At 73.9% G+C, this 45,129-nt stretch carries 40 protein-coding genes (1 of these 40 running past the window's edge); 14 read left to right on the top strand and 26 right to left on the bottom strand.

Annotated elements, in window-relative coordinates:
* Positions 1-141: 141 nt before the first annotated feature.
* Positions 142-1,161 (bottom strand): hypothetical protein, encoded by a 1,020-nt coding sequence (locus tag ACIRVF_RS34435; RefSeq protein WP_402826894.1) that lies wholly within the window; start codon positions 1,159-1,161, stop codon positions 142-144.
* Positions 1,162-1,283: 122 nt separating this feature from the next.
* Between ACIRVF_RS34435 and ACIRVF_RS34430 the strand changes: the two genes are divergently transcribed.
* Positions 1,284-1,874: a TetR/AcrR family transcriptional regulator gene (locus ACIRVF_RS34430; RefSeq protein WP_402826892.1), complete on the top strand. Its 591-nt coding sequence runs from the start codon at positions 1,284-1,286 to the stop codon at positions 1,872-1,874.
* On the opposite strand, the gene ACIRVF_RS34425 is transcribed toward ACIRVF_RS34430, so the two are convergent.
* Positions 1,864-2,517 (bottom strand): TetR/AcrR family transcriptional regulator, encoded by a 654-nt coding sequence (locus ACIRVF_RS34425; protein WP_402826889.1) that lies wholly within the window; start codon positions 2,515-2,517, stop codon positions 1,864-1,866. The genes ACIRVF_RS34430 and ACIRVF_RS34425 overlap by 11 nt on opposite strands.
* A gap of 143 nt (positions 2,518-2,660) precedes the next feature.
* Between ACIRVF_RS34425 and ACIRVF_RS34420 the strand changes: the two genes are divergently transcribed.
* Positions 2,661-3,410 carry an SDR family oxidoreductase gene (locus ACIRVF_RS34420; protein ID WP_402826886.1) on the top strand — a complete coding sequence of 250 codons (750 nt, stop codon included), beginning with the start codon at positions 2,661-2,663 and terminating at the stop codon, positions 3,408-3,410.
* 121 nt (positions 3,411-3,531) lie between these two features.
* Here the strand turns inward: ACIRVF_RS34420 and ACIRVF_RS34415 are convergent, their stop codons facing one another.
* From ACIRVF_RS34415 to ACIRVF_RS34405, 3 genes are all read right to left on the bottom strand, one after another.
* The gene (locus ACIRVF_RS34415; protein ID WP_402826883.1) at positions 3,532-4,938 is read right to left on the bottom strand and encodes an SDR family oxidoreductase; all 1,407 of its coding nucleotides are present in this window, start codon (positions 4,936-4,938) and stop codon (positions 3,532-3,534) included.
* 366 nt (positions 4,939-5,304) lie between these two features.
* Entirely contained in the window at positions 5,305-6,801 is a 1,497-nt protein-coding gene (locus tag ACIRVF_RS34410) for a carbohydrate binding domain-containing protein (protein ID WP_402826880.1), read from the bottom strand.
* 215 nt (positions 6,802-7,016) lie between these two features.
* Entirely contained in the window at positions 7,017-7,625 is a 609-nt protein-coding gene (locus tag ACIRVF_RS34405; protein WP_402826877.1) for a choice-of-anchor C family protein, read from the bottom strand.
* 451 nt (positions 7,626-8,076) lie between these two features.
* Here ACIRVF_RS34405 and ACIRVF_RS34400 point away from each other — a divergent pair, with 451 nt between their 5' ends.
* The gene (locus ACIRVF_RS34400; RefSeq protein ID WP_402826875.1) at positions 8,077-9,036 is read left to right on the top strand and encodes an aldo/keto reductase; all 960 of its coding nucleotides are present in this window, start codon (positions 8,077-8,079) and stop codon (positions 9,034-9,036) included.
* 3 nt (positions 9,037-9,039) lie between these two features.
* On the opposite strand, the gene ACIRVF_RS34395 is transcribed toward ACIRVF_RS34400, so the two are convergent.
* The 4 genes from ACIRVF_RS34395 to ACIRVF_RS34380 form a co-directional block, all read right to left on the bottom strand.
* Entirely contained in the window at positions 9,040-9,735 is a 696-nt protein-coding gene (locus ACIRVF_RS34395; RefSeq protein ID WP_402826872.1) for a GNAT family N-acetyltransferase, read from the bottom strand.
* A 94-nt stretch (positions 9,736-9,829) separates the two neighbouring features.
* On the bottom strand, positions 9,830-10,504 hold the full coding sequence (locus tag ACIRVF_RS34390) for a nitroreductase family protein (protein WP_402826869.1): 675 nt from the start codon (positions 10,502-10,504) through the stop codon (positions 9,830-9,832).
* 83 nt (positions 10,505-10,587) lie between these two features.
* Positions 10,588-12,225, bottom strand: coding sequence for an ABC-F family ATP-binding cassette domain-containing protein (locus ACIRVF_RS34385; RefSeq protein WP_402826866.1), 1,638 nt, complete (start codon positions 12,223-12,225; stop codon positions 10,588-10,590).
* A 93-nt stretch (positions 12,226-12,318) separates the two neighbouring features.
* Positions 12,319-13,524, bottom strand: coding sequence for a trypsin-like serine peptidase (locus ACIRVF_RS34380; protein ID WP_402826864.1), 1,206 nt, complete (start codon positions 13,522-13,524; stop codon positions 12,319-12,321).
* Between the two features lie 567 nt (positions 13,525-14,091).
* Here ACIRVF_RS34380 and ACIRVF_RS34375 point away from each other — a divergent pair.
* Entirely contained in the window at positions 14,092-15,699 is a 1,608-nt protein-coding gene (locus tag ACIRVF_RS34375) for an ABC-F family ATP-binding cassette domain-containing protein (RefSeq protein WP_402826861.1), read from the top strand.
* Between the two features lie 3 nt (positions 15,700-15,702).
* Here ACIRVF_RS34375 and ACIRVF_RS34370 read toward each other — a convergent pair whose 3' ends face one another.
* Positions 15,703-17,217, bottom strand: coding sequence for a S41 family peptidase (locus ACIRVF_RS34370; protein ID WP_402826858.1), 1,515 nt, complete (start codon positions 17,215-17,217; stop codon positions 15,703-15,705).
* 327 nt (positions 17,218-17,544) lie between these two features.
* Here ACIRVF_RS34370 and ACIRVF_RS34365 point away from each other — a divergent pair, with 327 nt between their 5' ends.
* Positions 17,545-17,757 carry a hypothetical protein gene (locus ACIRVF_RS34365; RefSeq protein ID WP_402826855.1) on the top strand — a complete coding sequence of 71 codons (213 nt, stop codon included), beginning with the start codon at positions 17,545-17,547 and terminating at the stop codon, positions 17,755-17,757.
* A gap of 101 nt (positions 17,758-17,858) precedes the next feature.
* On the opposite strand, the gene ACIRVF_RS34360 is transcribed toward ACIRVF_RS34365, so the two are convergent.
* The 5 genes from ACIRVF_RS34360 to ACIRVF_RS34340 all read right to left on the bottom strand — a co-directional run bounded on the left by ACIRVF_RS34360 (position 17,859) and on the right by ACIRVF_RS34340 (position 22,314).
* Complete coding sequence (locus tag ACIRVF_RS34360) at positions 17,859-18,506, bottom strand: Pr6Pr family membrane protein (protein ID WP_402826852.1); 648 nt, start codon at positions 18,504-18,506, stop codon at positions 17,859-17,861.
* A gap of 227 nt (positions 18,507-18,733) precedes the next feature.
* Complete coding sequence (locus ACIRVF_RS34355; protein ID WP_402826849.1) at positions 18,734-19,450, bottom strand: response regulator; 717 nt, start codon at positions 19,448-19,450, stop codon at positions 18,734-18,736.
* Complete coding sequence (locus ACIRVF_RS34350; protein ID WP_402827000.1) at positions 19,447-20,685, bottom strand: sensor histidine kinase; 1,239 nt, start codon at positions 20,683-20,685, stop codon at positions 19,447-19,449. The genes ACIRVF_RS34355 and ACIRVF_RS34350 overlap by 4 nt, the downstream gene beginning before the upstream one ends.
* A complete protein-coding gene (locus ACIRVF_RS34345) occupies positions 20,643-21,683 on the bottom strand; it encodes a hypothetical protein (RefSeq protein ID WP_402826848.1) in 1,041 nt (346 codons plus the stop codon). The genes ACIRVF_RS34350 and ACIRVF_RS34345 overlap by 43 nt, the downstream gene beginning before the upstream one ends.
* Before the next feature lie 88 nt (positions 21,684-21,771).
* Complete coding sequence (locus ACIRVF_RS34340) at positions 21,772-22,314, bottom strand: GNAT family N-acetyltransferase (protein WP_402826845.1); 543 nt, start codon at positions 22,312-22,314, stop codon at positions 21,772-21,774.
* A gap of 383 nt (positions 22,315-22,697) precedes the next feature.
* On the opposite strand from ACIRVF_RS34340, the gene ACIRVF_RS34335 reads away from it, so the two are divergent.
* From ACIRVF_RS34335 to ACIRVF_RS34320, 4 genes are all read left to right on the top strand, one after another.
* A complete protein-coding gene (locus ACIRVF_RS34335) occupies positions 22,698-23,840 on the top strand; it encodes a CaiB/BaiF CoA transferase family protein (protein WP_402826997.1) in 1,143 nt (380 codons plus the stop codon).
* A 2-nt stretch (positions 23,841-23,842) separates the two neighbouring features.
* Positions 23,843-24,985, top strand: a complete 1,143-nt coding sequence (locus ACIRVF_RS34330) for an acyl-CoA dehydrogenase family protein (RefSeq protein WP_402826842.1) — start codon at positions 23,843-23,845, stop codon at positions 24,983-24,985.
* Positions 24,986-25,119: 134 nt separating this feature from the next.
* Entirely contained in the window at positions 25,120-26,334 is a 1,215-nt protein-coding gene (locus tag ACIRVF_RS34325; protein WP_402826839.1) for an acetyl-CoA C-acetyltransferase, read from the top strand.
* Positions 26,335-26,371: 37 nt separating this feature from the next.
* Entirely contained in the window at positions 26,372-28,609 is a 2,238-nt protein-coding gene (locus ACIRVF_RS34320; protein WP_402826836.1) for a 3-hydroxyacyl-CoA dehydrogenase NAD-binding domain-containing protein, read from the top strand.
* Positions 28,610-28,686: 77 nt separating this feature from the next.
* Here the strand turns inward: ACIRVF_RS34320 and ACIRVF_RS34315 are convergent, their stop codons facing one another.
* The 4 genes from ACIRVF_RS34315 to ACIRVF_RS34300 form a co-directional block, all read right to left on the bottom strand.
* Complete coding sequence (locus tag ACIRVF_RS34315) at positions 28,687-29,454, bottom strand: MerR family transcriptional regulator (protein ID WP_402826834.1); 768 nt, start codon at positions 29,452-29,454, stop codon at positions 28,687-28,689.
* A gap of 276 nt (positions 29,455-29,730) precedes the next feature.
* A complete protein-coding gene (locus tag ACIRVF_RS34310) occupies positions 29,731-30,774 on the bottom strand; it encodes an isopenicillin N synthase family dioxygenase (RefSeq protein ID WP_402826832.1) in 1,044 nt (347 codons plus the stop codon).
* Positions 30,775-31,155: 381 nt separating this feature from the next.
* Positions 31,156-31,803 (bottom strand): response regulator, encoded by a 648-nt coding sequence (locus ACIRVF_RS34305; RefSeq protein ID WP_402826829.1) that lies wholly within the window; start codon positions 31,801-31,803, stop codon positions 31,156-31,158.
* Positions 31,755-33,209, bottom strand: a complete 1,455-nt coding sequence (locus ACIRVF_RS34300; RefSeq protein WP_402826826.1) for a histidine kinase — start codon at positions 33,207-33,209, stop codon at positions 31,755-31,757. The genes ACIRVF_RS34305 and ACIRVF_RS34300 overlap by 49 nt, the downstream gene beginning before the upstream one ends.
* A 269-nt stretch (positions 33,210-33,478) precedes the next feature.
* Between ACIRVF_RS34300 and ACIRVF_RS34295 the strand changes: the two genes are divergently transcribed.
* Together ACIRVF_RS34295 and ACIRVF_RS34290 are read left to right on the top strand one after the other, a co-directional pair.
* On the top strand, positions 33,479-34,204 hold the full coding sequence (locus tag ACIRVF_RS34295) for an ABC transporter ATP-binding protein (RefSeq protein ID WP_402826823.1): 726 nt from the start codon (positions 33,479-33,481) through the stop codon (positions 34,202-34,204).
* Positions 34,201-36,591 (top strand): FtsX-like permease family protein, encoded by a 2,391-nt coding sequence (locus ACIRVF_RS34290; protein WP_402826820.1) that lies wholly within the window; start codon positions 34,201-34,203, stop codon positions 36,589-36,591. The genes ACIRVF_RS34295 and ACIRVF_RS34290 overlap by 4 nt, the downstream gene beginning before the upstream one ends.
* A gap of 289 nt (positions 36,592-36,880) precedes the next feature.
* Here ACIRVF_RS34290 and ACIRVF_RS34285 read toward each other — a convergent pair whose 3' ends face one another.
* The 7 genes from ACIRVF_RS34285 to ACIRVF_RS34255 form a co-directional block, all read right to left on the bottom strand.
* Positions 36,881-37,642: a MerR family transcriptional regulator gene (locus tag ACIRVF_RS34285; protein WP_402826817.1), complete on the bottom strand. Its 762-nt coding sequence runs from the start codon at positions 37,640-37,642 to the stop codon at positions 36,881-36,883.
* Between the two features lie 157 nt (positions 37,643-37,799).
* Positions 37,800-38,216: a LysR substrate-binding domain-containing protein gene (locus ACIRVF_RS34280; RefSeq protein WP_402826814.1), complete on the bottom strand. Its 417-nt coding sequence runs from the start codon at positions 38,214-38,216 to the stop codon at positions 37,800-37,802.
* A gap of 50 nt (positions 38,217-38,266) precedes the next feature.
* Complete coding sequence (locus ACIRVF_RS34275; protein WP_402826811.1) at positions 38,267-38,650, bottom strand: hypothetical protein; 384 nt, start codon at positions 38,648-38,650, stop codon at positions 38,267-38,269.
* Between the two features lie 136 nt (positions 38,651-38,786).
* A complete protein-coding gene (locus ACIRVF_RS34270) occupies positions 38,787-39,929 on the bottom strand; it encodes an SUKH-4 family immunity protein (RefSeq protein ID WP_402826994.1) in 1,143 nt (380 codons plus the stop codon).
* 157 nt (positions 39,930-40,086) lie between these two features.
* The gene (locus ACIRVF_RS34265) at positions 40,087-41,073 is read right to left on the bottom strand and encodes a hypothetical protein (RefSeq protein WP_402826808.1); all 987 of its coding nucleotides are present in this window, start codon (positions 41,071-41,073) and stop codon (positions 40,087-40,089) included.
* 44 nt (positions 41,074-41,117) lie between these two features.
* Positions 41,118-41,714, bottom strand: coding sequence for a DinB family protein (locus tag ACIRVF_RS34260; RefSeq protein ID WP_402826805.1), 597 nt, complete (start codon positions 41,712-41,714; stop codon positions 41,118-41,120).
* Between the two features lie 53 nt (positions 41,715-41,767).
* Positions 41,768-41,983: a hypothetical protein gene (locus ACIRVF_RS34255; RefSeq protein WP_402826802.1), complete on the bottom strand. Its 216-nt coding sequence runs from the start codon at positions 41,981-41,983 to the stop codon at positions 41,768-41,770.
* Positions 41,984-42,223: 240 nt separating this feature from the next.
* Between ACIRVF_RS34255 and ACIRVF_RS34250 the strand changes: the two genes are divergently transcribed.
* The 3 genes from ACIRVF_RS34250 to ACIRVF_RS34240 form a co-directional block, all read left to right on the top strand.
* Entirely contained in the window at positions 42,224-42,982 is a 759-nt protein-coding gene (locus tag ACIRVF_RS34250) for a hypothetical protein (RefSeq protein ID WP_402826799.1), read from the top strand.
* Position 42,983: 1 nt separating this feature from the next.
* Complete coding sequence (locus tag ACIRVF_RS34245) at positions 42,984-44,783, top strand: hypothetical protein (RefSeq protein ID WP_402826797.1); 1,800 nt, start codon at positions 42,984-42,986, stop codon at positions 44,781-44,783.
* A gap of 63 nt (positions 44,784-44,846) precedes the next feature.
* On the top strand, positions 44,847-45,129 hold the start of the coding sequence (locus ACIRVF_RS34240; protein WP_402826794.1) for an error-prone DNA polymerase. 3,026 nt of this gene lie beyond the right edge of the window; the window shows 283 of its 3,309 coding nt (coding positions 1-283); its start codon is at positions 44,847-44,849; its stop codon lies off the right edge, out of view.

Raw genomic sequence — 45,129 nt, 5'->3', positions numbered from 1 at the left:
CCCCGGCCGACCCGGCGCGGGGGGGGGGGGGGGCCCGGCCCGGGCCCCGGGCTCAAGCACAAAACCGCGCCGGGGGCGCCCCCCGCGCCCCGGCGCGCCCGGGCGGGCCGCCCCGCCCCCCCCCCCCCCCAGCGCCGCATCTCAGTGCGTGCGGTAGTACTCGCCGACCGCGGTGAAGGCCTCCTTCGGGTCCCAGGGGAGCCCGGGGAAGGTGCTGCCCGGGCGGTCCTCGTGGACCTTGACGATGCCGTAACCGGCCAGGTCGAGGTCCTCGCGCGGGTCGCCGTCCGGGCGGTGGACGAAGTCGTACAGCGCGAACGTGAACACGAAGGCCGCGTCGATCCCGCCGGCCTCGAAGGCCGTCAGCAGTTCCCTCAGGTAGGCGGCCTGGCCGGGCTCGTCACGCTGGTAGTCGCCGTCGAGGCGCAGCGGGCCGTCGGGGCCGTACTCGACCACCGACAGGCCGAGGGCGCCCCGGTCGCCCGCGCCGCGGTAGGTGGCGGAGCCGAACTCGGTGACGGCGACCGGCTTGCCCTGGGCGGTCAGCTCGCGGACGCCGTCGGCGAACCGGTCGGCGATCTCGGCGGAGCGGTAGAGGTCGAGGGAGACGATGTCGAAGGGCGTCCAGTCGACCCGCTCCAGCGGGACGGCGGCGTAGGTGAGCCTGCCGTGGAAGTGCTCGCGGACGGTGGCCACCACCTCGCCGAGGAAGGCGTTCACCCTGTCGCTGACGGCGCCGAGGTGCTCGCGCACCGCCTCCGGCCGGGCGAGCAGCGCGATCCGCTCGTCCGTGGTGTCGCCCGGCAGGAACCCCGGGTTCATCAGGCTGAGTTCGGCGCCGGCCACGAACACCACCTCGGCCCCGGCGAGGCGCAGCCGCTCCGCGCGCCCGGCGCAGTCGGCGAACAGCCGCAGCATCTCCCCGGCGGTCAGCTCCAGGGGGTACGGGGAGAACCAGACCTCCAGCCCCAGCCCGGCGGCGTACTCGGCGGCGAGTTCGATCCGGTCCGGATCCCCGCCCATGATCCGGACGGCGGTGCAGTGCAGTTCGTCGCGGATGATCCGCAGCTCGCGCTCGACGACCTCGGGGTCGAACAGCTTGCGTGAGTACGAGCCGTCCCTGACGAATCCGGTGTCGTAGCTGATTCCCTTGGCGCGCATGGTTCCCTGCTTTCCCGGAGGATCGGAAATTTACGGTACGGCCAGTACCGTAGTTGCCGTGGGCCCGGCGCGGCAAGTAAGCATGGTGGCGGTACGGGCGGCAGCGAGGGCGGAGCGGGAACATGGCCGGGCAGACGCGGCGACGCGGAACGGCGCTGGAGGAGGCGATCCTGGCGGCGGCCGTCGCGGAGCTCGCCGAATCCGGGTACGCCGGGCTGACCATGGACAGGGTCGCCGCCCGCGCGGGCACCAACAAGAACGCCCTCTACCGGCGCTGGCCGAACCGGCTGGCCCTCGGCATCGCCGCCTACAAGCAGCTCGCCAAGGCCGCCCCGCTTCCCGACACCGGTGAACTGCGCGGCGACGTCCTGGAGTTGCTGCGCCAGGCGAACCGGCACTGGAGCTCCCCGCTCGGCGGCGTGCTGCGCGAACTGCTGGCCGCGGCGGGCGGCGCGACGGAGTTCCTGGCGCAGCTGCAGGACCAGTCCGGCGACGCCGCGGCCGCCCCCTGGCTCACCGTGCTGGGCCGGGCCGTCGCCCGCGGCGAGGCGGCGCCCGAGGTGCTGCACCCGCGGGTGGCGACGGTGGCGGTGGTGCTGCTGCGCAACGAGTTCGTCGTCCGGGGCGTGCCGAGTGCGCCCGACGACGTGCTGGTGGAGATCGTGGACGAGGTGTACCTGCCGCTGGTCCGGCGCCGGGGCGCTACCGGCTGAGCCGGTTCCCCTCGGCGCGGTTCCCCTCGGCGCGGTTCCCCTCGGTCAGGGTGGCGGCGAGGCGCTCGGCGGCGGCCGCGTCCAGTGGGGCGTGGCCGAGCAGGAAGCGGTACCAGAACAGCCCGTAGACCTGGTCCACGATCAGGTCCAGGTCGGCGTCGCCGCTCAGTTCGCCGCGTTCGCGGCCCCGGGCGAGGAGTTCGTGCAGCACGGTCCGCCGGGTGGCGCTGAAGGTCCGCATCAGTTCGGCCAGGTGGGGGTCGCGGGCGGCCTCGCGGACGACCGTGCGCAGCGCGGAGGCGGTGGTGCTGCGTTGCGCGGCGTCGAAGGTGGTCTCGATGAAGGCGCGCAGGTCGGTGTGCAGGCTGCCGGTGTCCGGCTGGTCGGAGACGTCCTGGTCGGCGCGGTCGGTGAGGGCGTCCAGCAGGACGGCGCCCTTGGAGGGCCACCAGCGGTAGACGGTCTGCTTGCCGACGCCGGCCGTACGGGCGATGGCGTCGATGGTGACGGGCGTGCCGTCGGAGTCGGCGAGCAGGTGCAGTGCCGCGTCCAGGATCGCCCGGTGGGCCGCCTCGTTGCGGCGGCGGCCGGTGTGCGGCCGGGGGGAGGGGCCCTGTTCGGCCCTCGGGTCGGTCCCGCTCATCGTGCTCCCTTTCGTCCTGCCCCGCCCTGCCCGTCTTGGACACGCTTGACAAGACTAACAGTCTCGGCAAGCATCTTTACCGGAACGCACGGTCTCGACAATCTGGCGAACGGGCCAGTGAACAAGCCGGAAGGGCCAGAACCATGAGCACTGCATCTGCATCGAACGTCTTCGCCGGACAGCGCATCGTCGTGATGGGCGGCAGCTCGGGCATCGGCGAGGCCACCGCCACCGCCTTCGCGGCGGACGGCGCCGAGGTCGTGATCACCGGCCGCGACCGCGAGAAGCTGGACGCCGCCGTGGCCCGGATCGGCGGCAGCACCAGCGGCGCCCGGCTGGACGCGACCGACCCGGCCGCCCTGGCCGACTTCTTCACCGGGACCGGCACCGTCGACCACCTGGTCGTCGCGGTCAGCGGCGCGGCGGGCAGCGGCCCGTTCGCCGAGCTCGACCTCGCCGACCTCGCGCACGGCTTCGACGCCAAGTTCTGGCCGCAGGTCCGCGTCCTCCAGGCCGCCCTGCCGCACCTGCGCAAGGACGGCTCGGTCACCCTGATCACCGCCGCCTCGGCCCGCGCCGCCATCCCCGGCACCGCCGGACTGGCCGCCATCAACGGCGCCCTGGAGGCGATGGTCCCGCCGCTGGCCGTCGAACTCGCCCCGCTGCGGGTCAACGCCGTCTCGCCCGGCGTGATCGACACCCCGTGGTGGGACCGCGTCCCCTCCGAGCAGCGCACCGCCCTCTTCGACGGGCTGGCCGCCACCACCCCGGTCGGCCGGGTCGGCCGCCCCGAGGACGTCGCCCGGGCGATCCACATGTTCGCCGCCAACACCTTCGTCACCGGCGTGGTGCTCGACTGCACCGGCGGTGCCAACCTCCCGACCGGCCGCTGACCCACGGCCTGACCCGACGCCCCGGCCCGGCTCCCCTCCCGGGCCGGGGCGTCGTCGCCGCCCCCGGCACGGCTGTTACGGCACCCGATCCGCTACCACGCCCGATCCGCGCCCTGAGCCGTCACCACTCCGCCACCCGGTAGTCCTTGAGGAAGACCCCCGACACCGGGTGCCCTGCCTCGCCGCGGACGATCGGGTCGTAGACCCGGGCGGCGCCGTCCACGATGTCCAGCGGCGTGCGGAATCCGCGGGCGGCGATCCGGGCCTTCGTGGGCGCCGGGTTCTCGTCGGTGATCCAGCCGGTGTCGACGGCGCACATGTGGACGCCCTGCGGGGCGAGTTCGGCCGCGCTGGTGCGGGTGAGCATGTTGAGCGCGGCCTTGGCCATGTTGGTGTGGGGGTGGCGCGCGGTCTTGTTGCGGACGGCGAACCGGCCCTCCACCGCGGTGACGTTGACGATGTAGCGGGCGGGGTGCGGGGAGGCGAGCAGCAGCGGCAGCAGCCGGTCGCAGAGCAGGGCCGGGGCGAGGGCGTTGACCAGCTGGGTCTCCAGCACCTCGGCCGGGTCGAGCGAACCGAGCGTGGCGGACCAGGAGTTGGCGGGTGCGAGGTCGGGCAGCAGTCCGGCCTCGTCGGTGAGATCCAGCAGGGATCCCGCTCCGGAGGGGAGTCGGGCCGTGTCGGCGAACGGCCGGAACCCGGGGGCGCGGGTGAGGGCCCTGCGGTCGGCGGCCGGCAGGGGCGTGGACTCCCCCGCCGCCAGCAGGGCGTAGGACTCGGGCGGGCGGCGCAGCGTCTGCGCGGCGTTGTTGACCAGGATGTCCAGCGGGCGGCCGTCGGTACGCAACTGCTCGGTCAGGCCGAGGACCTGGCGCGGGTCGCGGAGGTCGATGCCGACCACGGTCAGCCGCTCCCACCACTGCTCGCTGCCCTCGGCGGCGCGGAAGCGGCGCACGGTGTCCTGCGGGAAGCGGCTGGTGACGGTCAGCTCGGCGCCGTCCCGCAGCAGCATCAGCGCGAGCTGGAAGCCGATCTTCACCCGGCCGCCGGTGAGCAGCGCCCGGCGGCCCCGAAGATCGGTGGAGAGGCCGCGGCGGGCGGTGTTGTCGGTCGCGCAGTCCGGGCAGAGCATGTGGTAGAAGCCGTCGACCCGGCGGTACGGCTGCTTGCAGACGTAGCACCTGCGCGGCACCTGCAGCTCGCCGACCGGCCCGGTGGGGTGCCCGGTGAGCGGTGCGTCCTCGCGGCGGTGCCGGGCGCCGGTCGCGGTCGCGGCGAGCAGGTCGGCATCGGCCTGCCGGAGCGCCTCCTTGGCCTCCTGGCGGCGGCGCTTGCGGCTCTCCGTCACGAAGGAGCTGAGCTGCCGCTCGGCGCGCAGCCGGGTGCGGTCGTGGGAGGGGAGGCTGCGCAGCCGGCCCAGGGTGTGGCTGAAGGCGCTGAGTTCCTCGGGGGTGAGGCCCACCGCGCAGGCGGCTTCGCTGGTCGTGGTGTCGGTGATCAGCTGGTGGTGGTCGTCCCGGACCGTCATGTCCGCCCCCTCGTTCCGTACAGGTGGGAGGGACTGTAGTTGACGGTCCGGGACGATGAGATGCCAATTTCCGCCGGGGCGGCGCGGGTGCTCAGCCGCAGTCGGGCGTCAGCGAACCGACCCGGCGGCGAGGGCGATCGCGGCGGCGGAGGCGAGGGCTGTGCGGAGAAGGCGGTCGCGCACGGGGCTCCCAGCCGTTCGGCACGGGAGGACGGCTGCCGTCCGTGTGGGCGGCGTCACCGCATGCTAGATGGTTCCTTGGTGAACGGCCGTTGTCACACAAGGTTTCCGGACAGCCGCGCCGGAACGCACGGAGGTGCCGGCCGCCCTCCCCGGGCGGCCGGCACCTCGTCCGTGCGGCGGGTCTCAGCCCGCGTACTGGCCGAAGATCTTCGCGAACTCGTACGGCTGCTGCGGGATGTTGGTGCACTTGGCCAGCGAGCCGCCGGTGCAGGCGTTGGCGTCCCGGGTGGCGTCCCAGAAGGCGAGCAGGCCGAGGTGGTGTTGCTTGGCGAAGGTCACCAACTGCTGGGCGGCGGCCTGGTTGTAGACCTGGTGGTCGTCGTTCTCGCCGATCATCGGGGTGACCCCGACCATGGCCCACAGCTGGGCGTCGGTCTTCGCGGGGTAGAGCGCCTTGAGCTGGCCGAAGGTGGACTGCGCGGCCTGGACGGCGGCGTTGCCGTAGTCGGCGCCGGAGCGGTAGTAGTCCATCGCCATGACGTTGACCAGGTCGAGGTCGACCCCGGCGTCCCGGGCGGACTTGACGACGGCGACGCCGTCGCTGGTCAGTCCCTCGGGCAGGACGGGAAGGGTGAGCGAGACCTTGAGGCCGGGGTGGGCCCGCTGGAGCTTGGCGAGCGCGGCCGAGCGGCGGTCGTTGGAGGCGGTGTCGGCGATCGCCGCGCCCTCGATGTCGTAGTCGACGTAGCGCAGGCCGTAGGCCTTGACCACGGCGTCGTACTCGGTGAACAGGGAGTCCACCGAGGTACAGGCGGCGGCGAGTTCGGTGCCGGCCGCGCCGCCGAAGGAGAGCTTGACGTCGCCGCCGGCCGCGCGCAGCGCGTCGATCTGGTCCTTCGCCCAACCGGTGCGCGGGTCGTAGGCGTTGAACCAGCTGGCCTTGCAGCCGACGCCGGTGACGAAGCCCATGCTGTAGCCCTTGACGCCGCCCGACCTGGCCATGTCGGGCATGGACGGGGTGGGCCAGGCGCCCATGTCGATGTAGGGGGCGACGGGGAGGGCGACGTTCGGCGGCGGGGTGGTCGGGCCGCCGGTGGGTGTGCCGGTGGGCGGGGTGGTCGGCGGAGTGGTCGGACCGCCGCCGGGACCGGTGAGGGTGACGTCGTCGGCGAGGTAGCCGCCCTGCCCGTACCAGCCGTGCAGGTAGACGGTGACGCTGGTGGTGTTCGGACCGGTGGTGAAACCGGCGGACAGCTGCTGCCAGTCGGAACCGCCGGGGGTCCACACGGCGGGGTCGGTGACGCCGTTGCCGGTGGCGCCGAGGTAGACGTACCGGCCCTGCACCCAGGCGCTCAGGCTGTAGGTGGTGTTGGGCTGGACGCTCACGGTCTCGCCGCACTGCGCGGTGTCGCTCGCGCTCACCGCCCCCTTGAGGGCGTAGGTCCCGGTGTGGGAAACGGAGTTGACGACGCTACCGGTGCCGGCGGAACAGCTCCACGGGTCGAGGACGCCGCTCTCGAAGCCGCCGTTGGCGAGCAGGTTGGCGTCGGCGGCGCCGGCGTTCCCGGCGAGGGTGGCGAGGCCGCCGGCGGCGAGCACGGTGGCGGCGGCGAGGCTCAGCAGTCCGGTCCGGACGGTGGGGCGGCGGTGGGTGGGGGCGTGCTGGAGCGCGCTGGGCATGGGGGTGCCTCTCGGGACGTGGGGCCGCCCGCGCCGTGAAGGGGGGACACGGGGCGGGCGGCAGCATGGGGGCCGGTCCGGTGCGGGGAGGAGCGCGGTGCTGAGGATCAAACTGGACTAGACCAGCTGTGCACGTCAAGCACTTCCCGGCTTCCGGGCGCCGTCCGAGGGCAGGTTTCGGGGCGGGGTGATGGACCGCCCTCCCGCGGGCCGGTTCAGCCGCAGCAGGGCTTGCACTCCTTCACCTGCACGTTGTCCAGCACCGGGCCGAACGGGCCGCCCACCGTGCTCGCGAAGCTCAGCGTGGTGCTGGAGTTCTGTGCGACGAAGCTGAACTGCCGTCCCACGTAGCCCATCGCGGCCATGGTCCGGCCGGTGACGTCGAAGGAGAAGTCCTGGAAGTCCTGCCCGTCGATGAGCGCCTTGCCGGTCCGGACGGCGGGACCGCCGCCGGGGTTGCCGGCCAGCGCGTACGTCACCGAGTAGGTGGCGCCGGGGACGGTGGTGAAGGTCTGGGCGATGGTGCCGGCGGAGGCGCCGTTGAGGTCGAGCGACTGGTCGCCCTCGGCGGCCTGCCACATGCCCGCCCCGATCAGGTCGACGCTGCCGCCGGTGACCCGCCACGGGCCGATGCTCTGCCCGGCGGCGAACTCGGCGAAGCTGCCCGCCGGGGCCTTGGGGGACTCGAAGCTGCCGTCGTCGAAGCGGCTGAGGGCGCGGTGGCCGGCCGCCTCGGCCGGGGCGGCGAGCGCGGTGGTGGTCAGGGCCGTGGTGGCGGCGACGGCCAGGGCGAGCGCGGCGGTGCGGGTGCGCGAGAACGACATGGATTTCCTCCCCGAGGTCCGTGACCTTTCGGTCACTTCCGTGATGTCGGCCCGAGTTGATCGGTCGCGAACAGAGCGTCGACCGTCCCGACGAGCCGTGCCAAGGCCGGGCGGAGGGCGCCCGGTGGTGCGGGGTGCCCGGAGGCGGGCGCTCGCGCGCCGGTTTGACGGGGCCGGGACCGCGGGGGCTTGGCGGACCGTGCGGGGACGAACGCCCGGGGTCGACGGCCGGATGCGGGAGCCCGGTGGTGAACCCGGAGTCGTGCGCCCTGTTCGCACCTCCGTGGTGGGTAGATGAGCATATGAACCGCTCGGTGGTCAAAGGTGGGCAAAGGCCGAAATCAGTCGAACCGACACGGCACTTGGCCGATCGTCAGCAATGATCGGCCCGGGGCCGGTGGTGGGTTCGGCCGGCCGCGGAACCAGCCGGAGAGCAGACAGGAGCACCGTGATGCGCAACGCCCCGTTCGGCAGCAACGGTCCGGAGGTCGGCGTCATCGGCCTCGGCTGCATGGGGATGACCTTCGCCTACGACGTCCGCAACCGCGACGACGAGAAGTCCGTCGGGGTGATCCGCCAGGCGCTCGACCTCGGCGTCACCCTGATCGACACCGCCGACATCTACGGCCCGTTCACCAACGAGGAGGTGGTCGGCGCCGCCCTGGAGGGCCCGTACCGCGAGCGCGCCTTCCTGGCCACCAAGGTCGGCATGGTCCCGGGCGCGGTCGGCTCGGACGGTCGGCGCGACGGCAGCCCCGAGCACGTGCGCCGCTCGATCGACGACAGCCTGCGCCGGCTGCGCACCGACCACCTCGACCTCTACCAGCTGCACCGGGTCGACCCGGCCGTCCCGATCGAGGAGACCTGGGGCGCACTCGCGGAGACCGTGCGGGCGGGCAAGGTCCGGCTGATCGGGCTCTCCGAGGTCGGCGTCGAGGAGATCCGGCGGGCCCAGGCGGTGCACCCGGTGGCCTCGGTGCAGTCCGAGCTGTCGCTGTGGACCCGGGACGCGCTCGCCGAGGTCCTGCCGTACACCGAGGAGCAGGGCATCGCCTTCCTGCCGTACTCGCCGCTCGGCCGCGGCTTCCTGACCGGCGGCATCACCTCCCTCGACGAGCTGCCCGAGGACGACTTCCGCCGCCGGTTGCCGCGCTTCCAGCAGGACGCCCTGCAGGCCAACCTGGAGCTGGTCGGGCGGGTCAGGGCGGTCGCCGACCGGCTCGGCGCCACGCCCGCCCAGGTGGCGCTGGCCTGGACGCTGGCGCAGGGCCGGTACGTCTTCCCGATCCCCGGCACCAAGACGCCGCGCTACCTGCTGGACAACGCCGGCGCCGCCGGGATCACGCTCTCGGCGGACGACCTGGCCGAGCTGGACGCGCTGCCCGCCGCCGAGGGCGGCCGCTACTACTGACCCTCAGCGCTCCTTCACCCACACCAGCTGCCGTCCGGTCTCGCCCGGGGCCCGGGCGGCGGCCTCGGTGATCCGGTCCAGCCGGTAGCCGAGCTTGCGCGGGACGGCCGCGCTGGCGCCGTTCGCCTGGTCGCAGCGGATCTCCACCCGGGCGATCCCCGGCAGGGCCAGTGCGGCCTCGGTCAGCGCCCCGGCCGCGGCGGTGGCGATGCCGCGGCCGACGTGCCGGGCGGCGACCCAGTAGCCGATCTCCAGCGCGCCCGGGCCGATCCGCCCGTGCAGGCCGAAGGCGCCGACCACCCGGCCGGGCGCGCCGTCCAGGTCGGCCAGGTACATGAAGTCCGTGCCGGCCTCCCAGGCGGCGGTGCCGGCCCTGGTCAGCTCGGCGGTCCGGGCCCGGGTGGGGGCCTCGGCCGCCCACTCCATCCAGGGCCGCAGGTGCTCCAGATTGGCGCGGACGGCCCGGTTCAGCGCCGGGGCGTGGGCGCTGCGACGGCGGTGCAGCCGCAGGCCGCCGGGCAGCCGCAGCAGCTCGGGCGGCCGCCCGGTGGTCACCTCGGGTGCGTCCGTCGGGGCCGCCGGGGCCGTCGGTGCCTCCGGCGCCGCCGTGCCTGCCGGAGCCTCCGGGTCCGCAGGTGCCGCCGTGCCTGCCGGAGCCGCCCGGGCGGGCTCGCAGGAGTGCGACTGTGCTCGGCTCATGGCCGCGATTATGTCCTTGGCCCGGACCTGCCACATCCGGAGGGGGCGCGACCCGAGCCCCCGGTCGGGGGTGCGGGCGGCGCGCCCCGGCGCGTCAGAGCCGGACCATCACCTCGTCGAGCTCCTTGCGCCGCAGGTCCGGCACGCGCGCCCCCTCGGCCGGGTAGCCGACCGGGATCACGTACGCCGCGCGCTCCTCCGCCGGGCGGTCGCACACCTCGTTGAGGAACCGCATCGGGCTCGGCGTGTGGGTCAGCGTCGCCAGCCCCGCCTGGTGCAGCGAGGCCAGCAGCAGCCCGACCGCGATCCCCACCGACTCCTTGGTGTAGTACGGGCGCGGCGAGTTGGGCCCCTTGTGCACCTCGAAGACCACGATCACGGCCGGCGCGTCCTCCAGGAACGGCTTGTGCCAGTCGGTGCCGATCGGCGCCAGCGCGGCCAGCCACTCCTCGGACGCCCGGTGGTCGTAGAACTCGCGTTCCTCGGCCTCGGCCGCCTCGCGCAGCAGCCGCTTGCGCTCCGGGTCGGTGATCACCACGAAGCGCCAGGGCTGGACGTGCGCGCCGCTGGGCGCGGTGCTCGCGGTGCGGACGGCCCACTCGATCACCCCGTCCGGGATCGGGCGGGTGTCGTAGTCGCGGACGGTCCGGCGCTGCGCCATCACGTCGTGGAAGGCCTTGCTGCGGTCCTCGGCCTGGTGGGCCGGCACCGTCATCGGGGTGAGCGGGACGGTCGGGTGGGACGCCCCTGCCACTGCGCTGTCAACCATGGGCGACAGCACAGCACATGACGGCGACTCCGGGAAGAGGTAGAGACCAATTCCCGGAGCCGCCGACCGTACCGCCTTGGGGGCTACAGCTCGTGCACCCGTCCGTCGCGGACCTCGATCCGTCGGTTCACCGCCACGGTGTCCAGCATCCGCCGGTCGTGGGTGACCAGCAGCAGGGTGCCGGTGTACGAGCCGAGCGCCGACTCCAGCTGCTCGATCGCGGGCAGGTCCAGGTGGTTGGTGGGCTCGTCCAGCACCAGCAGGTTGACCCCGCGCGCCTGCAGCAGCGCCAGCGCGGCCCGGGTACGCTCGCCGGGGGAGAGGGTGCCGGCCGGGCGCAGCACGTGCGCCGCCTTCAGACCGAACTTGGCCAGCAGGGTGCGCACCTCCTCCTCGGTGAACTCCGGTACGGCGGCCGCGAAGGCGTCCGCCAGCGGCTCTCCGCCGAGGAACAGTCCCCGTGCCTGGTCCACCTCGCCGACCACCACGCCGGAGCCCAGCGCGGCGCTGCCGCCGTCGAGTTCGAGCCGGCCGAGGAGGGCCGCCAGCAGGGTGGACTTGCCCGCGCCGTTGGCACCCGTGATGGCGACCCGGTCGGCCCAGTCGATCTGCAGGTCCACCGGGCCGAAGGCGAAGTCGCCGCGCCTGGCGACGGCCGCCCGCAGGGTGGCGACCACCGAGCCGGAGCGCGGCGCGGTGGCGATCTCCATCCGCAGCTCCCACTCCTTGCGCGGCTCCTCGACCACGTCCAGCCGCTCGATCATCCGCTGGGTCTGCCGGGCCTTGGAGGCCTGCTTCTCGGTGGACTCGGCGCGGGTCGCGCGGGCCTTCTTGTCGTTGTCGCCGCCCTTGCGGCGGGCGTTGCGGACGCCGTGCTCCATCCAGTTGCGCTGCATCTGCGCCCGGGCCTCCAGGGAGGCCTTGGTGTCGGCGTACTCCTCGTACTCCTCACGGGCGTGCCGGCGGGCCATCGCCCGCTCCTCCAGGTACGCCTCGTAGCCGCCGCCGTACAGGTTGACCTGCTGCTGGTGCAGGTCCAGCTCCAGCACCTTGGTGACGGTGCGGGCCAGGAACTCGCGGTCGTGGCTGATCACCACGGTGCCGGCGCGCAGGCCCTTGACGAAGGCCTCCAGCCGCTCCAGGCCGTCCAGGTCGAGGTCGTTGGTGGGCTCGTCGAGCAGGAACACGTCGTAGCGGGAGAGCAGCAGCGAGGCCAGGCCCGCGCGGGCGGCCTGGCCGCCGGACAGCGCCGTCATCGGAAGGTCGAGGGAGACCTTGAGACCCAGCGAGTCGGCCACCTCCTCGGCGCGCTCCTCCAGGTCCGCGCCGCCGAGGTCCAGCCAGCGGTCCAGGCTCGCCGCGTACGCGTCGTCGGCACCCGGGCGGCCCTCGACCAGGCCCTCGGTGGCCTCGTCCAGCGCGGCCTGGGCGGCCGCGACGCCCGTGCGCCGGGCCAGGAAGTCGCGCACCGACTCGCCCTCGCGCCGCTCCGGCTCCTGCGGGAGGTGGCCGACGTTGGCGCTCGCCGGGCTGAGCCGGAGCGACCCGCCCTCGGGGGTGTCCAGCCCGGCCAGCAGCCGCAGCAGGGTCGACTTGCCGGCGCCGTTCACGCCGACCAGGCCGATCACGTCGCCGGGGGCGACGACCAGGTCCAGGCCGGAGAAGAGGGTGCGTTCGCCGTGGCCGGCGCTGAGGTCCTTGACTACGAGTGTGGCGCTCATGATGGGCCGATTGTAGGAGGACCGGGCCCCGCGCCGGAAAAGCCCGGGGCCGCGGCTGTGGCAGCCGCGGCCCCGGGATCACCGCTCAGCGGGTCACTTGGCCTTCTTGGAGAAGTAGTCGAACATGTGCGCCGCGACGTCCTCCAGGTAGGGGCCGGCCTCGTAGGTGTTGGCGCCGTTGCCGACGGAGGTGTCGCTGACCAGGGCCGGCTTGCCGTCCTTGGTGGCGTACCAGCCGCCGCCGCTGCTGCCGCCGGTCATGTTGCAGCCGATCATCAGCATCGCCGGGCGGTCCGGGACGCCGGGCTTGGCGGTCGGCTTGCCGCCGTCGCAGTGCTCCAGCTCGACGCCGTCGAAGGGCTTGCCCTCCGGGAAGCCGTAGTTGGAGACGGAGGCGAACTGGTCACGCGGGGCGTTGAACCACAGCGGCACCGAGCCGCCGACGGTCTCCTCCAGCGACTTGCCGTTCGGGTCGGGGTTGGCGACCTTGATGATGCCGAAGTCGTACTGGCTCCAGGGGCCGCCCTTCTCCGGGTCGGCCTCCTGCGTCCACTGCGGGGAGACCATGCCGGCGGTCGCGCCCCACTCGCCGTACGGCTCGGCGTCCTCCAGCTTGGACTTCTGCTTGTTGCCGTTGCTCAGCACGCCGTTGCTGTTGAAGGCCGGGGCGAAGGTGATGTCGGTGTAGTACTTGTTGCCCTTGCCGCCGTGCAGGCAGTGGCTCGCGGTCCACACCAGGTTGCTCTTGCCCGGGTGGGCCGGGTCGGAGACGACGGTGCCGGAGCACACGTAGTCGTCGTTGCCGTCCTTGAAGAAGATCTTGCCGTTGACGTGCATGTTCTTCGGGAACGGGTGCGCCACGGGCTTCGCCGCGACGACCGGGGGCAGGTCACCCGGTCCGGTCGGCGGCTGCGCGGCGGTGGGCTGGGCCGGGGCCGCGGTCGTCGGCTGCGCGGTCGGCTGGGCCGGGTCCTGCGCCGGGGCCTGCGGCAGCGGCTTCGGCTTGGCGTTCAGCAGCTTCTGCAGGGTCCAGTAGCCCTTGACCGCCGGGGTGATCACGTTGGCCTGGGCCCACTTGTCCCAGTCCTCCAGCTTCCAGGTCTTCAGCTCCTGGACCGTCGGCAGCTTGAGCGGCGCGGCGCCCGGCTTCCCGGAGGCGGAGGCAGCGACCGTCGGAGCCGCGCTCTGGGCGCCGGCCGGGTCACTGTTGTCCGGCCCGCAACCGGTGGCGACCACCATGGTCAGCGCGGCGACGGAAGCGCCGAGGACGGCGCGGCTCGGCCGGGATATCGGTGACATGAGTTCAAATCCCCCTGTTGACTACCGCCATACGCCCCGTTCCTCGGGTACGGCCCCCGGGGCCGCAGGTATGGCAGGTGAGGAGTCTGCCATGCGGATAAGGAACTCCTTACATCCGGCCCCGGCCGGGACGGAGCTGTCACCGGATCGGCACGGGATCGGCACGGAGCCTTTGCCGGGCCCGGGTGGTCGGGGGTCAGGGCGGTCGGGGCGGTCGGGGCGGTCGGGGCGGTCGGTGGCCGGTGGTCGGTGGCCGGGGTCCGGGGGCCGGGTGGTCGGGGCCGGACGGCCACGCCGGATAAATCGGTTGCGCCCGTCCGTCGGCCTGCCTAGCGTGGTCCACGTCGTCCGCCAGACAAGGAGAAGGCCGTTGATCTACTGAGGTCCCGGGACACCGCCCCGCCACGCAGGCTCTGTTGCCGCGTGGTGTGCGAGTGTGCGACCTCAGTCACGGCCCCGTGGCGCCTCCTGTAGCGCCGCCCTGTCCTCCGGCCGTTCCGGTTCCGCACCCGCGGTGTCTCCCCGTGTTGCTCATCACCCCTTCAGCAACCACCCGGGAGGCCTTGCATGGCACAACCCACCACCGCCGTCCTCTGCACCGACCTCGCGTTCGAGTGGCCCGACGGCAAGCCCGTCCTGGACGGCTTCCACCTCGCCGTCGGCCCCGGCCGCACCGGACTGATCGGCCTCAACGGCGCCGGGAAGTCCACCCTGCTGCGGCTGATCGCCGGCGAGCTCACCCCCACCGGCGGCACCGTCCGGATCGCGGGCGAACTCGGCTACCTGCCACAGGGCCTGACGCTCGACACCGGTCTGCGGGTCGACGAGGCCCTCGGCATCCGGGCCGCCCGCGAGGCCCTGCACGCCATCGAGTCCGGCGACACCGACCAGCGGCACTTCGACGCCGTCGGCGACGACTGGGACGTCGAGGAGCGCGCCCGCGCGACCCTCGACCGGCTCGGTCTGCACGGCCTCGGCCTCGACCGCACCACCGGCGAACTCTCCGGTGGCGAGGCGGTGCTGCTGCGCCTGGCCGCCCTGCTGCTGCGCCGCCCCGACGTGCTGCTGCTCGACGAGCCCACCAACAACCTCGACCGGGCCGCCCGCGAGCGGCTCTACGAGGCGGTGGCCGGCTGGCACGGCGTCCTGGTGGTCGTCAGCCACGACCGCGAACTGCTGCGGCACGTGGACCAGATCGCCGACCTCCGGGACGGCGAAGTCACCTGGTACGGCGGCAACTTCGACGATTACGAGCGCACCCTCGCGGCCCAGCAGGAGACGGCCGAGCGGCTGCTGCGCAACGCCGAGGCCGACGTCCAGCGGCAGAAGCGGGACTTGGTCGAAGCCCGCAGCAGGCTGGAGCGCAGCGCCAGCTACGGCCGGAAGCGCTCGGTCACCCGCAACGACCCGCACATCTTCGCCGGGATGCTCAAACGCAAGGGCCAGGAGACGGCGGGCCGGCTCACCGGCATGCACACCGAGCGCCTGGAGGAGGCCAAGGCTCGGCTGACCGCGGCCGAGGAGGCGGTGCGCGACGACGCCGAGATCCGGGTCGACCTGCCGCGCACCGCCGTGCCGGCCGGGCGCGGGGTCCTCACCCTGCAGAAGGTCCGGCTGCCCGACGGCGCCACCGTCGACCTCGACCTGCGCGGCGCCGAGCGGATCGCCCTGGTCGGGCGCAACGGCTCCGGCAAGACCACGCTGCTGCGCACCATCGCGGGCGAACTCGCCCCGCTGGACGGCATGGTCACCACCCAGGTGCCGCTGCGCCACCTGCCCCAGCGGCTCGACCTGCTGGACGACGAGCTGACGGTCGCGGAGAACGTCAAGCGGTTCGCTCCGGGCGCCGGGGACAACGCCGTCCGCGCCCGGCTGGCCCGCTTCCTGTTCCGCGGCGGCCGGGCCGACCAGCCGGCCGGCACGCTGTCCGGCGGCGAGCGGTTCCGGGCGACGCTGGCCGCCCTGCTGCTGGCCGACCCGCCGCCGCAACTGCTGCTGCTCGACGAACCGACCAACAATCTGGACCTCGCCAGCGTCCGCCAGCTCACCCAGGCGCTGGCCGCCTACCGGGGCGCGCTGATCGTGGTCAGCCACGACCTGCCGTTCCTGCGCGGCCTGGGGCTGACCAGGTGGCTGGAGCTGGACGGCGGACTGAGGGCGGTGGACCCGATGTAGCGGTTACTGCTCCTGCTGGTGCTGGTGCTGGTGCTGGTGCTGGTGCTGGTGCTGGGCGCCCTGTGCGTCCTGCGCCTCCTCGGCGAGCACCCGGCGGGCCGTGCTCAGGGCGGAGTCCCTGAGCCCGGCCAGCTCGTCGGGGGTGAACACCGGCGTGCGGACGTCCGGCGGGATGCCCGGGCCGTCGAAGGTGCAGCCCTCCCCGGTGAGGTACTTCTCGTTCGGCAGGACGGCCATGAAGCCCGGTGAGAGGGTCCTGATCAGCACGTCGGAGAAGACGCCCTGGGTGTTCTCGCCGATCCTGGTCACGTGCGGGGCCCGGCCCATCAGGGCCTGGGTGAAGGTCTCCGCGGCGCTGGCCGAGATCGAGGAGGTGAGCACCGCCACCGGGCCGGTGAAGTGCCGGCCCGCCGAGGGCCGCACGGCGATCGGCTCGGGCCGGGTGAACTCCGTCGGATCGGCCGGGTCGTCGCGTGCCACCTTCCGGTAGGCGAGGTACGGGCGGTCGGTGAGCCGGGCCGCGATGTGCAGCCCGAGCGCGTCCGAGCCGCCGCCGTTCAGCCGCACGTCGACGACCAGGCCGGTCAGACCGTCCGGGTCGGCCAGCAGGGCGTCCAGCGCCTCGTCCAACTCGGTGACCTGGCTGCCGAAGTCGCCGTCGGTGTAGCCCTCGAAGCTGCTCACCCGGAGGTAGCCGATGCCGTCGGGGAGCCGGCCCACGCCGAGCCGCCCGCCGGCGAAGAGCCGCTCCGGGCCGGTCAGTCGGGCGGCGGCCGCCTGCCGGGCCCGCTCGGTCAGCTCCGGGGTGCGCCGGGTGCTGCCGGGCCGCCGTCCCCCGAACACGCCCTTGGGCTGCCCGTCGACCACCCGGGCCAGTCCGGTGTGGGCGTCGCCCAGGGGCCGGAGCATGTCGACGAGGACGTCCTGCAACTGCTCGGGCGTCGTCGCAGGGGTGATCCGCCGCCGCTGCTCGTCCCGGACGGCGTGCCAGTCGATGCCCTTGGCCGCGAAGAAGGGGTAGTTCTCCTCGAAGGTCTCCCAGAACCGGTCGAAGACCGAGAGCGGGTCGTTCGGCGCCGGTCGGGTGCACTCCGGCGGCAGGGCGTCGATCCGGAGGAGGGTCTTGCTGCCGACCCCGCCCTCTTCGCGGTCGACGGCCCGGCCCGGGCCCTTCGGAGTGAGCGACAGGGCCTCGTTGCCCATCACGTAGCGGACGGTGCCGTCCGGCCCGGGCGGCCCGGCCTGGGTTGCGGTGACCCAGCCGGGCACGCAGCTGTGCGCCGTCACGTCGTAGGTGACCAGCCGGCCGGCGGTGACGGTGACCACCAGGCCGTAGCCGTCCGTCCGCCAGACCCCCTCCAGTGGACTTCCCTCCAGTGGACTCCCCGCCGGCGGGCCGGCGGCCCGTCCCTGTGTGGCCACCCCTTGCGCCGTGGCCACCCCCGGCCCCGCCAGCCCGACGGCCGTCGCCAGCGCCACCGTCGCGGTCGCCGCCCTGCCGATGCTCCTGTGCCTCATCCCGGCCTCCGCCGAATCCCGGCCTCCCCCGCGGAACCCCTCCGCCGCCGCACTCCCGAAGCTACGGGCGCCCGTGCCGCCCGGTCGTCATCCCACGCGCCGCGGCCCTGCCCTCCTCCGGGCCCACCCGCGCGGCCGTAACGAACCGTCCCGGGAGGGATGGACGGCAAACGGTTTGACGGCGGGTGGGAAAGGGCGGCGGGCGGCGGGTGGGAACGGGTGGCGGGTCGCGGACGAAGGGCCGCGGACGGAGGGCGGGTGGGGCGCCGCGGGTGGAAGTCCGCCGAACCGCCTCCAACTTCCCTGCGCCGCAGCACCATCGGTGACATGCCTGCGCTCGACATCGAGTACACGGAGCACGAACTCGCCGCGATCCGCGAGGTCGCCGCCGCGGACGGCAAGAGCGTGAAGGCGTACGTCCACGACCTCAGCGTTCGGGAGCAGCAGCGCCGGGTGTTCGTGGACCACGCGGTGGCGTTCTGGAAGGACCACCGGGCGGAGTTCGACGCCGCGTTCCCGGAGGACGCGCCCGCCGCATGAGCCGGGCTTGCCGGGTGAACCCGGCGTGCCGGGCATGCCGCGCCGACCGGAGCCGCGCGGCCGGCCGCTCCGATCGCGTTCGTGTTCCGCGCCGCGCTCCGCTACGCCCGGGCCGGCTTCAGCCTGCCCGCGACCAGCGTGCCCAGCCGGTCCAGTCCGACCACGAGGGCGCCGAGAACGACGAACTCGACCGTCAGCTGGGCGATCTGGCCCCAGACGTAGCCGTAGCCCTTGGTGGTCGGGTCGAAGAAGAAGTACGGGTAGGGCGTCGGGAAGTCGTCGAACAGCGCGTTCCGGGCGAGCACGACCGCCGCGTAGCCGAGCGGGAAGGCCAGCCAGAGCGGGATGTCCTTCCAGGCCACCGCGTTGCGTGGCTTGAGCACCAGCCAGTCGGCCAGCACCATCACCGGCGTGACGTAGTGGAGGAAGAAGGACGACCAGTGCGCCAGCCGGTCCGGCCCGCTGATCAGGCCGGGCAGTGGGTTGGCACCGTGCTGGAGCAGGATGTGCGAGACCAGCCCGGTGATCAGGATGTACAGGGTCGCGGCCCCGCGCAGCCGGGGCGCGGGCGCGTCCACCGTGCCGCGCTGGACCATCCAGTACACCGCGCCGATGAAGTAGCCGAGCACGATGACGTTGCTCTGCACGGTGAAGTACACCAGCGAGGACTCCCCGAGGACCAGGCCGAGGCCGGCGGAGAGCACGATGCCCGCGCGCCACCACAGCGCCGGGCGGGTCCGGACGGTCATGCGGCCACCAGTTCGTTCCAGGCGATACGGGAGGTATCGGACAGTTGAGCGGAACTTCGTACTCTACTTGCCCGCCGTGGGAGCCCGGAATCCGCGTACGGACCGGCGGACCGGTGGACCGGTGGACCGGTGGACCGGTGGACCGACGGACCGGTGGACCGACGGACCGGTGGACCGACGGATCTGCGGACCGACGGATCTGCGGACCGGCCGGGTGACTTGCGGGCTCAGCCCGGGAGCACGAACCCCGACTCGTACGCCGCGATCACCGCCTGGGTGCGGTCCCGGGCGCCGAGCTTGGCCAGCACGCTGCCGACGTGGGTCTTCACCGTCTCCTGGCTGACCACCAGCTGCCGGGCGATCTCACCGTTGTTCAGCCCGGTGGCCATCAGCCGCAGCACCTGGCCCTCCCGCTCGGTCAGCCGTCCGATCGGGCCCCGGCCCGCGGTGGCCGCGCGCCGGCCGTCCGCGCCGTGCCGCAGCGCGAGTTCGCGCACGGCTGCCGGGAACAGCAGCGAGTCCCCGCGCGCCACCAGCCGCACCGCCTGGACCATCTCCTCCGCCCGCGCCCGCTTCAGCAGGAACCCGGCGGCGCCCGCGCGCAGCGCGTCGTACACGTGGTCGTCGTGCTCGAAGGTGGTGACCACCAGGATCCTCGGCGGTTCGGCCATCCCGCCGACCAGCTGCTCGGTGGCCCGGATGCCGTCGATGCCGGGCATCCGGACGTCCATCAGCACCACGTCCGGGCGCAGTTCGCGCACCAGCGGGACGACCTCGGCGCCGTCAGAGGCCTCGCCGACCACGGTGAGGTCGGGCTCGGCGTCGATCACCACCCGCAGGCCCATCCGGACCAGCCGTTCGTCGTCCGCGATCACCACGCGGACGGTGCCGCTCCCACCGTGCTCGTCCTCGCGTTCGTGCCCGGTCTCGTGTTCGTCGCTCATCCCGCGGTCCCTCCCACCGGCAGCCACACGGCCAGCCGCCACGTCGTTCCGTCCTCGCTCGGCCCCACGGCGCTGCCGCCGTTCAGCGCCGTCGCGCGCTCCCCGATCCCGCGCAGCCCGCGCCCGCCGCCGGGGCGGCTCGGGCGGGTCGGGCGGGTCGGGCCCAGCGGGTTGGTCAGTTCGATCTCCAGCCGGTCGGCATCGAGCGCGACGCGCAGTCCGGCCGGGGCGGGCCCGGCGTGCCGCAGCACGTTGGTGAGCCCCTCCTGCACGATCCGGTACGCCTCGCGGGAGACCTCGGCCGGCAGCGCGTCCAGGCCGGGTGCCAGCTCGGCGTCCACCGTCACGCCGGTGCGGGCGAGTTGGCGCAGCAGGTCGGCCAGTCCTTCGAGCGTGGGCCCGGCCGGTCCGGTGCCGGCGTCCTCCTCCTCGCGCAACAGCCCGAGCACGGTGTCCAGTTCGGCCACCGCCCCGCGGGCGGTCTCCTCGATCGCCCGCAGCGCCTCGGCGGCGAAGTCAGGGTCGGTGCGCAGCACCCGGGCGGCCGCCGAGGCCTGGATGCCGACCGCGCTGAGCGCGTGCCCGACCGAGTCGTGCAGTTCCCGGGCCAGCCGGTTGCGCTGGGCGAGCACGGTGGCCCGGCGCTCGGCGGCGGCCAGTCGCTCCTCCGGGGTGGGGCCGAGCAGGACGGGCGCCCAACGGGCCAGCAGCGCGCCGCAGGCGGCGCTGGTCCCGACGATCAGCAGCAGCAGGGCGAGGCCGAGCGCCGGGCCGGTGAGCATCCAGTCGGGGAAGCGGTCGGTCCAGTACCGGGAGAGTTCCTGGCCCCCGACGAAGCCGAACAGGAGCGCCACCGCGAACGGCACCCCGGCCAGGGTCATCCCGGCGACCACCCCGCCGGAGAACAGGTGCAGCACGAACCAGAGCGCGGTGCGCCGTCGGGCCGCCCAGGACCGGGCCGGCCCGGTGGCCAACTCCTCCGGCCGGGCCACCGCGCACAGCGCCCGGGCGGCCGCCCCCTCCAGTCCCCGGACGGTCGGCACCAGCGCGGTGACCGCGGCCATCGGCAGCGAGGTGAACAACGCGAGGAACTGCAACAGCAGTTGGCGCAGGTGCCCCTGGTCGGGGTTCAGCGCTCCGAGCACCACCACCGACAGCAGGTAGTACGGCATGAGCAGCGCGCCGCCCAGTACTAGGTGCACCCAGCGCAGCCGGGCGCGCCGCCCGAACAACACCTCTCCCGCCCGCCGAATCCGGCCGCCCCCCGTGTCCACCCGGGTGACTCTACGACAGGGCCGCGCGCGGCGGCCGCCCGTTCGACCAGCGCCACCGCTCCGACGGCCAGCACCAGCACCGCGGTCACCACCTGCGCGGCCTGCACCAGGGCCATCGGTCCGGTCGTCCCGGTCGCGGTGGCGCCGAAGGCCACCAACTGCCAGCAGCCCCAGCCGAACAGCGACCCGGCAGCCGTCCAGACCACCAGCAGCGGCGTGCGCAGCGGTCGCCGGGGCAGGATCCGGAACACCAGCACCAGCAGTCCCGCCGAGGCGGCCACCGCCATCGCCGCCGTCACGGCGTCCATCACCGCCACGCCCCTGGACCGGTCCTGTACCGACCCGGCCGGCAGTCCGGCCGTGCCGCCCGCCGCCCAGTACGCCCGGGCCGCCGCGGTCCCGAGCCCGAGCAGCGCGGCGACGCAGGCCAGAACGCGCTGCACGGTCAGGGTGGGGGAGCGCGGCAGGTCGCCGGTCCTCGCCCGCAGCAGCCCGGCCCAGCGCCGGCGGGCGTACAGGACGAAGGCGGTGATCAGCGCCAGCCCCTGGACGGCGAAGCCGCCGTACACCACCGCGAACACCCAGTCGCCGAGACCGCCGGCGGCCTCCTGTCCCGTGCTCGGCTCCGGCCCCAGCAGCGGGATGCTCAGCAGGTACAGCGGCAACGCCACCAGGACGGTGCCGAGCAGCCCGGTCGCCACCCACATCGGGAAGAGCACGAGGCCGGCCGGTGCCCGCCGTCCCCACGGACGGACGAAGGCCAGCGCCAGGGCCACGGCGACGGCGTCCATCCCGACGGTCAGCAGGTTCACCAGCCACAGCCGGTCCATCGCGCCGGGATCGTCCGATCCCACGGGATGCCCGGTCAGCCACAGCGCCTTGAGCGTCAGGTACGGCCCGGTCGCCGCCACGGCGGTCCACCCGGCGAGGGGCCGTATCCGCCCTTCATCGATCCTCATGCCCCCAGGCTGCCGCCGCGCCCGGTCCGCGACCTCCGCCGTGGGCGCGATCCCCCTCCCCCCGGCGGGGGATCCCCGGCCGTGCCGCTCACGCCATCCGGTGGATCAGGCGGTCCTCCTGGTCCACCCGCCCGTCCGGGTCCGCCACCAGCCCCAGCCGCCCGGCGAGCCGGCGCGAGGGCAGGTTGTCCTCCCGGATCAGCGCCGTCACCGGGATCCCCGGGAACCGCGGCAGCGCCTCCGCCATCGCCGCCCGGCACGCCTCCGCCGCGTAGCCCTTGCCCCAGGCGGACGGCCGGAACCGGTAGTACAGGTTGAACACCGGTTCCCCGTCCAGGCTGTGCAGGAACAGCCCGGCGACCCCGATGATCACCTCCGGCTCCGACCGGGTCGACACCATGCAGTACCCCACCCCGTCCCGCGGCCAGTCCGCCACGAACCCGGCCAACTGCTTCCGCGCCTGCGCGATGTCCCGCTGCGGCCCGTGCGGGTTGTACCGGTTGGTCTCCGGATCCCCGTGGATCGCGAACATCGCCTCGGCATCCTCCTCCTGCGGCCGCGTCAGCACCAGCCGTTCGGAAACGGCGACGATCGTGCGCCCGGTGACGACGGCCTGCTCAGCGGTGGTCATGTTGCTTCCCCCGATGTCGTGCGTAATGGACCGCTCGCACGATAGACCATTACGCCGACAGTCGCCCGCCCAAATTCCCGTCCCTGCACGATCGGCTCGCATCCGATCGCCCTGCCCCGGCGGTGAGGACCTGCTTCCAGGTCCCGTCGCTGTCGGGGGCGAGCACGGAGGCGCCCTCCGTGTGGTGGTCGCACGGGCTGCGGTCGGGGCTGCCAAGGGGATCGGCGACGCGGGGGCGGTGGCGAGGTCTTGTTACCGGCGGGTCGCTTGCCTATCATCGCGAGTGTTACAGCTTTACTGTCAAACCCCGAAGGGTTCTGCAGCCAGTGGGTGACACGAGCAGTCCGGCGGGCCGTGCGGGTGGTCCGGGGCCGTTGGCGGGTGTGCGGGTGGTGGAGCTCGCGGGGATCGGGCCGGGGCCGTTCGCGGCGATGCTGTTGGGTGATCTCGGGGCGGACGTGGTGCGGGTGGACCGGCCGGAGCCGTCGCCGCTCGGAACGGACCCGGCGTACGACCTCAGCAACCGGAACAAGCGGTCGGTGCTGGTCGACCTCAAGTCGCCCGCGGGGCCCGGGCAGGTGCTGGACCTGGTCGAGCGGGCCGACCTGCTGATCGAGGGCTACCGGCCGGGGGTGGCGGAGCGGCTCGGGGTCGGGCCCGAGGCGTGTCTCGCGCGCAATCCGGCGCTGGTGTACGGGCGGATGACCGGCTGGGGGCAGTACGGCCCCCGGGCGGCCACCGCCGGGCACGACCTCGGCTACGCGGCGGTGGCCGGGGTGCTCGGGATGGTCGCCTCGCCCGGAGGGGCCGACGCGCCGCCCGGGATCCCGGCGAACTTGCTCGGCGACTACGCGGGCGGCTCGCTCTACCTGGTCGTCGGCCTGCTGGCCGGGTTGCACCACGCCCGGGCCACCGGCGCCGGCCAGGTGGTCGACGCGGCGATCGTGGACGGCGCGGCACACCTCGGCAGCATGCTGTGGGGGCTGCTCGCGGCCGGCCACTGGCAGGACCGTCGGGGCGTCAACCTGCTGGACGGCGGCGCGCCGTTCTACGCCGTCTACCGGGCGGCCGACGGCGGACACCTGGCGGTGGGCGCCCTGGAGCCCCGGTTCTACGCCGAGTTCGCCCGGCTGCTGGAGCTCGGTCCGGACGCACCCGGCCAGTACGAGCTCGCCCGCTGGCCCGAACTGCGGGCGCTGATCGCCGCCCGCTTCGCCACCCGGACCCGGACCGAGTGGGAGGCCGTCTTCGCCGGCTCGGACGCCTGCGTCGAACCCGTACTGACGATGCGCCAGGCCGCCGCCGAGAAGCACCTGTCGGCGCGCGGGACGTACGTCGAGGCGGACGGCGTGACCCAGCCCGCCCCCGCCCCGCGCTTCTCCGCCACCCCGGGCGTGCTGCGTCTCCCGCCGGCCCGGCCGGGCGCGGACACCGCGGAGGTGGCCCGGGACTGGGCCGTCCCGTCCCTCGACGCCGCGGCCCCCGGCGAGGAATCATTCAACTCCGCAGCAGAGCAAGGAGAGTAGCGTTGCAGCGCGAGATCTTCACCGAGCAGCACGAGGACTTCCGGGCCACCGTGAAGGCCTTCCTCGCCAAGGAGGTGATGCCGCACTACGACCGCTGGGAGAAGGCCGGCATCGTCGACCGCTCCGCCTGGCTGGCGGCCGGCCGGCAGGGCCTGCTCGGCATCGCGGTGCCCGAGGAGTACGGCGGTGGCGGCACCCCGGACTTCCGCTACGCCGCCGTGCTGGCCGAGGAGTTCGCCCGGGCCGGTGCCTCCGGGCTGGCGATCGGACTGCACAACGACATCATCGGCCCGTACCTCACCTCGCTCGCCACCGAGGAGCAGAAGCGCCGTTGGCTGCCCGGCTTCTGCAGCGGCGAACTGATCACCGCGATCGCGATGACCGAGCCCGGCGCCGGCTCCGACCTGCAGGGCATCCGCACCCAGGCGGTCGACCGGGGCGACCACTTCCTGCTCAACGGCGCCAAGACCTTCATCTCCAACGGCATCCTGGCCGACCTGGTGATCGTGGTCGCCCGCACCACCCCCGAGGGCGGCGCGCACGGGCTGAGCCTGCTGGCCGTCGAGCGCGGCACCCCCGGGTTCGAGCGGGGCCGCAACCTCGACAAGATCGGCCAGAAGGCCCAGGACACCGCCGAGTTGTTCTTCGAGGACGTCCGGGTGCCGAAGGAGAACCTGCTCGGCGAGCTCAACGGTGGATTCCTCCACCTGATGCAGAACCTCGCCCAGGAGCGGCTCACCATCGCCGCCGCGGCCATCGCCGGTGCCGAGTACCTGGTGGAGATCACCACGGACTACGTCAAGCAGCGCGAGGCCTTCGGCCGTCCGCTGGCCAAGCTCCAGCACGTCCGCTTCGAGATCGCCGAGCTCGCCACCGAGTGCGCGATCACCCGGACCTTCGTCGACCGCTGCATCACCGAGCACAGCCGCTACGCACTCACCCCGGCGGACGCCTCGATGGCCAAGTGGTGGTCCACCGAACTGCAGAAGCGAACGGCCGACCGCTGCCTCCAACTCCACGGCGGCTACGGGTACATGAGCGAGTTCCCGGTCGCCCGGGCGTTCACCGACGGCCGCATCCAGACGATCTACGGCGGCACCACCGAGATCATGAAGGAGATCGTCGGCCGCTCCGTCCTCGGCTGAGCGCCCGCCCGTCCCGCGCACCCCACCCCGCTCCGGCATCCCGCCCCGCCTCGACATCCCGCCCCGCTCCGTCACCCGGCCCGCTCCGGCACCCCAGGACCCTCAGGAACCCCTGCCCCGAAAGGCATCCCATCGTGACCACCGAAGCGTACGTCTACGACGCGATCCGCACCCCGCGCGGCCGCGGCAAGGCCAACGGCTCGCTGCACGGCACCAAGCCGATCGACCTGGTCGTCGGCCTGATCAACGAAATGCGCCGCCGCTACCCCGAGCTGGACCCGGCCGCGATCGACGACATCGTGCTCGGCGTGGTCTCGCCGATCGGCGACCAGGGCTCCGACATCGCCCGGATCGCCGCCATCGCGGCCGGCCTGCCCGACACCGTGGCCGGCGTCCAGGAGAACCGCTTCTGCGCCTCCGGCCTGGAAGCCGTCAACCTGGCCGCCGCCAAGGTCCGTTCGGGCTGGGAGGACCTGATCCTGGCCGGCGGCGTGGAGTCGATGTCCCGGGTCAAGATGGCCTCCGACGGCGGCGCCTGGTTCGCCGACCCGATGACCTCGTACGAGACCAACTTCGTCCCGCAGGGCATCGGCGCCGACCTCATCGCCACCATCGAGGGCCTCTCCCGCACCGACGTGGACGCCTTCGCCGCCGAGTCCCAGGCCCGCGCCGCCAAGGCCCAGGCGGACGGCCTGTTCGACCGCTCGGTGGTCCCGGTGCGTGACCGCAACGGCCTGGTCGTGCTGGAGCGCGACGAGTTCATCCGCCCCGGCACCACCGTCGAGACCCTGGCCGGCCTCAAGCCCTCCTTCGCCGCGATCGGCGAGGCCGGCGGCTTCGACGCCGTCGCCCTGCAGAAGTACCACTGGGTGGAGGCCATCGACCACGTCCACCACGCGGGCAACTCCTCCGGCATCGTGGACGGCGCCGCGCTCGTCGCGATCGGCAACCGCGAGGTCGGCGAGCGCTACGGGCTGCGCCCGCGCGCCCGGATCGTCTCCGCCGCCGTGTCCGGCTCCGAGCCGACCATCATGCTCACCGGCCCCGCGCCGGCCACCCGCAAGGCGCTCGCCAAGGCCGGTCTCACCGCCGCCGACATCGACCTGGTCGAGATCAACGAGGCCTTCGCGGCGGTCGCCCTCCGCTTCATCCGCGAACTCGGCTTCCGGCACGACCAGGTGAACGTCAACGGCGGCGCGATCGCCCTCGGCCACCCGCTGGGCGCCACCGGCGCGATGCTGCTCGGCACCGTCGTCGACGAACTGGAGCGGCGCGACCTGCGCTACGGCCTGATCACCCTGTGCGTGGGCGGCGGCATGGGCGTCGCCACCATCGTCGAGCGCGTCTGACTCCCTCCTCCCCGGTAGACCTGGAGACCTTGAACTCATGAGCGACACCACCACCATCCGCTGGGAGCAGGACCAGGACGGCGTGGTCACCCTCGTCCTCGACGACCCCACCCAGTCCGTCAACACCATGAACGAGGCCTTCACGGCCGACTTCGAGGCCGTGGTCGAGCGACTGGCCGGCCTCGCCTCCTCCGACGCGCTGCGCGGGGTCGTGATCACCTCCGGCAAGAAGACCTTCTTCGCCGGAGGAGACCTGCGGATGCTCTCCGCCGCCCGCCCCGAGGACGCCGAGGCCGTCTTCGAGAAGTCCATGCGGATCAAGCGCTCGCTGCGCAAGCTGGAGACCCTCGGCAAGCCGGTCGTCGCCGCCGTCAACGGCAGCGCGCTCGGCGGCGGCCTGGAGATCGCCCTCGCCTGCCACCACCGGATCGCGCTGGACACCCCCGCCAGCCGGATCGGCCTGCCCGAGGTCACCCTCGGCCTGCTGCCGGGCGGCGGCGGCGTGGTCCGCACGGTCCGGCTGTTCGGCATCACCGACGCCCTGCTGAAGTTCCTGCTGCAGGGCCGCCAGTACCGCCCCGCCCAGGCGCTGGAGCACGGGCTGGTGCACGAACTGGTCGACAGCCAGGAGGAGTTGGCCGCCCGGGCGAAGGCCTGGATCGAGGCCAACCCGACCGCCGTCCAGCCCTGGGACGTCAAGGGGTACAAGATCCCCGGCGGCACCCCCGCCACCCCCGCGTTCGCCGCCAACCTGCCCGCCTTCCCGGCGAACCTGCGCAAGCAGCTGAACGGCGCGCCCTACCCGGCACCGCGCAACGTGCTCGCCGCCGCTGTGGAGGGCGCCCAGGTCGACGTCGACACCGCCATGGTGATCGAGGCCCGCTACTTCACCGAGCTGGCCTGCGGGCAGACCAGCAAGAACATGATCCAGGCGCTGTTTTTCGACATGCAGGCGGTCAACTCCGGTGCCGGGCGCCCCAAGGACGTCGAGAAGCGGCTGGTCCGCAAGGTCGCGGTGCTCGGTGCCGGGATGATGGGCGCCGGGATCGCCTACGCCTGCGCCAAGGCCGGCATCGAGGTCGTGCTCAAGGACGTCAGCGTCGAGGCCGCCGAGCGCGGAAAGGCCTACTCCGAGGGGCTGTTGAACAAGGCCATCGCGCGCGGCCGCTCCACCGACGCCCAGCGCGACACCCTGCTCGCCCGGATCACCCCCACCTCCGAGGCCGCCGACCTGGCGGGCTGCGACGCGGTGATCGAGGCCGTCTTCGAGAACACCGAGCTCAAGCACAAGGTGTTCAAGGAGATCGAGGGCGTGGTCGCCCCCGACGCGCTGCTCTGCTCCAACACCTCCACCCTGCCGATCGGCGTGCTCGCCGAAGGCGTCGAGCGCACCGGCGACTTCATCGGCCTGCACTTCTTCTCGCCGGTCGACAAGATGCGCCTGGTGGAGATCATCCGCGGCCCGCAGACCGGCGACGAGGCGCTCGCCCGCGCCTTCGACCTGGTCCGGCAGATCGACAGGACGCCGATCGTGGTCAACGACTCGCGCGGCTTCTTCACCTCGCGGGTGATCGGTCAGTTCCTCAACGAGGGCGTCGCCATGATCGGCGAGGGCATCCACCCCTCCTCGATCGAGCAGGCCGCCGCCCAGGCGGGCTACCCCGCCAAGGTGCTCTCGCTGATGGACGAGCTCACCCTCACCCTGCCCCGCAAGATCCGCGACGAGTACCGGCTCGCGGTCGAGGCCGCCGGCGGCACCTGGACGCCGCACCCGGCGGACGCCGTGGTGGACCGGATGGTCGACGAGTTCGGCCGCCCCGGGCGCAGCGGCGGCGCGGGCTTCTACGAGTACGGCGAGGACGGCAAGCGCGGCCGGCTCTGGCCGGGGCTGCTGGAGCACTTCTCCCGGGACGGCGACACGGGCGGTGCGGGTGCGGGTGCGGGTGCGGGTGCGGGTGCCGGTGCGGGTGCCGGTGCCGAGGTGCCGTTCGAGGACCTCAAGGAGCGGATGCTGTTCAGTGAGGCGCTCGACTCGGTGCGTTGCCTGGAGGAGGGCGTGCTGACCTCGGTCGCCGACGCCAACGTGGGCTCCATCCTGGGCATCGGCTTCCCGGCCTGGACGGGCGGCGTCCTCCAGTACATCAACGGCTACCCGGGCGGCCCGGCCGGCTTCGCGGCGCGCGCCCGCGAACTCGCCGCCGCGTACGGCGAGCGGTTCGCGCCGCCGGCGCTGCTGGAGCGGATCGCGGCGGAGGGGCGGACCTTCACCGACTGACCCGGGGCCCCGGGTGGATCAGGGTGAGGCCGCGGCCGCGCGGGCCACGGCCTCACCCGGTTCCTCGACCCGGTTCCTCAACCCAGCTCCTCACCCGGTTCCTCGCCCAGCTCCTCGCCCAGCTCCCCGCCCAGCTCCTCCCGCAGGGAGCGCTGGAACGCGGTGACCAGGGCCTGCGCCACCATGGGTTGGATGTGGTCGGTCAGCTCCTTCATCCGGGCCAGCTCCGCCGGATCAGGCTCGCTCTCCCGGTACGGCTTCCACACCGTCTCCCGGAACAGCCGCTGCAACTCCCGGGCCGTGGCCCGGCTGTGCTCCAGCACCACGGCCCGGGCGGCGAGCAGCGTCTCCAACGGGATCGGCACGTCCAGGATCCGTACGCCCAGTGGCAGCAGGCCCGGGTCCGCCCGGAACACCTCGGGGTCGGACGTCCGCTCCAGCGCGCCCATCGCGACCAGGCGTTCCACCTGCTCCTCCGAGAGCCCCCGACCGGCCCGCCGCTCCAGCTGGGCCCGGCCCACCTCCTCGGGCGCCTCCGGCGTCCAGGACGCCACCAGCGCCCGGTGGATCGCCAGGCCCAGCGGTGTGCTGTCCTCCGGCAGTCGCGCCAGGTACCGCTCGATCGCGGCCAGCGTCAGCCCCTGCCGCTGCAACTCCTCGATCAGCCCGAGCCGGTCCAGGTGCGCCGCGCCGTACAGGCCCACCCGTCGTGGGCCCAGCTCGGGCGGCGGCAGCAGGCCCTTGGTGCCGTAGAAGCGCACTGTCCGCACCGTCACCCCGGCTCGCGCTGCCAACTCGTCCACCGTCAGCCGCACCTCGCCCACCCCGGCGCCGTGCTCCCCCATTTGCTGCCTCCCGCGCTGGCACATTCCTGCTGTGACAGCAGCAGTGTGACAGTGCGGTGCGATCAGGTCCATCGGTGGTGGTGGCGACTCCGGTGGCGTGGGGTGCTTGGCCGCCGCTGGGCCGCTGGGCCGCTGGAGCGCGGGGGTGCCGGAACGCGCGAACCGGCACGCGCCCCGGTGTGCGGGGGCGTGCCGGTTCAGTTGCCGGAGCTACCGGTGGCCGGCCGTCAGTGGCCGGCCGTCGGGTTCGGTGGGAGGTGAGAGGGCGGGACGTGATCAGGCGAGGGCGGCGTGGTGGCGGCGGGTTACTTCCGGGTGGGCTCGGGTGTAGCCCTTCCACTCGTTGAAGCCGAAGTCCGCGAAGAGCGGGTTGGCCGGGTCCTCGGTGGCGCCGGGGGCGTGGTGGGCGAGGGGGAAGTCGAGCGGCTCGATGTGGGCGTCGAGGCGCGGGTTGTAGAAGAACGGGACGGAGAAGCGTTCACGGGCTCCGGCCGGGCTGACCACCCGATGGCTGGTGGCCTTGAGGTAGCCGTCCGTGGCCACCTCCAGCAACTCGCCGAGGTTGACCACGAAGGCGCCGTCGAGCGGGGGCACGTCCAGGAAGGTGCCGTCCGGGCGCTCGACCTGGAGGCCGCCGACGGTGTCCTGGAGGAGCAGGGTGATGAAGCCGTAGTCCTTGTGGGCACCGACGCCCTGACCCGCGCCGTCCGGGGCGGTGCCGGGGTAGCGGACCAGCTTGAGGCGCAGGTGGGGGTGGCCCGCGAAGGCGTCGTCGTAGAAGTCGGGGCGTGCGCCGATCGCGGCGAGGAGCTCGTGCAGCAGACGGCGGGCGACCGCGCCGAGGTGGTCGATCCAGCCGAGCGCGGCGGTGCGCAGCTCGGGGAGCGCGGTCGGCCACTGGTTGGGGCCCTCCAGCCACCAGTACGGGGGCTCGCCGGTGCCGGGAGCGTGCGGGGGCAGCTCGGCGCCGATGTCCAGCTGGTCGCGCCAGTCCTGGCTGCCGCCGGTGCGCTCGTCGCCGGTACGGGTGTAGCCGCGGTAGTGCGGGGAGTTGAGGTTGCTCACGGCGAGCCGGTCGGCCTCGGGGAGGGCGAAGAAGGCGCGCATGGCTCCGGTGAGCGCGGCCGTCTCCTCCGGGGTGACGCCGTGGCCGACGAGCTGGAAGAAGCCGACGCCGGTGGCCGCGGCGCGGAGCTCGTCGTGCAGGCGGCGGCGGTCCTCCGGGGTGCCGTCGGCGAGCGAGAGGTCGATCACCGGGAGGGCCTCGGGGTGCGCCTCCGTGGAGCCGGTTCCGGATATGGGCGTGTACTGCTGCGTCATGTGTGACATCCGCTGGTCTCGTCCCGGCTGGTCCCGGTGGTCGACCAGGGGTGGCCGGAGCCGCGCCTGGTGCGGCGGGTGCTCCGATAGCCGGGAGGTGGTGGCGGCCGCTCAGGGCCGCCGTGAGGGTGGGTGGCGCGAGGTTCAGCCGGAGCGTCGACAGGACATGCTGGTCACGCGGAGCAGGTCCACGTGACGGCGGCGAACAAGGATGAGCACCCCACCAGCCTAAATGACCCGTTCGGCGGCGGGCGAGCCCCCTACCGCGGAGGGCCATCACTCACTTGTCCGTGGATTGTCAATGTGTCGATGGCGGGTGATCGGCGGCTCCTTTCCAGGGGCGTCGAGCCTGGTCCAGAGTTCAGGAGTTGTTCGGGACCTTCAGGAGTTGTTGAGGTAGGCCAGGACGGCCAGGACGCGTCGGTTGTCGTCATCGGAGGGCTGGAGGTCGAGCCGGACGAAGATCGATGCGGTGTGCTTGGCGACCGCCCGCTCGGTGATCACCAACTGCTGGGCGATCGCCGCGTTCGAGCGGCCCTCGGCCATCAGCCCCAGCACCTGCCGTTCCCGAGGGGAGAGCGTGGAGACCGGACCGGCCGAGGAGTTGTGGGTGAGCAGCCGGGTGATCACCTCCGGATCCATCGCGGTACCGCCCTGGGCGACCCGCCGGACGGCGTCGAGGAACTGTGCGCCGTCCAGCACGCGGTCCTTGAGCAGGTAGCCGATTCCGCCGGAACTGCCGGCCAGCAGCTCGCGGGCGTACAGCTGCTCCACGAACTGCGAGAGCACCAGCACCGGCAGGCCCGGGTGGGCCTTCCGGGCCGCCAGCGCCGCCCGCAGCCCCTCGTCCGTGAAGGTTGGCGGCAGCCGCACGTCGACCACGGCGATGTCGGGCCGGTCGGCAGCCACGGCGGCGAGCAACTGCTCGCCGTCCTCGACCGCCGCGGTGACCTTCATGCCGTTGGCCTCCAACAGCCGGGTCAGCCCGTCCCGGAGGAGGAAGAGGTCTTCGGCGATGACAACGCGCACGGGATCTCCAGGTTCACGATGGTCGGACCACCGGACGGACTGCTGATCGCGAGCACCCCGTCGAAGGCGGCCAATCGGCGTTCGGTACCGCTGAGGCCGGTTCCCCGGGACGGTTCGGCGCCTCCGCGCCCGTCGTCGGTGACCGATATCCGCAGCAGCCCGTCACTGTGCCCTATCTCGATCCACACGTGCGAGGCCTCGGCGTGTTTCACCACGTTGGCCAGCAGCTCGCTCACCGCGAAGTAGGCGGCTGACTCCACCGGTGCCGGGGCCCGGCCGGGCAGGCCACCGGTGAAGGTGACCGGCAGCGGCAGGTCCAGTGCGGTCGCCTCGATCGCGTCGGCCAGGCCGCGGTCGGCCAGCACCGGTGGGTGGATGCCCCGGACCAGGTCCCGCAGTTCGCCCAGCGCCTTCACCGAGGACGTCCGGGCTTCCGCCAGCAGCGGCCCGAGGGCGTCCGGATCGTGCTTCACCTGCTCGGCGACGGTCAGCAGCATGCCCAGTGCCACCAACCGGGCCTGCGCTCCGTCGTGGAGGTCCCGCTCGATCCGGCGCAGCTCGGCCGCCCCGGCGTCGATGGTGTCCGCCCTGGTGCGCGCCAGGTGGCTGACCTGGCGGGTGAGTTCGGCTCGCCGGGAGGGCCCGAGCAGGGACCGGGCGGCCTTCTCGTGGATCCGCAGGACGGGCGGAGCGGCCCACAGGAGGGCGAACGGGGCCGCCCAGACACCCGCGCCGTAGGCGAGGATCAGCGGGAAGAGCAGTCCGTTCCGGCCGAAGATCTCCAGGGCGATCGGGGTCAGCAGCACGACCGCGGCGGTGAGCAGCACGGCGAGGCCGGTGAGGAGCGCCCAGGCGAGGTCCCGCCAGGTCGCCGGGTCGGTCAGCCAGCCGCCGGACCGCAACCGCTGCCAGGCGCCGGGGTCGCCGCTCGGGCGGCGGTACGGCACCGGGACCGGCCGCCCGCTCCACCGGTCGACGACGCGCCGGCTCTCGGTCGCGATCCAGCGTGCGCCGAACAGCCCGAGCACCAGCAGCGAGGGCGCCAGCCAGAGCGAGACGGACCGGCTTCCGGGAGCGGCGCCGCCGTACAGGTGGGCCGCCGTCACCGCGAGCGCGCCCGGGGCGAACAGCACGGCCCCGACCGCCCGGCCGCCGCCCCCGGTGGCCCAGCAGAGCGCCCACAGGGCGACCGGAGCCATCGCCACGAGCAGGATCAGCGGCCCGCCGGGCGAGGAGAACGGCCGGGACTCGTCGGGGCCGAACAGGGCGGAGACCAGCAGGATCGGCCCGGCCAGCAGCGAGATCAGCCCCGTCACGGCCAGCGTCGCCACGTACCAGGCGCGCACGCCGTCCACACAGGCCCGGCCCACCCGCCGGGCCACCTCGCCGATCAGTCCGGCCCTCATGTCGCGCCCCCTCCGTCGTGAGCCCCGCCGGGGGCCCGAAGCCTTGGCACCGGAGCCCCGCGGGCCTCGGTTCCGATCTTTCGCTGGGTCAGTCTGCCCCGCCCGGAGGCCCGATGCTCTAGGCCTGAACACCCAGTTCGAGGTGTATCTGGATACACCCCCGGGACACCGCTCAGACGGCTGTCCGCACCCCGCCGCGGATTCGTAGCGTGATGCCCCGTCAGCCGGTCCGGGTCCCCCGGTACCGGACCCCGAACGATGGAGGGCCCGTGAACGCGCCGATCATCAGGATCCGCGGCGTCAGCAAGACGTACGACCGATCCGACAGCGCCCGCCCCGCCCTGGCCGGGCTCGACCTGGAGGTGCGGGCCGGCGAGGCGCTGGCCGTGCTCGGCCGCTCGGGCAGCGGCAAATCCACCCTGCTGAATCTGATCGCCGGTCTCGACCGCCCCAGCGAGGGCGGCGTCGAGGTGGACGGCGTGGCCGTCCACGAACTCGGCGAGGCCGCACTGGCCGAGTACCGGCGGACCAGGATCGGCATGGTGTTCCAGTTCTTCAACCTGCTGGACGACCTGAACGTGGAGGACAACGTGCTGCTCCCGGCCCAACTGGCCGGGATGCGGCGGGAGCAGGCCAGGGCCAGGGCCGGGGAACTGCTGGAACGGCTCGGGGTGGCCCGGCACGCCAAGGCCTTCCCGGGCCGGCTCTCCGGCGGCGAACGCCAGCGCGTGGCGGTGGCCCGGGCGCTGATGAACCGCCCGCCGCTGCTGCTGGCCGACGAGCCGACCGGGGCGCTGGACACCGCCTCCGCCGCCGACGTCCGCGACCTGCTCCGCGGGCTCAACGCGGAGGGCCAGACGATCCTGCTGGTCACCCATGACAACGCGCTCGCCGACGCCTGTGCCGACCGGACGATCGAACTTCTCGACGGCCGCCTGGTCCGGGACACGGCGGCCGTGTCGGCGCCGGGGGGCCGGAGCGGGGTGGGCGCATGAGCGCGATGAGCAAGGTGGTTCGGGCCGGCGTCGGCCGCAAACGGGTCCAGACCCTGGTCATGGTGCTCACCACGATGATGTCGGTGACGGCCTGCATCCTCGCCCTCGGACTGCTGGTCGCCGCCCGGGGTCCGTACGAGCGCTCCTTCGCCGACCAGCACGGCGCGCACCTCAACGTGGTGTACGACGGGACCAGGGCGAGCCCCGCCCAGCTCGCTGCGGCCGCGCACGCGCCCGGTGTGACGGCCTCGACCGGCCCTCTCCCGGCCGTGACCGTCCAGCCTCGCTCCGGCCCGGACACCGAGATCCCGCCGGCCGGCAGCCCGCTGCCGCCGATGACGCTGGTCGGCCGCGCCCAGAACGGCCCGATGGACGACCTGCGGATCACCATGGGCCGCTGGATCGCGGGCCCCGGCGAGGTGGTGTTCCTGGACGGGCACTCCCCGCTGGCCGTCGGCGACAGCATGGAGTTTCCCGACCTGCCCGGGCATCCGACGCTCAAGGTGGTCGGTCTGGCCGCCTCGGTCTCCTGGAGCGCGGACGGCTGGGTCGCCCCCGAGCAGGTGGTCGGGCTGACCGCGCCGGGCACGACGCCTGCCGCCCAGTACCTCTACCGTTTCGCCCGTGCCGGCAGCGACGCCGAGATGGAGGCCGACCACGCGGCGATCGCCGCCGCGGTACCGAACGGCGCGATCACCAGGGCGACCACCTACCGGCCCGCCCAGGAGGAGGCCAACCGCACGGCCTCGACCTTCGTCCCGTTCGTCACCGCCTTCGGGGTGCTCGGCCTGGCCATGTCGGTGTTGATCATCGGCGTCGTGGTCAGCGGCGCGGTGAGCGCCGCCACCCGGCGGATCGGCATCCTCAAGTCCCTGGGCTTCACGCCGGCCCAGGTGGCGCGAGCCTACGTCGGCCAGGCGCTGATCCCCGCCGGGATCGGTACCGCGCTGGGCGTGTTCGGGGGCAACCTGCTGTCCGTGCCCGTGCTCGGGATGGCCCACAAGGCGCTGCGCGGCGGTCTGCTCGGCATCCCGGTCTGGGTGGACGTGGTGGTCGCGGTGGCGGCCCTGGGTGCCGTGGTCGGCACGGCACTGGTGCCGGCACTGCGGGCCGGACGGCTGCGGACGGTGGAGGCGCTCGCGGTCGGCCGGACGGCGCCCGGCGCCAAGCGGGTGGCGGCCGGGGCAGCGGCCGGCCGGGCCGGAGTGATGGGCCCGCTGTCCCGGGCGCAGAACCTGATCAGCCGACTGCCGGTGCCGCGCGCACTCAGCCTCGGGCTGGCGTCCCCGCTGCACCGACCGGGCCGATCGGCCACCACCGCCGCCGCGGTGGTGCTCGGTACGGTCGGGGTCACCCTGTGCGTCGGTCTGACGCTCTCCCTGAGTTCCCTCCAGGACGGGCTGACGGCCGACCGCGCGGGCAAGGTCGTGGTCCAGGCCCCGTTCGACGGCGCCAAACCCGTCGACCACGTGGACGAGGCGGCCGTGGCGAAGGCGATCGAGTCCCGCCCCGGCACCAAGGCCTGGTACAGCAGTGTGCCGGTGTCGGCCACCGTGGCCGGGAGCACCGGACGCTCCGAGCTGGTGGCATTCGGGGGCGATGCCTCCTGGAGCGGCTTCCAACTGGCCTCGGGCCGCTGGTTCCACGGCCCCGGCGAGGTGGCGGTCAGCGCGGCCTTCCTGCGGGCCGACCAGAAGAAGGTCGGTGACACCGTCACCCTCACCGACCACGGGCGCGACACTCCGGTGAAGATCGTCGGCGAGGTCCTGACCACCCAGGACGTGGTGTTCACGGACCGGGCCTCACTGGAGCCGCTCGGCGGTGCGATCCACGCAGAGGCGATCACCTTCCACATCGACCTGACCCCGGGCACCGACGTGAAGGCCTACGCGGACGGGTTGGACGCGGCCGTCTCGCCGATGGGGCTGAGCGCCGCCCCAGGGGAGGAGCACATCAACATCGTGGTGCTGGCGATGAACACGCTGGCCGGCACGCTCACTCTGCTGCTCTCCGTGGTGGCGGGGCTCGGGGTGCTCAACACGGTGCTGCTGGACACCCGGGAGCGGGTGCACGACCTCGGGGTGCTCAAGGCACTCGGGATGTCGCCCCGGCAGACCATCGGCATGGTGCTCACCTCGGTCTGCGGCAGCGGACTGCTGGCCGGACTGATCGGGGTTCCGATCGGGGTCGGGGTGCATCACCTGGTGATGCCCGCGATGGCCCGCGCCGCCGGGATCGATGTGCCGGACGCGGACCTCACCGTGTTCGCCCCATCGGTGGTGGGGCCGCTGATACTCGGCGGCCTGGTGCTGGCCCTGGCCGGGGCCCTGCTGCCGGCCACCTGGGCCGCCCGTACCCGGACGGTCACCGCGCTGCGGACCGAGTGACGGCAAGTGCGCCGGGGACGGCGGGGCAGCGACGGCCCGGGACGGCCCGGGACGGTGCCGACGGCGGGGGAGCGGGGCCGGTCACCCGGTGGGCTGACCACCGGGTGACCGGACAGAAAGCGGGCGGCTTCCACCGGGCCGGTGCCCCGGGCCCCGTGCCCGGGGCCCCCTGAGGCCAGTGCCCCCGGGCCAGTCACCCCCGGGGCCAGTCCCCCGGGTCCCGATCCCGGGTCCCGATCCCGTGCCCCGGCCCTCACCGGCCGCCGACCGCGCCCCCGTCCCGCCCGGCTCAGGAGAGCCGTGCCGCCGCGTACGCCTCCATGGCTGCGCGCTGGTAGGCGGCCAGCCCCGGGGCGATGGCCTCGTACGCCGCGCTCCACTGCTCGTTCTCCGTGCACGAGCGCGCGATGGCGAGGTACTCCGTCACCGGGACCGTCCGGAGCCCGCTGAGCAGCTGGTACTCCTCGTCGATCATGCGCTGAGTGGGCTCGGCGTCGGCCGGGTGACCGGCTGCCATCAGCTCCGCCAGGTGGACCATCCGCGCCGTCCGCTCGCGCTGGCCGGCCTCGATCTCGGCCGGGGTCATCGCGGCGGTCGCGTGCCGGGTCGCCTCGGCGTGCTCGGGGAAGTCACGCAGGCTGGCATCGACATCGGCGGGCTGGATCCCCTCGAAGAGGTTCTCGGGTCGGTTGATGCTGGTCATGGGTGTGCCGTCCTTCCGGGAGCGTTCCAGGTCGGCGATCGTGCGCGAGACGGTGGTGGCCAGGGCGTCGAGCCGGTCGCGCTCGGCGATCAGCCGACGGTGGTGGCCCCGCAGGGACTCCAGTTCGTCCACCTGGTCGCCGATGATCCGGGCGATCTCGGCCAGCCCCACGCCCAGTGCCCGCAGGACGAGGACCTGCTGCAGCTGCAGCAACTGCCGTTCCTCGTAGTAACGGTGGCCGTTGGAGCCGATCCAGGCCGGAGGCAGCAGCCCGATCTCGTCGTAGTGCCGCAGGGTCCGGGCGGTCACGCCCGACATCCGGGCGACCTCCGCGATCGGCCAGGCCATTGCCGTCTCCTCACTCAGGTCCTGCGCTTCCAGGCGCTCGATTCCACGTCCGTCGACGTGCACGTTCGCTCGAACCGGGGCCGGTTCTTCCGGCCCTGGTCACGACCGTAGGAGCTGCCGTTGCGGCAACTTCAAGCCCACCGCAGCGCCGGGCCGGTCACGGCGCCGACCCCTGCCGCCCCCGCCTCCAGCCCGGCCCCCGCCCCGGCTCCCGGCCCCCGCCTCCAGCCCGGCCCCCGCCCCGGCTCCCGGCCCCAGCGCGGCCTCCGCCCCGGGCCGCCGAGCGCAGCGCCTCCACCAGCGCCCCGAGCGCCGGCTGCCCCCAGGCCCCCTCCCGCACCGCGGTGTGCAGCGCTCGGACCGGTTCCGGGCCGCGCACCCGGTGCACGGTGACGCCGGGGTGCCGCTGGGTCAGCCCCAGCTCGGGGAGCAGCGACACCCCCAGCCCCGCCGCGACGAAGCCCTGCGCGGTCAGGTAGTCCGCGCCGTCCACCGCGACCACCGGGCGGAACCCGGCCGGATCGCAGGCGTCGTGCACGAGACTCCGGCAGGGTCCGGGCGGTTCGGCGCCCACCCATGGCTCCTCGGCCAGCTCGGCCAGGTCCAGGACGCGCCGCGCGGCGGCTACCGGCCCGGACCGGCGCCGTGCCCCGGTTGCCAGTCCAGTCCCGGGGTCGGGCGCGGACGAAGGGCGCGCACCAGCGAGGTGACCGCCCAGACCACCCCGGTCAGCAGCACGTAGAACAGCAGCAGCGCCCAGAACGGCGTGGTGGACAGGCTCCGGTGCTCGAACCGGCACCAGGCGTCCGGCGGAAGCCAGGACGCGCCCGTCTCCAGCAGTCGGCCACCGCCCGAGACCAGGCCGCGCTCGCAGCGGTCACCGTAGTCCAACGACCGTACGTACAGCAGGGCGTACAGCGCGCCCGCCGAGACGAGGGACAGCGCGGCGCTGATGCCGAGGAGCACCGTCCGTCTTCGCCCGGTCGCCGCCGTACGGATGTTCGTCACCGGGGCAGCGTACCGGCGCCAGCCCCCGGTCGGGCCGCATCCCGCAGCTCGGCAGCTCAGCGGCTCAGCGGCAAGCCAGCTCGGCAGCTCAGGGGCACGCCAGCTCAGCGGCTCGCCACCTCAGGAGCTCAGCGGCTCACCCGAGCAGTCCGCCCAGGTGCCCGTCCTCGGCGAGCAGTCGCCAGGAGCGGCCGGGCGAGGCGAAGGCCTCCGGGTCGACGCCCTCGACCAGCCGGTCCACCACGGTGCTCAGCAGCGACTGCGGATCGAACACCGCCCAGGTGTCCCGGCTCCGGCCGTGCTCCCAGCGCTCCCACTCGGCGCGCAGCCGTTCGTACGTCCACAGCGCGTAGAGGAGGGCGGACAGATCGCGGTTGAGGTAGGCCTCGGGCTGGCCGTCGTCGTACCAGTCCGGCAGTTCGAGCCGGCCGGTGGCACCGTCCAGGGCGATCGTGAGGTCGGTCGGCCAGTCCCCGAGAGCGAGGAAGTCCCGCTGGTACGGGCGCTCCTCCTCGCCGTCGAAGTACTCGGGGTACGCCTGCGCCATGGTGACCAGCGGCTCCGCGCACGCCCCGAACATCGCCCCGCCGAGCGGCAGCCCGATCTCGGTGAGCAGCTGCCGGGTCGGCTCGTGCACCAGGGCGGCGGGCAGTCCCTCCGGCCGGAACCGGTGCACCAGGCCCGCGCCGCCGTTCTCGTCGGTGAGCGCCGCGAGCTCGGCCACCAGCTCCGGGCCGACCTCGTACGCGGGCCCGTCCGGCCCGCCGGGCAGCGCACCCCAGCCCAGTGCCCGCACCATCAGAGCCGTCCCCCAGTGCGCGGGCGGGGTCTCGCCGTCGAACAGCCGGGGGTCGATCTCCCGCAGCCGCCGCTCGGCCCCGGCCGTCACCTCGGCCACCACGGTGGGCCCGCGCCGCCCGTTCAGCGCCTCCGGCCGGCGGGCCGCCTCGCCCACCGCCTCGATCTCCCGCACCAGTGCGGCCAGCGCGGCCAGGTCGGAGGCCAGCCGGTCCCGCCGGGGGCCGCCGTTGCCCAGGTACACCTCGCCGGTGGTCCCGTCCAGCAGCACCAGGTCACCGAAGGCGGCGTAGGGGGTGCAGTAGTCCGTCTCCCCGAGGACGAACAGCCGGTCCGCCCCGGTGGTCGGGACGGTCCTCAGCGGCTCGCCGTCGAGCGCCCCGAAGTCCAGGAACGCCCCGGCCGCGGGCAGCCCCTCCCGCACCAGGAACTCCCGGCTCCCCTCGTGCACCACCCCGCCCGGTATCTCGGACACCCGCACACACTCCACGTGCCCCACCCCTCCCCGTTCCGCCCCCCTGACCCACCCGACCCTAGCGGGCCGACCCGACACTGCCACGGCGGGTTCGGTCGTCCCCTGCCGACCGCCCCACCGGCAAACCGTCCCACTGGCAAACCGTCCCACTGGCAAACCGCCGCTACGGCAAGCAGCACCCGTCGTCCACGTTCCACCGCTCCGGCAGGTCCGCGTCGCAGAACACGCAGACGTAGTGCGCCTCCCGGACGATGCCGCACTGCCCGCAGTCCGGGCAGCGGCGGAACACCACGGCCTGGGTGAAGCCGCCCGGACGGGGCAGTCCGATCCGGTCGAGGGCAGCGGCCACGGCGGGCCAGGAGACGACGTCCGGGCAGTAGCCGGTGGAGAGGTTGCTGACCGTCCCGACCTCCCAGCCCGCGCCGCCGGCTCCGCCTCCGTCCGACCGCTGGAACCCGATCTCGCCGGCGCTCAGCACCAACTCCCCGTTCGCGCAGGCCACGTGCTCACTGCGGCGCGGAGCGAGTCGTAGGGCCCCGCCCAGGTCGACCACGAAGGTGAACGGCTCCGCGAGCTCCGCCGCCGGGCGGGCGCCCACCCAGGCGGCGAACCCGCTCTCCGTCCGGACGGGTTGGCCGACCCGTCCGCCGCCCGTCGCCAACTCCCGCAGCTCCGGCGGCCCCACGTAGCGGTAGGCCCGCCCGAAGCCGTCCTGGACCTCCGTCGTGACACCCCGCTCGCCCAGCCGAACCCGCCACCGTGCCATCTCGACGGTCGTCCCGGCCAATCCGAACTCCCGTAGTTCGGCGAGCAGTTCGCGCGTCCGGCCGAGCGAAGTCCCGGCTCCCTCCCGCAGCGCCCGCAGCGCCGCCACCGGATCGCCGAGGGGCCCGGAGAGTCGCAGCCGGGCCGGCCCGTGGGCTGTCAGGAGCGCCGTGCGGAGGTCCTCGGGCATCGGTCCGGGGCCCGAGTGCTCGCACATGTACAGGTCGCAGGACGGGCAGTGCAGCTCGGCGTCCCAGCACAACTCCCGCCCGCGGTCGCGGTCCAGGAACTGGCCGAAACTCCGAACGGCGGCGCCCCCGCAGTCCCCGCACCGGACGGCCGTTCTGGCTCCTTGCTCCATGCTCGGCTCCATGCTCGGTTCCATGCTCGGTTCCATGCTCGAAGAATCTCCGTAGGGTGTCCGGGGGCTCAGGCGAGTCCGGCGGCCTGGCGGGCGGCCTGCTCCACGCGGTCGTGGTGGGCCTGCCACCAGTCGGCGTCGCCGGGGGCCGTGTTGGGGCCGTCGGAGCGCTGGCCGGTGGCGCCGTCGATGAGCTCGCGGACCAGGTCGGCGTGGCCGACGTGCCGGTGGGTCTCGGCGATGACGTGGACGAGGATCCGGTGCAGGGTCTGCTTCGGGCGGTTGCCGAAGGGGAGTTGGCCGATCGCGTCCAGCGGGAGCTCCGCGATGGTGGCGTCCGAGTGGGCCCAGACCCGGCGGTAGCGGTCGAAGATCTCCTCGGTGCCCTCGTCCGCCCGGGCCCACAGGTCCGCGTTCGGTTCGGCGGTGCCGACGATCCACAGCGGGGTCGCTTCGGGGAGGGGGAAGGGGCGTCCGAAGGTCTCGCCGAGGTAGAGCGCTTCGGCTCCGGTGACGTGCTTGACCAACCCCAGCAGGTTGGTTCCGGTGGGAGTGAGTGGTCGCCGGAGGTCGTACTCGGAGAGGCCGTCCAGCTTCCACATCAGGGCGTCGCGGGCATCCTGGACGTAGATCCGCAGGTCGTTCTTGTCATCGTTGAGCGTCATGGAGTCAGTCTGTTGACCACGGGGAACCTGTCCACCGGTTTCTCACCTGATGGTCAGTCGTCGAAGGACGGGTCCCATCCACGCGTGGGCCCGGCGGCATCCGGCGGCGTCCGGCGTCGGCGGGAAGCGCCCGGTCGGCGGACGACGTCGAAGACCCGCTTCTGCAGCCCGTTGCGGTAGACCTCGTGCCCCGGCTCCTGGTTCGGTGCCGGCTCCCGGTTCGGTGCCGGGGTGGGGTGGCGCGGGACCTGGTGCAGTCCGACGGCCACCCGATGGCTGCGCCCCCGGAGGCGGACTCGTCGTGGTGGCGGCTGACCGGGGTGGCCGCGGTCCGGGCGCGCTCCTCGGCGAAGGCCGTCCGGTCGGCCGCCGAGGCGAACCGTGCCTGGGCGCCGACGCCGAAAGTGGCGACCCGCTGCTCGGGTCCGCCGCATCCGACACGGAGCGTGACGGGTCGGGGTGATGTGGCGGACTTGAATCTTTGCGAACGGATGTTCGATCCTGGGGCTGTGCCCGTTTTCGAATCTGTTTTCGAATCTGCCGCCGAGCAGCCCGAACGCCCCGCGCTGCGGCCGGTGGCGCTGACGGCTGCCGGGCCGCTGACGGCCGCCGTGCCCGAGAGCGGGCAGACGGCGCCGGGGCGCGGGCTGGTACCGGTGGCACCCGCGCTGCGGGAGGTGCTGCCGGACGGCGGACTGCGGCGGGGGACGGCGGTGTCGGTGGCGGGCGGGGACGCCGGACTGCTGCTGGCCCTGGCCGCCGGGGTGCGGGAGACCGAGGGCGGCTGGGCGGCGGCGGTCGGGCTGCCGGACCTGGGACTCGCCGCCGCCGAGGGGTACGGGCTGGACCTGCGCCGCCTGCTGGTCGCGGACGACCCGGGCCCGCACTGGCCCGAGGTGGTGTCGGTGCTGGCCGGGGCGGTCGAACTGATCATGCTGCGCCCGGACGGGCCGGTGCCCCCGAAGCTGGCCACCCGGCTGGCCGCCGTGCTGCGGCGCAGCGGCTGCGTGCTGCTGGTGGCCGGGCCGTGGCCGGGCGCGGTGCTGCGGCTGGGGGTGCGGTCCGGGCGATGGTTCGGGCTGGGGGACGGCCACGGGCAGCTCGCCGGGCGGCAGGTGGAGGTGGTGGCCGAGGGGCGCGGGTCGGCGGTGCGCGGTCGGACGGCCCGGCTCTGGCTGCCGGACGAGCACGGCGCGGTGCGCCCGGTCCGGGAGCAGCCCCAGCCCGTGGCGGAGCCGGCGGAACCGCTCGTGGCGGCGGTGGTGTGACATGTCGACGATGCCCGGCAGTGAAAGAACCCCCCGGGTGCTGGTGGTCTGGTGCCCGGACTGGCCGGTGGTGGCCGTCACCGGCGACGACCCGGTGGCGGTGACCGAGGGCGGGCGGATCCTCGCCTGCTCGGCGGGCGCCCGGGCGGCCGGGGTGCGGCAGGGGCAGCGGCTCAAGCTGGCCCAGCGGCTCTGTCCCGAGCTGGAGCTGCGCGACCGCGACCCGGAGGCCGAGGCCCGCCGCTTCGAGCCGGTGGTCGCGGCGGTGGAGGCGTTCACGCCCCGGGTGGAGGTGGTCCGCGCGGGCCTGTGCGCCATTCCGGTGAAGGGCCCGGGCCGCTACTTCGGCGGCGAGGAAGCGCTGGCGGCCCTGGTCGGCGCGGCGGTGACGGAGGCCCTCGAACGGCCGCCCGTCCCGGACGCCGTCCCCGGCGCGGTGACGGTGCCCGGGACCGATCCCGCGGACGAACCCGCGAACCACCCCGAAGCCGAACCCGCACCCGCACCCGACTCCGCACCCGCACCCGAATCCCACCCCGCACCCGACTCCGTACCGACACCACCCCGAACCGTTCCCCACGCCCAGATCGGTGTGGCCGACGGCCTGTTCGCCGCCGTCCTCGCCGCCCGCGCCGGGGTGCTGGTCCCCGCCGGCCGTACGGCGGAGTTCCTCGCCCCGTACCCGGTGGGCGCGCTGGGCGACGAGGCGCTGGCGGAACTGCTCGGGCGGCTCGGCCTGCCCACCGTCGGGGCCTTCGCCGCACTGCCGTCGGAGGCCGTCGCGGACCGCTTCGGCCCGTCCGGGACGGTCGCCCACCGGTTGGCCCGGGGCCTGCAGCCGCGCCCGCTGGTACCGCGCGACGAGGAGCCGGACCTCGCCGTCGAGCAGCGCTTCGACCCGCCGGAGCCGCTGACCGAGCCGCTGGTGTTCGTCGCCCGCACGCTGGCCGAGCAGCTGCACCAGCGGCTGGCCGGGGCCGGGCTGACCTGCCGCCGGGTGGCCGTCGAGGTGGCCTGTGCGGACGGTCGGACGGCGTCGCGGCTGTGGCGGCACGAGGGCCGGCTGTCCGCGACGGCACTGGCCGAGCGGGTGCGCTGGCAGCTCCAGGCCTGGCAGGGCATGGGCACCTTCACCGGCGACCGCCCCGACCGGCGCGACCGCCCCGACCGGCGCGACCAGGGTGACCGGCGCGACCGCCCCGACCGGCGAGACCAGGCCGATCAAGCGGGCTTCACCCTGCTCCGCCTCGCCCCCGACGGCCTTTCCCCGGACCAGGGCCGTCAGCTCGCCCTGTGGGGCCAGGCCGTCGCCGACGACCGGGTGGAGCGCGCGGTGGCCCGGGTGCAGGCGGTGCTCGGGCACGCCGGGCTGCGCCGGATCGAGCCGGCCGGCGGGCGCGGCCCGGGGGAGCAGCAGGTCAGGGTGCCGTGGGGCGAGCCGTACGAGGCGGCGGCCCCGGCCGACGCGCCCTGGCCGGGGCGGCTCGCGGAGCGGTCGGCGGACCTCTGGCCGGCCGTGGTGCTGCGCGAGCCGGCGCCCGTACGGGTGCTGGACGAGGGCGGGCGGCCGGTCACGGTGGACGGCCGGGCGGGGGTGTCGGCCCGGCCGGCCCTGGTCGTGGTCCGGGGCCGGGAGGAACGGGTGGCGGGCTGGACGGGGCCCTGGCCGGCGGTCGAGTACTGGTGGGACCAGTCGCTCGCCCGCCGCCGGGCGCGGTTCCAGATGGTGGTGGACGGCGGCCGGGCGCTGCTGCTCACCGTGGAGGGGGGTGCGTGGTACCTGGAGGCCGGCTACGACTAGCGGCCCGGGAACCCGTGGCAGGGGGGAGCAGGACGAGCACGAGAACGACGAAGGCAACCCCCGATGGGCTTCACCAGCCACCCCACCATCCCCTGGAACGAGCTGCACCGCCGGATGACCGGCGCCGCGCCGGACCGCACGGTCGTCCCGCTGCGCCGCCCCGCCGAGAAGCCTCCAGCCGCCGAGGGACCCTCAGCCGCCGAGGAATCCCCCGCCACCAGGGCCGAGAACGCCGAACCCTGGGCCGAACTGCACGTCCACTCCGCCTTCAGCTTCCTGGACGGCGCCAGCGACCCGGAGGACCTGGTGGCCGAGGCGGCCCGGCTGGGCGTGGAGACCCTGGCGA

The organism is Kitasatospora sp. NPDC101157 (assembly GCF_044768255.1).
Taxonomy (GTDB): Bacteria; Actinomycetota; Actinomycetes; order Streptomycetales; family Streptomycetaceae; genus Kitasatospora.
This window is presented reverse-complemented; position numbering and strand designations above follow the sequence as displayed.

Coding starts and splice junctions, on each gene's coding strand:
- ACIRVF_RS34370 (WP_402826858.1), bottom strand. CDS start 17,217: ATGAGGCACAGGAGCATCGGCAGGGCGGCGACCGCGACGGTGGCGCTG.
- ACIRVF_RS34315 (WP_402826834.1), bottom strand. CDS start 29,454: ATGGGGGAGCACGGCGCCGGGGTGGGCGAGGTGCGGCTGACGGTGGAC.
- ACIRVF_RS34410 (WP_402826880.1), bottom strand. CDS start 6,801: ATGCCCAGCGCGCTCCAGCACGCCCCCACCCACCGCCGCCCCACCGTC.
- ACIRVF_RS34430 (WP_402826892.1), top strand. CDS start 1,284: ATGGCCGGGCAGACGCGGCGACGCGGAACGGCGCTGGAGGAGGCGATC.
- ACIRVF_RS34420 (WP_402826886.1), top strand. CDS start 2,661: ATGAGCACTGCATCTGCATCGAACGTCTTCGCCGGACAGCGCATCGTC.
- ACIRVF_RS34375 (WP_402826861.1), top strand. CDS start 14,092: ATGGCACAACCCACCACCGCCGTCCTCTGCACCGACCTCGCGTTCGAG.
- ACIRVF_RS34415 (WP_402826883.1), bottom strand. CDS start 4,938: ATGACGGTCCGGGACGACCACCACCAGCTGATCACCGACACCACGACC.
- ACIRVF_RS34260 (WP_402826805.1), bottom strand. CDS start 41,714: ATGACGCTCAACGATGACAAGAACGACCTGCGGATCTACGTCCAGGAT.
- ACIRVF_RS34380 (WP_402826864.1), bottom strand. CDS start 13,524: ATGTCACCGATATCCCGGCCGAGCCGCGCCGTCCTCGGCGCTTCCGTC.
- ACIRVF_RS34355 (WP_402826849.1), bottom strand. CDS start 19,450: ATGAGCGACGAACACGAGACCGGGCACGAACGCGAGGACGAGCACGGT.
- ACIRVF_RS34285 (WP_402826817.1), bottom strand. CDS start 37,642: ATGGCCTGGCCGATCGCGGAGGTCGCCCGGATGTCGGGCGTGACCGCC.
- ACIRVF_RS34310 (WP_402826832.1), bottom strand. CDS start 30,774: ATGACGCAGCAGTACACGCCCATATCCGGAACCGGCTCCACGGAGGCG.
- ACIRVF_RS34290 (WP_402826820.1), top strand. CDS start 34,201: ATGAGCGCGATGAGCAAGGTGGTTCGGGCCGGCGTCGGCCGCAAACGG.
- ACIRVF_RS34245 (WP_402826797.1), top strand. CDS start 42,984: ATGTCGACGATGCCCGGCAGTGAAAGAACCCCCCGGGTGCTGGTGGTC.
- ACIRVF_RS34435 (WP_402826894.1), bottom strand. CDS start 1,161: ATGCGCGCCAAGGGAATCAGCTACGACACCGGATTCGTCAGGGACGGC.
- ACIRVF_RS34390 (WP_402826869.1), bottom strand. CDS start 10,504: ATGGTTGACAGCGCAGTGGCAGGGGCGTCCCACCCGACCGTCCCGCTC.
- ACIRVF_RS34425 (WP_402826889.1), bottom strand. CDS start 2,517: ATGAGCGGGACCGACCCGAGGGCCGAACAGGGCCCCTCCCCCCGGCCG.
- ACIRVF_RS34300 (WP_402826826.1), bottom strand. CDS start 33,209: ATGAGGGCCGGACTGATCGGCGAGGTGGCCCGGCGGGTGGGCCGGGCC.
- ACIRVF_RS34320 (WP_402826836.1), top strand. CDS start 26,372: ATGAGCGACACCACCACCATCCGCTGGGAGCAGGACCAGGACGGCGTG.
- ACIRVF_RS34340 (WP_402826845.1), bottom strand. CDS start 22,314: ATGACCACCGCTGAGCAGGCCGTCGTCACCGGGCGCACGATCGTCGCC.
- ACIRVF_RS34405 (WP_402826877.1), bottom strand. CDS start 7,625: ATGTCGTTCTCGCGCACCCGCACCGCCGCGCTCGCCCTGGCCGTCGCC.
- ACIRVF_RS34365 (WP_402826855.1), top strand. CDS start 17,545: ATGCCTGCGCTCGACATCGAGTACACGGAGCACGAACTCGCCGCGATC.
- ACIRVF_RS34395 (WP_402826872.1), bottom strand. CDS start 9,735: ATGAGCCGAGCACAGTCGCACTCCTGCGAGCCCGCCCGGGCGGCTCCG.
- ACIRVF_RS34385 (WP_402826866.1), bottom strand. CDS start 12,225: ATGAGCGCCACACTCGTAGTCAAGGACCTCAGCGCCGGCCACGGCGAA.
- ACIRVF_RS34360 (WP_402826852.1), bottom strand. CDS start 18,506: ATGACCGTCCGGACCCGCCCGGCGCTGTGGTGGCGCGCGGGCATCGTG.
- ACIRVF_RS34345 (WP_402826848.1), bottom strand. CDS start 21,683: ATGAGGATCGATGAAGGGCGGATACGGCCCCTCGCCGGGTGGACCGCC.
- ACIRVF_RS34265 (WP_402826808.1), bottom strand. CDS start 41,073: ATGGAACCGAGCATGGAGCCGAGCATGGAGCAAGGAGCCAGAACGGCC.
- ACIRVF_RS34400 (WP_402826875.1), top strand. CDS start 8,077: ATGCGCAACGCCCCGTTCGGCAGCAACGGTCCGGAGGTCGGCGTCATC.